Annotated in this window: 47 protein-coding genes and 1 pseudogene (2 of these 48 only partly in view); 11 read left to right on the top strand and 37 right to left on the bottom strand. The window is 66.2% G+C overall.

The genetic code is table 11. The annotated features are described in order from the left end of the window. The 7 genes from ccoG to KW836_RS21020 form a co-directional block, all read right to left on the bottom strand. Positions 1 to 1,453: the 5' portion of a cytochrome c oxidase accessory protein CcoG gene (gene ccoG, locus KW836_RS21050; protein ID WP_175123607.1), read on the bottom strand. 38 nt of this gene lie to the left of the window's left edge; 1,453 of the gene's 1,491 nt are visible here — the first part of the coding sequence; it begins with the start codon at positions 1,451 to 1,453; the stop codon falls past the left edge of the window. Between the two features lie 71 nt (positions 1,454 to 1,524). Beyond that, on the bottom strand, positions 1,525 to 2,490 hold the full coding sequence (ccoP, locus tag KW836_RS21045; protein WP_175138112.1) for a cytochrome-c oxidase, cbb3-type subunit III: 966 nt from the start codon (positions 2,488 to 2,490) through the stop codon (positions 1,525 to 1,527). Further along, the gene (locus KW836_RS21040) at positions 2,487 to 2,663 is read right to left on the bottom strand and encodes a cytochrome oxidase (protein WP_056563017.1); all 177 of its coding nucleotides are present in this window, start codon (positions 2,661 to 2,663) and stop codon (positions 2,487 to 2,489) included. Before KW836_RS21040 ends, ccoP begins: the two co-directional genes overlap by 4 nt. A gap of 2 nt (positions 2,664 to 2,665) precedes the next feature. After that, positions 2,666 to 3,403, bottom strand: a complete 738-nt coding sequence (gene ccoO, locus KW836_RS21035; RefSeq protein ID WP_175123609.1) for a cytochrome-c oxidase, cbb3-type subunit II — start codon at positions 3,401 to 3,403, stop codon at positions 2,666 to 2,668. Between the two features lie 10 nt (positions 3,404 to 3,413). Then, a complete protein-coding gene (gene ccoN, locus KW836_RS21030; RefSeq protein WP_175123610.1) occupies positions 3,414 to 4,901 on the bottom strand; it encodes a cytochrome-c oxidase, cbb3-type subunit I in 1,488 nt (495 codons plus the stop codon). 215 nt (positions 4,902 to 5,116) lie between these two features. Beyond that, a complete protein-coding gene (gene ccoS, locus KW836_RS21025) occupies positions 5,117 to 5,278 on the bottom strand; it encodes a cbb3-type cytochrome oxidase assembly protein CcoS (protein ID WP_105239608.1) in 162 nt (53 codons plus the stop codon). Beyond that, on the bottom strand, positions 5,275 to 6,252 hold the full coding sequence (locus KW836_RS21020) for a hypothetical protein (RefSeq protein WP_175138111.1): 978 nt from the start codon (positions 6,250 to 6,252) through the stop codon (positions 5,275 to 5,277). The genes ccoS and KW836_RS21020 overlap by 4 nt, the downstream gene beginning before the upstream one ends. Before the next feature lie 212 nt (positions 6,253 to 6,464). Between KW836_RS21020 and bioD the strand changes: the two are divergent. Beyond that, positions 6,465 to 7,241: pseudogene (gene bioD, locus KW836_RS21015) on the top strand (dethiobiotin synthase); the annotation flags it as partial. 28 nt (positions 7,242 to 7,269) lie between these two features. Here the strand turns inward: bioD and KW836_RS21010 are convergent. Continuing rightward, complete coding sequence (locus tag KW836_RS21010; protein ID WP_218344652.1) at positions 7,270 to 8,154, bottom strand: LysR family transcriptional regulator; 885 nt, start codon at positions 8,152 to 8,154, stop codon at positions 7,270 to 7,272. A 107-nt stretch (positions 8,155 to 8,261) separates the two neighbouring features. On the opposite strand from KW836_RS21010, the gene KW836_RS21005 reads away from it, so the two are divergent. The 4 genes from KW836_RS21005 to KW836_RS20990 all read left to right on the top strand — a co-directional run bounded on the left by KW836_RS21005 (position 8,262) and on the right by KW836_RS20990 (position 18,860). Further along, positions 8,262 to 9,326 (top strand): NAD(P)-dependent alcohol dehydrogenase, encoded by a 1,065-nt coding sequence (locus KW836_RS21005; protein ID WP_218344651.1) that lies wholly within the window; start codon positions 8,262 to 8,264, stop codon positions 9,324 to 9,326. 535 nt (positions 9,327 to 9,861) lie between these two features. After that, positions 9,862 to 10,023 carry a pentapeptide repeat-containing protein gene (locus KW836_RS28175; RefSeq protein WP_218344790.1) on the top strand — a complete coding sequence of 54 codons (162 nt, stop codon included), beginning with the start codon at positions 9,862 to 9,864 and terminating at the stop codon, positions 10,021 to 10,023. Continuing rightward, positions 10,017 to 14,225: a hypothetical protein gene (locus KW836_RS20995; protein ID WP_370633064.1), complete on the top strand. Its 4,209-nt coding sequence runs from the start codon at positions 10,017 to 10,019 to the stop codon at positions 14,223 to 14,225. The genes KW836_RS28175 and KW836_RS20995 overlap by 7 nt, the downstream gene beginning before the upstream one ends. 9 nt (positions 14,226 to 14,234) lie before the next feature. Further along, on the top strand, positions 14,235 to 18,860 hold the full coding sequence (locus KW836_RS20990; protein WP_218344650.1) for a hypothetical protein: 4,626 nt from the start codon (positions 14,235 to 14,237) through the stop codon (positions 18,858 to 18,860). Positions 18,861 to 19,038: 178 nt separating this feature from the next. Here the strand turns inward: KW836_RS20990 and aceA are convergent, their stop codons facing one another. After that, the gene (gene aceA, locus KW836_RS20985; RefSeq protein WP_175123617.1) at positions 19,039 to 20,358 is read right to left on the bottom strand and encodes an isocitrate lyase; all 1,320 of its coding nucleotides are present in this window, start codon (positions 20,356 to 20,358) and stop codon (positions 19,039 to 19,041) included. 321 nt (positions 20,359 to 20,679) lie between these two features. Between aceA and queF the strand changes: the two genes are divergently transcribed. Beyond that, a complete protein-coding gene (gene queF, locus KW836_RS20980; RefSeq protein ID WP_218344649.1) occupies positions 20,680 to 21,504 on the top strand; it encodes an NADPH-dependent 7-cyano-7-deazaguanine reductase QueF in 825 nt (274 codons plus the stop codon). A gap of 113 nt (positions 21,505 to 21,617) precedes the next feature. Here the strand turns inward: queF and KW836_RS20975 are convergent, their stop codons facing one another. From KW836_RS20975 to KW836_RS20915, 13 genes are all read right to left on the bottom strand, one after another. Next, positions 21,618 to 22,619: a cytochrome-c peroxidase gene (locus KW836_RS20975; RefSeq protein WP_239213258.1), complete on the bottom strand. Its 1,002-nt coding sequence runs from the start codon at positions 22,617 to 22,619 to the stop codon at positions 21,618 to 21,620. A gap of 173 nt (positions 22,620 to 22,792) precedes the next feature. Further along, entirely contained in the window at positions 22,793 to 24,100 is a 1,308-nt protein-coding gene (locus KW836_RS20970) for an MFS transporter (protein ID WP_218344648.1), read from the bottom strand. 245 nt (positions 24,101 to 24,345) lie between these two features. Next, positions 24,346 to 24,918 (bottom strand): CDP-diacylglycerol--glycerol-3-phosphate 3-phosphatidyltransferase, encoded by a 573-nt coding sequence (gene pgsA, locus KW836_RS20965; RefSeq protein WP_175123621.1) that lies wholly within the window; start codon positions 24,916 to 24,918, stop codon positions 24,346 to 24,348. A 281-nt stretch (positions 24,919 to 25,199) separates the two neighbouring features. Next, positions 25,200 to 27,026 carry an excinuclease ABC subunit UvrC gene (gene uvrC, locus KW836_RS20960; protein ID WP_175138103.1) on the bottom strand — a complete coding sequence of 609 codons (1,827 nt, stop codon included), beginning with the start codon at positions 27,024 to 27,026 and terminating at the stop codon, positions 25,200 to 25,202. After that, the gene (gene nagZ, locus KW836_RS20955; protein WP_218344647.1) at positions 26,989 to 28,047 is read right to left on the bottom strand and encodes a beta-N-acetylhexosaminidase; all 1,059 of its coding nucleotides are present in this window, start codon (positions 28,045 to 28,047) and stop codon (positions 26,989 to 26,991) included. The genes uvrC and nagZ overlap by 38 nt, the downstream gene beginning before the upstream one ends. A gap of 59 nt (positions 28,048 to 28,106) precedes the next feature. Beyond that, positions 28,107 to 28,541: a holo-ACP synthase gene (gene acpS, locus KW836_RS20950; protein ID WP_370633063.1), complete on the bottom strand. Its 435-nt coding sequence runs from the start codon at positions 28,539 to 28,541 to the stop codon at positions 28,107 to 28,109. Between the two features lie 38 nt (positions 28,542 to 28,579). Continuing rightward, positions 28,580 to 29,320, bottom strand: coding sequence for a pyridoxine 5'-phosphate synthase (gene pdxJ / locus KW836_RS20945; RefSeq protein WP_175183947.1), 741 nt, complete (start codon positions 29,318 to 29,320; stop codon positions 28,580 to 28,582). After that, on the bottom strand, positions 29,317 to 30,810 hold the full coding sequence (locus KW836_RS20940) for an efflux transporter outer membrane subunit (RefSeq protein WP_175123626.1): 1,494 nt from the start codon (positions 30,808 to 30,810) through the stop codon (positions 29,317 to 29,319). The genes pdxJ and KW836_RS20940 overlap by 4 nt, the downstream gene beginning before the upstream one ends. Next, positions 30,807 to 34,037: a multidrug efflux RND transporter permease subunit gene (locus KW836_RS20935; protein WP_175123627.1), complete on the bottom strand. Its 3,231-nt coding sequence runs from the start codon at positions 34,035 to 34,037 to the stop codon at positions 30,807 to 30,809. The genes KW836_RS20940 and KW836_RS20935 overlap by 4 nt, the downstream gene beginning before the upstream one ends. A gap of 65 nt (positions 34,038 to 34,102) precedes the next feature. Continuing rightward, a complete protein-coding gene (locus tag KW836_RS20930; RefSeq protein WP_175123628.1) occupies positions 34,103 to 35,413 on the bottom strand; it encodes an efflux RND transporter periplasmic adaptor subunit in 1,311 nt (436 codons plus the stop codon). Between the two features lie 207 nt (positions 35,414 to 35,620). Next, the gene (locus tag KW836_RS20925) at positions 35,621 to 35,992 is read right to left on the bottom strand and encodes a helix-turn-helix domain-containing protein (RefSeq protein ID WP_218344646.1); all 372 of its coding nucleotides are present in this window, start codon (positions 35,990 to 35,992) and stop codon (positions 35,621 to 35,623) included. 239 nt (positions 35,993 to 36,231) lie between these two features. Beyond that, entirely contained in the window at positions 36,232 to 37,428 is a 1,197-nt protein-coding gene (locus KW836_RS20920; protein ID WP_218344645.1) for a patatin-like phospholipase family protein, read from the bottom strand. 10 nt (positions 37,429 to 37,438) lie between these two features. Continuing rightward, complete coding sequence (locus KW836_RS20915) at positions 37,439 to 38,035, bottom strand: DUF4136 domain-containing protein (protein WP_191575751.1); 597 nt, start codon at positions 38,033 to 38,035, stop codon at positions 37,439 to 37,441. Between the two features lie 272 nt (positions 38,036 to 38,307). On the opposite strand from KW836_RS20915, the gene KW836_RS20910 reads away from it, so the two are divergent. Next, positions 38,308 to 39,102 (top strand): TOBE domain-containing protein, encoded by a 795-nt coding sequence (locus tag KW836_RS20910; protein ID WP_175138097.1) that lies wholly within the window; start codon positions 38,308 to 38,310, stop codon positions 39,100 to 39,102. A gap of 67 nt (positions 39,103 to 39,169) precedes the next feature. Here the strand turns inward: KW836_RS20910 and KW836_RS20905 are convergent, their stop codons facing one another. The 8 genes from KW836_RS20905 to KW836_RS20870 form a co-directional block, all read right to left on the bottom strand. Beyond that, complete coding sequence (locus KW836_RS20905; protein ID WP_175138096.1) at positions 39,170 to 39,856, bottom strand: sulfate/molybdate ABC transporter ATP-binding protein; 687 nt, start codon at positions 39,854 to 39,856, stop codon at positions 39,170 to 39,172. Further along, entirely contained in the window at positions 39,853 to 40,539 is a 687-nt protein-coding gene (gene modB, locus KW836_RS20900; RefSeq protein WP_175123634.1) for a molybdate ABC transporter permease subunit, read from the bottom strand. The genes KW836_RS20905 and modB overlap by 4 nt, the downstream gene beginning before the upstream one ends. A gap of 24 nt (positions 40,540 to 40,563) precedes the next feature. Then, positions 40,564 to 41,322, bottom strand: coding sequence for a molybdate ABC transporter substrate-binding protein (modA, locus tag KW836_RS20895; RefSeq protein ID WP_218344644.1), 759 nt, complete (start codon positions 41,320 to 41,322; stop codon positions 40,564 to 40,566). A 119-nt stretch (positions 41,323 to 41,441) separates the two neighbouring features. Further along, positions 41,442 to 41,792 carry an adenosylmethionine decarboxylase gene (gene speD / locus KW836_RS20890; protein ID WP_218344643.1) on the bottom strand — a complete coding sequence of 117 codons (351 nt, stop codon included), beginning with the start codon at positions 41,790 to 41,792 and terminating at the stop codon, positions 41,442 to 41,444. Continuing rightward, positions 41,789 to 41,953 (bottom strand): hypothetical protein, encoded by a 165-nt coding sequence (locus tag KW836_RS20885; RefSeq protein WP_175138093.1) that lies wholly within the window; start codon positions 41,951 to 41,953, stop codon positions 41,789 to 41,791. The genes speD and KW836_RS20885 overlap by 4 nt, the downstream gene beginning before the upstream one ends. Then, a complete protein-coding gene (locus tag KW836_RS20880; RefSeq protein WP_218344642.1) occupies positions 41,954 to 43,429 on the bottom strand; it encodes a DUF4178 domain-containing protein in 1,476 nt (491 codons plus the stop codon). It lies immediately after the preceding gene. A gap of 6 nt (positions 43,430 to 43,435) precedes the next feature. Beyond that, positions 43,436 to 44,497, bottom strand: coding sequence for an SPFH domain-containing protein (locus KW836_RS20875; protein WP_218344641.1), 1,062 nt, complete (start codon positions 44,495 to 44,497; stop codon positions 43,436 to 43,438). A 39-nt stretch (positions 44,498 to 44,536) separates the two neighbouring features. After that, the gene (locus KW836_RS20870; protein ID WP_175123704.1) at positions 44,537 to 44,923 is read right to left on the bottom strand and encodes a DUF350 domain-containing protein; all 387 of its coding nucleotides are present in this window, start codon (positions 44,921 to 44,923) and stop codon (positions 44,537 to 44,539) included. Between the two features lie 90 nt (positions 44,924 to 45,013). Between KW836_RS20870 and KW836_RS20865 the strand changes: the two genes are divergently transcribed. Genes KW836_RS20865 through KW836_RS20855 form a run of 3 tightly spaced genes read left to right on the top strand, consistent with a single transcriptional unit; the run spans position 45,014 to position 49,424 of the window. Further along, a complete protein-coding gene (locus KW836_RS20865; RefSeq protein ID WP_218344640.1) occupies positions 45,014 to 46,525 on the top strand; it encodes a polyamine aminopropyltransferase in 1,512 nt (503 codons plus the stop codon). Next, positions 46,525 to 48,168, top strand: a complete 1,644-nt coding sequence (locus tag KW836_RS20860; RefSeq protein ID WP_218344639.1) for an NAD(P)/FAD-dependent oxidoreductase — start codon at positions 46,525 to 46,527, stop codon at positions 48,166 to 48,168. Before KW836_RS20865 ends, KW836_RS20860 begins: the two co-directional genes overlap by 1 nt. Positions 48,169 to 48,176: 8 nt before the next feature. Then, positions 48,177 to 49,424, top strand: coding sequence for an FAD-binding oxidoreductase (locus KW836_RS20855; RefSeq protein WP_218344638.1), 1,248 nt, complete (start codon positions 48,177 to 48,179; stop codon positions 49,422 to 49,424). Positions 49,425 to 49,485: 61 nt separating this feature from the next. Here KW836_RS20855 and KW836_RS20850 read toward each other — a convergent pair whose 3' ends face one another. From KW836_RS20850 to KW836_RS20840, 3 genes are all read right to left on the bottom strand, one after another. Continuing rightward, on the bottom strand, positions 49,486 to 50,280 hold the full coding sequence (locus KW836_RS20850) for an ABC transporter ATP-binding protein (protein ID WP_175123643.1): 795 nt from the start codon (positions 50,278 to 50,280) through the stop codon (positions 49,486 to 49,488). A gap of 1 nt (position 50,281) precedes the next feature. Then, complete coding sequence (locus KW836_RS20845) at positions 50,282 to 51,172, bottom strand: ABC transporter permease (protein WP_218344637.1); 891 nt, start codon at positions 51,170 to 51,172, stop codon at positions 50,282 to 50,284. A gap of 319 nt (positions 51,173 to 51,491) precedes the next feature. Continuing rightward, on the bottom strand, positions 51,492 to 52,463 hold the full coding sequence (locus KW836_RS20840) for an ABC transporter substrate-binding protein (protein WP_056563116.1): 972 nt from the start codon (positions 52,461 to 52,463) through the stop codon (positions 51,492 to 51,494). A 265-nt stretch (positions 52,464 to 52,728) separates the two neighbouring features. On the opposite strand from KW836_RS20840, the gene KW836_RS20835 reads away from it, so the two are divergent. Further along, positions 52,729 to 53,685 (top strand): aldo/keto reductase, encoded by a 957-nt coding sequence (locus KW836_RS20835; RefSeq protein WP_218344636.1) that lies wholly within the window; start codon positions 52,729 to 52,731, stop codon positions 53,683 to 53,685. Positions 53,686 to 53,717: 32 nt separating this feature from the next. Here the strand turns inward: KW836_RS20835 and KW836_RS20830 are convergent, their stop codons facing one another. The 4 genes from KW836_RS20830 to KW836_RS20815 form a co-directional block, all read right to left on the bottom strand. Continuing rightward, positions 53,718 to 54,689 (bottom strand): tripartite tricarboxylate transporter substrate binding protein, encoded by a 972-nt coding sequence (locus KW836_RS20830; protein ID WP_175123645.1) that lies wholly within the window; start codon positions 54,687 to 54,689, stop codon positions 53,718 to 53,720. 201 nt (positions 54,690 to 54,890) lie between these two features. Then, positions 54,891 to 56,432 (bottom strand): malonyl-CoA synthase, encoded by a 1,542-nt coding sequence (locus KW836_RS20825; protein ID WP_218344635.1) that lies wholly within the window; start codon positions 56,430 to 56,432, stop codon positions 54,891 to 54,893. A 4-nt stretch (positions 56,433 to 56,436) separates the two neighbouring features. Beyond that, positions 56,437 to 57,252 (bottom strand): enoyl-CoA hydratase/isomerase family protein, encoded by an 816-nt coding sequence (locus tag KW836_RS20820; RefSeq protein WP_218344634.1) that lies wholly within the window; start codon positions 57,250 to 57,252, stop codon positions 56,437 to 56,439. A gap of 52 nt (positions 57,253 to 57,304) precedes the next feature. Then, on the bottom strand, positions 57,305 to 57,671 hold the 3' end of the coding sequence (locus KW836_RS20815) for a malonyl-CoA decarboxylase domain-containing protein (protein WP_218344633.1). Its footprint extends 950 nt past the window's final position; the window shows 367 of its 1,317 coding nt (coding positions 951–1,317); its start codon lies beyond the right edge, outside the window; its stop codon occupies positions 57,305 to 57,307.

Raw genomic sequence — 57,671 nt, 5'->3', positions numbered from 1 at the left:
CAACCTGCCGGTTCTCGCCATCCTGCCCCTTGGCGCGCAGCGTGATGGGATGGGCGCCGGGCGCTGCGCCCGCCGGGGCGCGAATGACCATCGGCACCAGTTTGTTGGCGGCGGGTTCGACCTCGACCACGTCCGATCCCTGTTGGCCCGCCAGCACCGCCAGGTCGGGCATGCCTTCGGCCGTCAGGCGCAGCCGCATGGGCGCGTCCGACGTGTTGATGATCTGCAGGCGATACACGTTTTCGATCATGCCCCCTGCCACCTCGCGGCCCAGCACGCCGCGGTCGCGGATCACATCGACGCGCAGCGGGTTGCGGACCACCAGCGAGACGACGAAGGCGATCGCCAGCAACAGGATCAACGTGCCGTAGATCAGGACGCGAGGCCGCAGCAGATGCGACCGCGCGCTCTTCGTGGACAGACCATCCAGCATGGCGCGCTCGGACGTGTAGCGGATGAGGCCTGGCTCGTATTGCATCTTGTCCATCACCTGGTCACAGGCGTCGATGCAGGCCCCGCACCCGATGCACATGTACTGCAGGCCATCGCGGATGTCGATGCCGGTCGGGCAGACCTGCACGCAGAGACTGCAATCGACGCAGTCGCCCAGCCCCTTCGCCTTGTGGTCCACCTTGCGCGAGCGGCCGCCACGCGGATCGCCGCGGCGCTTGTCGTAGGTGACGACGAAGGTGTCCGGGTCGACCATCACGCTCTGGAAGCGGGCGTACGGGCACATGTACTTGCACACCGATTCGCGCATGAAGCCGGCGTTGCCCCAGGTGGCGAAACCGTAGAACAGCATCCAGAACCACTGCCAGGGTCCGAGCTGCAGCGCGAAGAGTTCGTGGCCGAGCTCGCGGATGGGCGCGAAGTAGCCGATGAACGTAGAGCCGGTCCACCAGGCCAACGCGATCCACAGGAAGTGCTTGGTGAACTTCAGGCGGAACTTGCGCCAGCTCCAGGGGGATTCGTCCAGCCGGATGCGCGCGATGCGGTCGCCTTCGACCTTGCGCTCGATCCACATGAAGATTTCGGTGTAGACGGTCTGGGGACAGGCGTAGCCGCAGAACAGGCGCCCGGCCACCGCGGTGAAGAGAAACAGCGCCAATGCCGAAATGACCAGCAGCACGGCAAGGTACACGACGTCCTGCGGCCACAGCACCAGGCCGAAGATGTAGAACTTGCGCGCGCCCAGGTCGAACAGCACCGCCTGGCGGCCGTTCCATTCGAGCCAGGGCAAGCCGTAGAAGATGATCTGCGTGATAAAGACGAACGCGATACGCCAGCGGGCAAAGATGCCACTGACGGATCGCGGATAGATCTTGCTGCGCACCCCCGCCAACGTCTGCTCCAGGGTCTCCTGGCCAGGACGCGGCGGCCGCGTATGCGGCCGCCAGGGCGGCGGGTCACCGCCAGGCGAACTGCTGACGCTTGCGGTTGACCCATCTTCCATTTGCTGCTCCGTGCTTGTAAGTGCTTAGTGATATGGGAGGCCGCGCGGCCTCCCATTTACGTGCTGCCGGTTCACTGCTTGGCAGTGCTGCCCTCGGCCGGCGCGGCAGCGGTCTGCGTAGACGCGTCGGGCTTGTTGGACAGTCCCCAGACCCACGCAGTCAGGATCTTGATCTGCTCGGGACTCAGGATGTGTTCGTGCGCCGGCATGCGGTTGTCGCGGCCATCAAGAATGGTCTTGACGATGCTGGCTTCCGAACTGCCGTAGAGCCACACGTCGTCCGTCAGGTTCGGCGCGCCGACAAGCTGGTTGCCCTTGCCATCGACACCGTGACAGGCGACGCAGAAGTTGGCGAACTCGCGCTTGCCGCGGAACACGCGGACCGGATCGGCGGTCAGGCCAGACAGCGAACGCACGTACTGCGCGATGTCGCCGGCCATCTTGGGATCGATCGAAGCCTTCCAGGGCGGCATGATGCCGTGGCGGCCTTCCTTGATGGTCTGCATGATGGCTTCGGGCGAACCGCCGTGCAGCCAGTCGCCGTCCGTCAGGTTGGGAAAGCTGGGCGCGCCCTTAGCGTCGGAGCCGTGGCACTGCGCGCAGGTGTTCAGGAAGAGACGCTGGCCGATTTCACGGGCGCCCGGATCCTGCGCAATCTGCGGCACCGTCATGGTCTCGAAGCGCGCATAGATGGGACGCACGGCTTCAGCCATCTTGGCCTGCTGCTGCGCCACTTCGTCGGCGCTGCTGTAGCCCAGCTTGCCCTTGTATTCGCCCAGGCCCGGCATCAGGAAGAGGTATCCCAGTGCAAAGGCGCAGGCCAGCAGGTACATCCACGTCCACCAGGTGGGGACCGGGTTGTTGAGTTCGGTCAGGTCGCCGTCCCAGACGTGCCCGGTGTCCTCGACCTGGCCGCTGGCCGGCTTGGCGGTGAGCCAGCGGCGTTGCGTGTACAGCAGCCACACGCACCACACCACCCCGCCCACGGCGACGATCGAGATGAAATACCCCCAGAAGCCATTGACGAAATCGCTCATGACCGATTCGCTCCATCTTGTTGTGCCTGCCCGAATTCATCGGGCAGTGCGAACGGCAGCATGGCCGACTCGCGATTGGCGCCCTGGCGGCCGCGCGAGCAGGCCCACCAGACGATGCCGAAAAAGGTTGCCATCGAGATGGCGGTGACGATTGCGCTCAGGTAGCCGACCATGATCAGCCTCCCGTGGCCGCTTGCGCGGCGGGTTGCACGGCCGATTGGGCAGCGGGTTGCTGAGCCTTCTTGGCCGCTTCCGCCTTGGCCTCTTCGGCCTGCTTGGCAAGCTGCGCCTTGCGCACGCCGACACCCAGGCCTTGCAGATAGGCCACCAGCGCGTCTTCTTCCGTCTTGCCTTCGATGGCCTTGGGCGCGGCGGCGATTTCCTCGTCGGTGTAAGGCACGCCCAGGGCACGCAGGGCACGCATGCGCTGGTCGACGTTCTGGCCGGTGATGACCGTCTTTTCCAGCCACGGATAGGCGGGCATGTTGGATTCGGGCACCACCTTGCGCGGATCGCGCAAGTGGATGCGGTGCCAGTCGTCGGAGTAGCGCTCGCCGACGCGCGCCAGGTCCGGACCCGTGCGCTTGGAACCCCACAGGAACGGGTGATCGAACACCGACTCGGACGCCAGCGAGTACGACCCGTAGCGCTGGACTTCAGCGGCGAGCACGCGCACCTGCTGCGAGTGGCAGCCCACGCAGCCTTCGCGGATGTAGACGTCGCGACCCATCAGCCGCAGCGGGCTGTAGGGTTCGACGCCCGCCACGGGCTGGGTGGTGCTGTGCTGGAAGAACAGCGGGATGATTTGCACCAAACCTGCGAAGGAGACCACCAGGATGCTGGCGATGATCATCCAGCCGATGTTCTTCTCGAGGGTCTGATGAGAAAAGAAGCCGTGATTCTTGTTGGCCATGATGTCCTCGTCAAACAGTGGCCGGCACGGCGGTCGCGGGGACCGACGGACGGGCGGCATGGGGATCGTCTTGCGGAATGGCGGGATTGACCGCGGTCGCGCCGCTCACCGTCTTCCATACGTTCCAGGCCATGACGAACACACCGCACAAGAACAGGGTTCCACCCAGCAAACGGATCAGGTAGTACGGAACGCGCGTCTTCAGTTCTTCGACGAAGCTGTAGACCAGGGTGCCGTCCGGCGCCGTGTCGCGCCACATCAGGCCCTGCTGCACGCCGGCGATCCACATGGCGGCGATGTACAGCACCACGCCGATGGTCGCGATCCAGAAGTGCAGTTCGATGGCCTTGACGCTGTACATCTTTTCGCGGCCATAGAGGCGCGGGATCAGGTAGTAGAGCGAGCCGAACGAAATCATGGCGACCCAGCCCAGCGCGCCGGAGTGCACGTGGCCGATGGTCCAGTCCGTGTAGTGCGACAGCGCGTTCACGGTGCGGATCGACATCATCGAGCCTTCGAACGTGGACATGCCGTAGAACGACAGCGCAGTGACCATGAACTTTAGGATCGGGTCGGTGCGCAGCTTGTACCAGGCGCCCTGCAGAGTCATGATGCCGTTGATCATGCCGCCCCATGAAGGCGCCAGCAGGATCAGCGAGAAGGTCATGCCCAGCGACTGGGTCCAGTCGGGCAGCGAGGTGTACAGCAGATGGTGCGGGCCCGCCCACATGTACGTGAAGGCCAGCGCCCAGAAGTGGACGATGGACAGGCGGTAAGAGTAGATGGGACGGCCGGCCTGCTTGGGCACGAAGTAATACATCATGCCCAGGAAGCTGGTGGTCAGGAAGAAGCCCACCGCGTTGTGGCCGTACCACCACTGCACCATGGCGTCCTGCACGCCCGCGTAGGCGGAGTAGGACTTCCACATCGACACCGGCATTTCAATGTTGTTGAAAATGTGCAGGATGGCGATGGTGAGGATGTACGAGCCGAAGAACCAGTTGGCCACGTAGATGTGCTTGGACCGGCGCTTGATGATGGTGCCGAAGAACACGATGGCGTAGGCGACCCAGACCAGCGTGATCAGGATATCGATGGGCCATTCGAGTTCGGCGTATTCCTTGCTGCTGGTAAAACCCATGGGCAAGGTGATGGCGGCTGCGACGATGACGACCTGCCAGCCCCAGAACGTGAAGGCGGCGAGCTTGTCGCAGAAGAGGCGCGCCTGACAGGTGCGCTGGACGACGTAGTAGGACGTCGCAAAAAGTGCGCTGCCGCCGAAGGCGAAGATCACGGCGTTGGTGTGCAGCGGGCGCAGGCGGCCGTAGCTGAGCCATGCGGTGTCGAAATTCAATTGAGGCCAAATTAGCTGAGCGGCCAGAAAAACACCGACAGCCATGCCGACAATGCCCCAGACCACGGTCATGATGGCGAACTGCCGCACGACCTTGTAGTTGAAGGTATCGGACTTGCTTGCGATTGCGGGGCAATCGTTCATCACCCATCCCCTAAAGTAACAAGAACTTCCAGGCTTCGATGATGGGACTAGTCACTCGAGGAGGCGTTGATTTGGATCAACCGGGTTGCGACGCCTTGGACATCGCTGCATAACCGCAACGCTATTAGGGGTATCGGGCCGTGAAAAGACCTGGCCGATGCGCCGCGGCGGGGTCCGCAGAGGCGCATCGGCGGCGGTAATTTGCGCCGCGGCGATCAGCGGCGGCCGGCGGCGCCGCTGTCGTCGTCGCGCAAGATGGCCGTGCCGGCGCTGTCGGTGTCGTCGTACTGACCGTTGAAGACGGCCCACCAGAGCGACACGCCGATCGCCAGCACGAAAAGCAGCGACAGCGGCAGTAGCAGGTAGAGGATGGTCATGGCGCTGCTCCCAGCGCGGCGCCAGCGGCCAGACGGCCCGACCAGTCGCGGCGGCACAGGCGCCAGGAGTTGTAGGCCACGGCCAGCGACGACACCAGCATGGTGATGGCGGCAAGCCAGGGCGTGACCCAGCCCACCAGGGCCAGCGGCGTCATTAGCAAATGCCAGACGAGCGAGCCGTAAAGATTCTGCCGCGCCTTGCGCCGGGCTTCGGCAAGCAGCGCGTCAAGCGCGGCCTCGGGCATGTCGGGGTGCGCTGCCAGCGCGCTATGCGCGGAAGCCATGGCGGTGGGAACGGCCATGGACATGGCACAGGGACAGCTCATGACCAGCAGCGCCACCATGACGGGAATGCTGTGGGCGGGATCGATGTAGGCCCAGCCCGCCGCGGCGGCCAAGGCCAGCGCGACCTGCACCATGACGAAACGCGACGCCACGCGGTCGGCGCGCGTGCCGAGCAACAGGCGCTGGTCTTCGACGCGGGCATGGCGGCGGCCGGCGGAACCCGCGCCGCCGAAGGATTGTCGGGCGCACAGTTCCAGATAACGTGCGGTCAGCAGGAACGCGACGAACATCGTGACCGAGTCGAAATAGACTTCGCCCCGCCCCGTATACGTGGCGTGGACGCTGGGGATGAAGGCGGCGATGATGCCTAGCGCCACCGGCACATCCATGCCGGCGCGGCCCTGCCGCAGATTGGCGCCCGCGTGGCGCCAGATGGGCCATGCCGAATACAGGACGACGGGCACGGTCAGCGCGAAGCTGGCCCAGTTCATGAGGACGATGGCCCAGTCCAGGGTTTCCAGCGCGTCGGCGGGCATGGATTCATGGCGCAGATAGCCGGGCCAGGCGAACATCATGACCTGCATCATTGCCAGCCAGGCCAGCGACAGACGCACCAGCGCATGGCGGCGTTGCTGGCGGTCGGCATCGGGCAGGCTGGCCGGGACGGCGAAAATCGATTTGGCACGCATGTTGCCGATGGTAGTCAGGCCTGTCCCCGACCGCCTTGATCTGAATCAAGACGCCAAAGACGATTTGCCACTGCCCCGCCGCCGCGCTTCGGCAACATGCCGCCCGCCCATCCTCCGGCACTGATCTATGTGACGGGTGGCGCGCGGACGGGGCAACTGATAAAACGGTGCTCTGGCCGCTGCGGTTGTCCATTGCGCTGCCGCAGCCGCCTCCCCTACGCCCGCGGCACGTCCGCAGGTTCCGGCGCTGTCCGGCCGCGCTCGACCAACATGGGGCCGTGGTGACCATTCACCTGGCTTGCGGTATGCAGAAGACATCGACGCGGCGCCCCGTCGGGGTTTTTGTAACCGGCACCGATACCGGTATCGGCAAGACGCTGGTGTCGGCCATCCTCGCCCGCGCCTGGAACGCCGACTACTGGAAACCCGTGCAGACGGGTGTCGCCGAGGATCCGGGCGATACCGACACCGTGGCCCAGCTGGCGCAGTTGCCGCCCCACCGCCTGCATTTGCCTGCCTACGTCCTCCAGGCGCCGCTATCGCCATGGGCGGCAGCCACGCTGGAAGAGACCGTGGTCGATGCCACCAGCATCGTGCCGCCCCCGACACGCGCGCCGCTGATCGTGGAAGGCGCGGGCGGCCTGTACGTGCCGATCGACGATACGCACATGATGATCGACCTGATCGCGCGCCTGGGCATGCCGGTGGTGTTGGCGGCGCGCAGCGGACTGGGCACCATCAACCACACCTTGCTCAGCCTCGCGGCGCTGCAGCGGCGCGGCATTCCGGTGCTTGGCGTGGTCATGAGCGGACCGCCCTCCGCGGGCAACAAGGAAGCCATCGAACGCTTTGGCCGCGTGCGGGTGCTGGCCGAGATACCGCCGCTGCCGCGTGTGGACGCTGCCGCGGTCGACGAACTAGCCAAGGGCATTGCGCCGCTGACCGAATGCCTCGCGTCGCTATACGGCGCCGAGGCCGAAGCGGACTAGCCGGGCCGGCAGCGTCGTGCGCGGCGCGTCACTGCCGCGCCATGTCGATGAACGCCCGCAGCGCCGATGACACACGGCGCTGGCGGGGGTAATACAACATGAATCCGGGGATCGTCGGGCACCAGTCCTCCAGCAGCCGCACCAGCTTGCCGGATGCCAACAGTCCGGCAACGTAGTTTTCCGGCACGTAGCCGATGCCGATGCCGTCGGCGGCCGCCCGCACCTCGGCATGCACGTCGCTCAGGGCCAGACGCCCCGGCACGTCGAACTCCAGCACCTCGCCGTCCCGCTTGAATTCCCACTTGAAGTACCGGCCACTGGGGAAACGATAGCGGACGCATTCGTGCCTCATCAGGTCAGCCGGATGCCGTGGCGGCTCGCGCTCCCGGAGGTAATCCGGCGAGGCCACCACCACGGAGCGCAGCGCCGGGCCGATGGGCACGGCCACCATGTCCTCGGGCACCGCTTCGAGCAGACGCACACCTGCGTCGAAGCCGGACTTCACGATGTCGACAAAGCTGTCGTCTTCGCCGATCTCCAAGCGGATGTCCGGGTAGGCGGCCAGGAACTGAGCCGCCATCGGCATCAGCAGCAGGTACGACGCCGCGCGCGACGTGTTGATGCGCAGCGTGCCGGCGGCGGAGCCGCGAAAGTGGTTCATTTCGTCCAGCGCATCGTCCAGACCGTGCAGTACCGGCTGCAGGCGCTCGGCCAGGCGGTGGCCGGCTTCGGTCAGGGCGACGCTGCGTGTGGTCCGGTTGAACAAGTTCACGCCCAACCGCTCTTCGAGGTTGCGGATGGCATAGCTGACCGCCGACGTGGACAGGCTGAGCTCTTCGCCCGCCTTGCGGAAACTGCCCAGGCGGGCCACCGCGGAAAACGCGGCAAGGTGGGACAGGTTGTCGAGCGCCATGATTGTGCAAATTTGTTCAATAAATCATGCCGAAATTCTAGCTTGAACCGCAAAGCAGCCCGGGATTATTGTGAACGCCTGCTCAATAAACATCCCAAGAGGCCGTCATGATCCAAGCCCAAGGCTACGCCGCCCACAGCGCCGACACCCCGCTCGTCCCCTTCAGCTTCACGCGCCGTGAACCCGGCGATGACGATGTACTGATCGACATCCTGTATAGCGGCATCTGCCACTCCGACCTGCACCAGGCGCGCGGCGACTGGGGCAATTCCATGTACCCCATGGTGCCCGGCCACGAGATCATCGGCCGCGTCGCGCAAGTGGGCAAGAACGTGTCGAAGTTCAAGGAGGGCGATTACGCCGGCGTGGGTTGCATGGTGGACTCGTGCCGCCATTGCAAGGCATGCCAACTGAACCTTGAACAGTACTGCGAGGAAAACGCCACGCTGACCTACAACGACAAGGAACGCGGCAGCGAACAGCTGACGTTTGGCGGGTATTCCGATCGCATCGTGGTCCGCGAGCATTTTGTCGTGAAGGTGTCCGACAAGCTCGACCTGAAGGCCGTCGCGCCGCTGCTGTGCGCCGGCATCACCACCTACTCTCCGCTGCGCCACTGGAAGGTCGGCCCCGGCAAGAAGGTGGGCGTCATCGGTCTGGGCGGCCTGGGCCACATGGGCGTCAAGTTTGCACACGCGATGGGCGCTCACGTGGTGATGATCACGACGTCTGCCGACAAGGCGCGCGACGCCAAGCGTCTGGGCGCGGACGAAGTGCTGGTGTCGCGCGATGCCGACGCCATGGCCGCGCACGCCGGCACGTTCGACTTCCTGTTGAACACCGTTCCCGTCAGCCACGACGTCAATCCCTACATGGCGCTGCTGGCGCTGGACGGCACCATGGCGCTGGTGGGTGCATTGACGCCGCTGGATCCTATCCCCGGCGCCAACCTCATCATGGGCCGCAAGTCGCTGGCGGGCTCGGCGATCGGCGGCATGGAAGAGACCCAGGAGATGATGGACTTCTGCGCCGAACACAACATCGTCAGCGATGTCGAGATGGTGCCGATCCAGGCCGTCAACGAGGCCTACGAGCGGCTGGTGAAGAACGACGTCAAATACCGCTTCGTGATCGACATGGCTTCGCTGAAGGAAGAACGCGCCGCCGCGTAGGTCAGCACACACGCAAGGCAAAGCGGGGCCGGGTTCGTTACGGATGCAAACAAAAAAAAGCGGACCCGGATTCACGTCGTCAATCGGGATGGCGGCCAACCTGCGCGCCGCAGACCTACACCGCATCGCTTAGGACAAAAGGTTGAGAATTCACTTCAACCGTTCCTCTGGCCTCATACTTCCTACAACCTTCGTTCACATCCATCCGGCTTTTCCGGCCGTTGCTGCGGTCGCTCGTGGAATCGCGTGCGGGCGCAGCCGGGGCACGCGCGGCCTCCCGTCACGACATTGACGGCAGACGCGGCGGGCGGATAGATTTTCGCCACTTGCACCGTTCGATTCAGATCGGGCAAATCAAGCAGTCCGACATTCAAGCAGTTCGCTGTGCGCAGTTCGATTCGCAGGTAGCTGGACCATCGCCCGTACACGGGCATGGGCAGGGATTTGTTTCCCGGGTTCCTTGTTTGGAGAACTGGCATGGCCACGAAAAAGCCTCGTCCGGCCGCGAAGACCGACATCGTGAAACGCCGCGAACCTGCGGCAGGCGGACCTGCGGCAGGCGAACCTGCGGCAGGCGGACCTGCGGCAGGCGAACCTGCGGCAGGCGGACCTGCGGCAGGCGAACCTGCGGCAGGCGGCCCGGCGGCGGGCAAACCTGCAACGGGCGGACCCGCCGCAGGCGGACCAAGGGTGGTGATCGATGGCGGCGTTGTCCGCATCCCGCCCATCCTTCCTCTCTTTCCGCCCGATCACAACCGCAACTTCTTCGACGGCTCGCGGCCCGGCCATCCGGTATTGCGCGCCGACGATCTGCTGGCCTTGCGCATCGAACTGCGCAACCTGACCATCACGCCGGGACAGCCGCCGCGGCTGCAAAAAACCGCCAGCGGCGCCGCGACGTTGATCCTGCACTTTCCGCCGCAGTCCATCGCCGAGGAAACGTTCTTCGAGACTGCGGCCGCCGGCACGAAGAACCCCGACCCGCCGCGTCCCGGCACGCCCGCCAAGCCCGAGCCGTCCGGCGGCGGCGCCGAGCCGCCGACCGGCCCGCCGGTGCGCGCCCGCATCGCCAACGAGTCCCGGCTGGCCTTTACCGTGCCGGACGGCTTTGACGTGCCGTACACGCTGGAAGGCGTGCTGCAGGCCGTCGAGTCGCTACCGTTAGCCGTGCCCGCCAACGCACGGCCCCCAACGGCCAAGGCGCCGCGCCCCCCGCTTCGCTGGCACGACCTGCTGGAAATCGGTTTTGACAAGCGCGTGGCCAAGCTGCCCCCGGCGCAGCGCGCGGCGCTGTCGAGCTTTGCCTTGCGCAACGCGCGCATCGCCATGCAGCCCGACGCCCCCGGCGCCAATCTGCTGCTGCGGCAGGCAAGCGGCAGTCCGGGACTGCGGGCCTACCGCCTGCCGGCCGTCCGGACCGACGCACCGCCGCTGCGCGCCGGCGACATCGCCATCCCCGTGCCGCGGGGGCCGCGCCCCGCGCCGCCAACGGCGCAGCAGACGGCGATCGAACTGCCGTGGCGGCTGATCCTCAGCCCATATGCACAGGAGCGCTGGCGCCACGCGAAATCCCCCGCCACGTCAGCAGCCACGCTGCATACGGAGCTGTGGCACTCGCGGCTGCTGGCGCCCGCGTCGTCCGATCCCGACGTCGAACCGCCGCAGGCCGACGCCCAGCGCACCGTGCGCGCGGTCTGGGCATTGGGCGGCGAAGGCACCACGAAGCCCATGCAATCGGCCTTTCCCGTGCCGGCCAGCACGTACCTGCCCGCCCCCGGCATCAGCCCCTTCCGCATGCCGATGGACGACTTCGACCGGTTCCAGATCGCGCATCTGTCCTCCAATTTCTCGGTGGCCAATTACGCGCCGCAGGCCATCGGCACGAACCTGCTGATGTTGTCCGCGCTGGGCGCGTGGCTGGACTCGCGCGGCAACTGGGATGCGCCCGGGCTGTCGCTGGAAGAATGGACGCATCGCGGCGCGATGGGCCGCGACCACTATGTGCGCGTGGTCTACAAAGGCCTGCTGTTTCCGTTCGGCCATCGCGTCTCGCTCATCAAGGTCAGCGAACGCAAGTTCCATCGCGACCGCAGCGGCAATCCGGCGTACCTGCGCCAACGCCTTTTCATCGTCGTGCGCGAGCGCGAAAAGGTCTTTGCGCATCCCGACTACGTGACGCGCGATCCCGCGGGCAACACCGTGTTCCTGCACCGTCAGATGCCGTTGACCAGCGTGCGCATCCTGACCTCGTCCACGCCCAACCTGGATTCGCCGCTGGCATCGCCCGGCGGCGTCTTGGGCCAACTGCTGTTCTGGCCCTACGTGGGCGGCGTACCGTTCCGCTTCGCCTGCGCGGCCACGGACATCGACGGGCGCGTCATGCAGTTCGACCTGCCCATGATCTTCATGGACGGCGGCGAGGCCTGCCCGCGCAAGCAATCCGGGCAATGGCTGACGCCCATGTTCGACAAGGCGGAGGACTTTGCCGAAACCGCCCGGACCGCGTGGCGAAACGCCCCGCTGTCGCAGCGCAGCGCGCCCATGAACCAGCAGCAGGTAACGCTGGCGCCCAGCCAGAAGGCGGGCGACACCGCGGCGCAGGCCGACTCGCTGGAATTCGACGCGGTCGTCGACAAGGGCAACGTCCAGTTGCGGGCCTACAGCGACGACCTGACCGGCCCCGTCTTCTATCCGTACATCCGGCGCGCCGCCATCCGCATCGCCGCGCTGGCCAAGCTGACCGGCAGCGCAAAGAACAGCACGCTGACATGGAATCCGTACTACCTGGCGCACGGCTTTGACGGCAATGCCGGACAGGTGTTCGGCGACATCGATGCGGAGCCCGGCTACCAGGGCGGCGCGTCCCTGGACTTCTCGGCGCAGGGCGACCGCTCGGGCGGCTTCGTGCAGCCGAATCTGCGGCCCACGGCGCTGTCGCGGCTGGCGGGCCCCATCAGCGGCAAGGCCGACGACTTCATCGCCGGGCGCATGATCGGCGCCGACGTGTTCCCCGCGTCGGGCGGCGGGCTGCCGTTGCCGCTGTTGTTTGGCTGCATTCCGCTGGGCGACGTGATCCAGGTCGTGGAGGACGTGGCCGGGCAGGCGGACAAGGTGCCGCGCTTCGTGGCCGAGGCCTGCTCGCAGCTCGAAAGCCTGGTGAACGACGCCGGCCGGCTGTACGGGCTGGTGGCGGGCATGGTGCAGGAACCGGGCCGCATCGCGCAAGGCGCCCTCACCGCGCTGGACGACACGCTGGACGACCTGCAGGCGCAGGCCGAGGCGTACGCGCAACCCCTGGTGCAGAACGCACGCGACCAGGTGGACGCGCTGGCGGCGGCTGCCACGGCGATCAGCGCGCAGGTGGCGCAGCTGGCCGGCATGTCCTTCGACACGGCGCCCGCCCTGCCCGGCCTGCCAGCAGCGTTGACCGCAGCGCAAGGCGCCGTCACCAACTTGCGGGGCGCGGCGGATGCCAAGGTCGGCGGCGTCTCGCTGCCGTCGGGTCTGCGCCAGTCGCTCCTGGAAGCGGCACGGACAGCCGAGATCCTGGTCAACGGCCTGGGCGTCGTGCCCGTGCTGCTGACGCAAGGCAAGACGCTGTACGACGCGCTGGATGCGCTGGTCGGGCAACCCGATCAACTGGGCGCGATCTTCTCGGACCCCACGGTGCTCAAGCCCCGGCTGCAGGCCGTCTCCGCGGCGGTGCAGCCGCTGGCCGACACGATTGCCGCTTCCGTACTGTTGGACGGCGCGCCGCGCCAATTGCTGACCACCGCGCTGCGCGCCGTGAAAACCGCCATGGATGCGGTGCTGGCCAGCGCCGAGCTGCTGGAGATGCTGACCGGCGACGAATTGACTCTGCGCTTTGACTGGAACCCCGCGATCAAGAGCTGGTCGCTGGTCGCGGGCGAACCGCCGCTCTTTCGCGCCAATGACCCGCAGGGCTTTCGCGTGGCCGTGGAAGCCAAGGTGCGCAAGAACGGCCAGAGCGCGCCCAAGCTGTCGGTGACGTGTTCGCTCAAGAGCTTTGACCTGGTGCTGATCGCGCCGGCCAGCTTTCTGGAACTGAATTTCGAGAAGATCGAGTTTCGTGTGGACACCGCGTCCAAGATGAACGTGGACGTGCTGCTGACGGGCATCAAGTTCGTCGGGCCGCTGTCGTTCGTGGAAACGCTGCGCGACCTGATTCCGCTGGACGGCTTCTCCGATCCGCCGCATCTGGACATCACGCCGCAAGGCATCGACGCGGGCTACAACGTGGCGCTGCCGGCCATCGCCATCGGCGTCTTCAATCTTTCTAATCTGAGTCTGGGCGCGGGCTTCACAGTGCCTTTCATCGGCCAGCCGCTGTCGGTGCGCTTCAACTTCTGCACACGCGAGCAACCCTTCAACCTGTCCGTCTGCATGTTCGGCGGCGGGGGCTTTTTCGGCATCACGCTGGATCCGAAGGGCGTGCAGATCATGGAGGCGGCGTTCGAGTTCGGCGCCAGCGTGTCCGTGAACCTGGGCGTGGCCTCGGGCGGCGTGCACGTCATGGCGGGCATTTATTTCCGCATGGAGCAGACCGCGTGCTCGCTGACCGGCTATTTCCGCATGGGCGGGTACGTCAGCGTGCTGGGCCTGATCAGCGTGTCGATCGAGCTGTACCTGGAAATGCGCTACGAGTTCGAAAGCGGCAAGTGCGCCGGACGCGCCACGCTGACGATCGAAATCGAGATCTTCATGTTTTCCAAGACCGTGGAGATCAGTTGCGAGCGCAAGTTCGCGGGCGCCAACGGCGACCCGGGATTCCGCGACCTGATGGGCCCGCGTCCCGACCTGCCGCTGGACGAGGAACTGGCGCTCATCGACGACGACAGCCGCTACGCCTGGCGCGAATACGCCGAAGCCTTTGCCTGAGGACTGCCCATGCCCAAGCAAACCATCCTGTGGACCGTCATTCCCAACGGCCGCGTGCCGGACGGTGAATTCGCCGGCCGTCTGCGCGTGTCCATCGTGGCGTCGCCCCGGCTCACGCCGCAGGCCGCCGACGAGCAGCGGCTGGATGCCTACGCGGACTGGGTGGACTGGCCCGCCACGCTTGCCCGCGCGCGCTTCACGCTGAACGCCGATGGCGAGGAGATCCCGCTGGAAACGCTGCCGCAGGCCGATTCGCAGCTCTGGACGCGGCTCCTGCCGCCCGCAACGCCCGTGGCGGGCTTTGTGTTCCGCGACATGAGCCGCGTGAACCTGTTTTCGTTTTCCGTCGCCAGCGTACTGAGCCTGACGCGCGAGCATTATGGAAACCTGGCGCTCAACGCCACCACCACGCACCCGACGCTGCTGCCATGGCGCAACGCGCATCCCGGGTTGCGCGGCCTGCTGGAAGCCTGCGGCACCCGGACCGAACACGTGCGCGGCGACGGCCGCGAGCGCGTCGAACAGCTGGTGCCGGGCCTTGACCGGTTCTTCGGCGATCGCGAAGGCGGCATCGACCGCGCACTGCGCGGACAGGTCTATGGCGAGCACAGCGTGTATCCCGGCAAGACCACGGCCCCTGGCGGCGAGGCCGATGGCAAGCCGCAGGCCGGCCCCACGTTTGCGCTGCGCGCCATGCCGGGCCGGTGGCAGGACCCGGCGCATCAAGGCGTGGACCAGAGCCTGATGGCGAGCTGGCGCTCGCAGGGCGAGTACACGCTCTTCATGGCCAACCGCTTCTACCGCCGCGATCCGCCCACTGCCGCCCAGCGTGCGATCCGGCGGCCCGACGGCAAGAACGTACCGCCTCCGCCCAAGCAGCCCGAGATGGATTTCCACGCCATCGTGGCCTCGTATGGCGATTACCCGGCGCTGATGCGTCGGCTGGGGCTGGTGATCGACTGCGTGCTGCCTGCCGATTCGCCGCTGGACAAGCGGATTGCCGCCGGGCAGCAAACCCAGGGCCGAATCTTTTTGGTGCCGCGCTGGGACGGCGGGCAGCCCGAGGGTGGCGCCTTTCCCGCGACGGCCTGGTGGGGCGATGCCGAGCGCTTCACGACGCGGCCGCGCAGCCCCGACCATGAACGCGGCATGCTGCGGCTGCGCAGCGCCGACGACCGGTGGAATCTTACTGAGCCGCGCAATCCGCTGTTCGACGTCTACCAGCTGGATCCGGACGGCGCCGCGCTCAAGACGGTCGACTTCGTTTTGACGGCACAGAACCTGATCGGCCGCAGCCTGAAGCACGGCGCCGACGGCGAGGTGACCTACAGCACCGGAGACAAGCAGCCGGTGGCGGCGCTGCGTTCCGGCGGCCTGGGCATTTCGCGCCGCGACCGTGCGCGCGAAGTCGCGCAGAATGCGGCCTCGGCGGCGCTCAAGAATGCGGCGCTGGAGGGTGCGCCCGGCAGCATGCTGCTCTACACGGAAGACCTGCTGCGCGGCTACCGTATCGACGTCCAGCCCTACCCGGCCAATGACCCGCAAAAGTGGCAATCGCTCTGTCATCGCCACGGCGTGTACCGCTGCACCGACGGCGGCCCGGACCTGGATCTGCCGGATGACGAAGGCTACGTCAAAGGCGCGTCCGCCACGGGCGGCGGGCAGCCCGACGATCACTACCTGCACGAATCGCTGTTCCGCTGGACGGGCTGGAGCCTTGTCGCCCCGCGCCCCGGGCGCACGCTGCGCGACCAGACGGACCCGGCAAGCGGCGTGCAGGGCGAACGGCCCGAGGACGTGCAGGACACGGTCACGGACAAGGGCAACGGCCTGGCGGTGACCTTCAGCGCGGTCAAGGGCAGCCTGCCGCGGCTGCGCTACGGCATGCCCTACCGGCTTCGCGCGCGTCTGGTCGACCTGGCGGGCAACAGCCTGGCGCCAGACGATCCGTCGCTGGAAAAGGACGACAACGTCACGCAGCCGGTGACCTATTGGCGCTTCGAACCTGTGGACCCGCCCGCGTTGGTGCATCGCACGCGGACCAGCGAGGGCGAATCGCTGGAACGCCTGGTGATCCGCAGCAACCGCGGCCAGGATTCCCAGGTCTATCTGGCCAGCCCGGATTTCCTGGCGTCGGTGACCACCACCGATTTCACCTACAGTCCGGTCAACGAACGGCATGTGGTGCCACCGAAAGCCGCCCAGCTGCAATGCGAAACGCATGGGCTGTTCGACAGCATGTTCGGCACCGCGGATGACATCAAGAAGGCGTACGAGATTTCGGCGCGCGACATCGGCACGCTGTTCGACAAACTGCCCGGTTCGCAGGTGGAGCTGATTACCCCGCAAGCGCTTGCCGAGGTCGCCCGGACGGATCAGGTGCCGCCGCAGCAGCCCAGCGTTGAAGAACCCACGGGTCAGCGTCTGGCCGCTGGCCAATACGTGATCCACGGCGAGGCGCAGGTGCGCACGCCGTATCTGCCCGATGCGGCCGCCTGGGGCATCTGCCTGCGCGCGCAACCCGGCTACAGCCTGCCGGGCGTCACGGGGCCGGCCTTGCTGGGGGAAGGCGTCGCCGTGTTGGCCACGCCTTCCGCCGGCGAACTGGTGCTGCTGGTCACCTACGCCGGCCAATGGCCCGACACGCAGGGCCTGCGCATTGCGCTGGCCGAACGCCCCGCCACGCTGACCGATCCGCCGTGCGCCGAAAGCTATCCGGACGACGGCATGCCCAAGTGGGACAAGGACAACCGTATCCTGACGTTCTTCCTGCCCAAGGGCATGATTGCGCGGCTGCGTTATTCCAGCTTCGTGCACCACGGCTTGCTCAATACGTTCGGCCTGCCAGAATGGACCGGCACCGACGCCGGCCGCAAGACCTTGCAGACCGCCGCCATCCTGGGCAATTGCTGGATGCTGACGCCGTACCGCCCGCTCGTGCTGGTGCATGCCACCCAGCAGCCCGTCTGCGACCCGCTCCTGCTGCTGCCCGGCCAACCGCAGCGCGAATCCGGCGCGGCGCATGTCGATCTGGAAGCGCGCGTGCGGCTGCACGGGCCGACGACCGGCAAGATCGAGATCGAGGCCGACTGGCACGAATGGGAAGACGATCCGGCGCGGCCGCGTCCAAGACGGCTCGACGGTCACGGCGTGCTGGCCGAAATGCCGCTGGCCGAGAACTATCCCAACCTCTTCAGCCTGAGCCACATCATCGCGGAACAGTCGTTCAACGGCACACGCCAGCGCGCGCCGGGCAACCGCCACGAATTCGGCGATACGCGCTTCCGGCTGATCCGGTACCGGCTGCGCGCCACCACGCGGTTCCGCGAGTACCTGCCGCCCGCGCTCTACGACCAGACGGATAAGGTGACCGTGTTGGGGCCCATCGCGCAGGGGCCGCTGGTGCAGGAAGGCGCCCCGGACGACCCCGGCGCACCCGTGCTGGCGCAGGCCGGCGAAGCGCCCAACACCATCGTGCCGGCCAGCGCACCGCCCGATGCCCCGCGCCTCATGTACGTGCTGCCCACCTTCCGCTGGCAGCAGACCGCGGGAGACGGCACGCTGGACATCACGCGCCTGGGCAACGGGCTGCGCGTGTGGCTGGAGCGCCCGTGGTTCTCGTCGGGCGACGGCGAACTGTTGGGCGTAGTGATCTACGGTGAAAACAAGAACTTCACCGACGTGCCCGACGCCTTGACGCCGCTGGTCACGCAGTGGGGCATGGATCCGCTGTGGGACGCGCCGCTGCCCAAGCACCGCACCCGCGCCGCCGACTTTGCGGCGCGCGTCATCGACGAGGACGTGCCGTTGCAGGAAATGCCCGGCCAGCGCGTGCGCGTGGTCGGTCACCGCGTGCGATGGGACGACGAGCGTGCGCGCTGGTACTGCGACATCGAGCTGGACCCGGGCCGCAGCTATATGCCGTTTGCGCGGCTGGCGCTGGCGCGATATCAGCCTAACGCGATCGACAGCGCCAAGCTCTCTCGCGTCGTGCTGGCCGAGTTCTCGCAGGTGCTGCCGCGCCGCCGTGCCGTCTTCACCCGCCAGCGCGGCCGGCTGGCGTTCACGCTGCGCGGCGTGGTTCCGGCGCACGGGCCGATGCAATTCCCGATGGAGTCCGAGTATCTGGACATCTCGTTCATCCCCGGCCCCGGGCAAACGGGCGAGACCGGCCGCAACCGGGTCGAGCTGGTGCTGCAGACCCGCGATCCGGCGCTCGACACCGACCTGGCGTGGACCGATGCCAGCGTGCTGGCCTCCAGCCTGCTCAGTCCAGCCAGCGGGGGCATCGCGCAGACGATCAGTCCGGCGGTCACCGACGTGGCGCGCCGGTTGACCCCGCGCGACGTGTCGTTGCACGAGGCGCCGGCCCGGCTCGGCGAGATCGTTGCCGGTCCGGTGGTGCGTTTTCCGCCGGTGTTCGAAGGCCCCGTGCTGGGCGAGCTGCTGGACCCCGTCATCTGGAGCGCGGGCGTCCCCCTGCCCGAGCTTGGCGGCAAACCGGCACGCGTCGCGGTGCGCGAGTACGAGCGCTATTACACCGACAGCACCGTGCCCGAGCAGCGCGCGGGCGCCGTGCGCCAGCGGCGCGTGGTGGAGGAGCGGCTGGTGTATTCGGCCGTGTTCGATCTGTGAGTTCGATTTGTGAGTTCGATCTGTAATGCGGCGGCGCGGACGGGTGGTGCGGGCAAAAAAAGAGGGTGCCCGCAGGCACCCTTGAATCCACCCTACAACAGCACCTGCAACTACACACCTGCGCGCGGCGTCCGGCATCCCATGTGGGAACCGGGCGCCGCCGGTCGACACAGCCGCGTTATGCGGCCTTCTGCGTCTTGCCGTGTTCGAACTGCGCTTCCTCGGTCGAGCCGGTCAGCGCGGTCGTGGACGACTTGCCGCCCTCGATCGTCTGCGTCACGGCGTCGAAGTAGCCCGTACCCACTTCGCGCTGGTGCTTCACGGCGGTGAAGCCCATTTCGGCAGCGGCGAATTCCTTCTGCTGCAGTTCCACGAAGGCGCTCATCTGGCGGCGGGCGTAGCCGTGGGCCAGCTCGAACATGCCGTAGTTCAGCGCGTGGAAACCGGCCAGCGTGATGAACTGGAACTTGTAGCCCATGGCGCCCAGTTCGCGCTGGAACTTGGCGATGGTGCCGTCGTCCAGGTTCTTCTTCCAGTTGAAGGACGGCGAGCAGTTGTAGGCCAGCAGCTTGCCCGGGAACTGGCGATGGATGGCGTCCGCGAACTTGCGGGCGTATTCCAGGTTGGGCGTGGACGTTTCGCACCAGATCAGGTCGGCGTACGGCGCGTAGGCCAGGCCGCGCGAAATGGCCTGATCGATGCCGGCGCGGGTGCGGAAGAAGCCTTCCACCGTGCGATCGCCCGTGATGAAGGGACGGTCGTTTTCGTCGACGTCGCTGGTCACCAGGTCGGCGGCGTCGGCGTCGGTGCGCGCCAGCAGCAGCGTGGGCGTGCCCATCGTGTCGGCGGCCAGGCGGGCCGACACCAGCTTGGCCACGGCTTCGCGGGTCGGCACCAGCACCTTGCCGCCCATATGGCCGCACTTCTTGACAGAAGCGAGCTGGTCTTCGAAGTGAACGCCAGACGCGCCGGCCTCGATCATAGCCTTCATCAGTTCATACGCGTTGAGCACGCCGCCGAAACCGGCCTCGGCGTCCGCCACGATGGGCGCGAAGAAATCGATGTAGCCCTCGTCGCCGGGGTTCTTGCCTTCCATCCACTGAATCTGGTCGCAGCGCGTCAGCGAATTGTTGATGCGGCGAACCACTTGCGGCACGGAGTTGGCGGGGTAAAGCGACTGGTCGGGATACATTTCGCCGGCCAGGTTGGCGTCGCCGGCAACCTGCCAGCCTGACAGATAGATGGCCTTCAGGCCGGCCTTGACCTGCTGCATGGCCTGGTTGCCGGTCAGGGCGCCCAGCGAATTGACGAACGGTTCGCTGTGCAGGAGCTCCCAAAGACGCGTGGCGCCGCGGCGGGCAAGCGTGTGTTCGACGCTGATCGAGCCACGCAGGCGGATGACGTCTTCGGCGCTGTAGTCGCGCTTGATGCCCTGCCAGCGGCTGTTTTCGGCCCAATCTTTCTGGAGATTGCGGATTTCGGTTTCGCGATTGCTCATTGTGATGCTCCTGGTCAGTGATAAGAGACTTCAAAAGATTCGCGTCTGGCTATGCGTGAATCGATGGGAGAAAGTCTATGCCTGTGCTGCGGAGCAATGTGACGCCGGGTCTTATACAAGAGGAAAAATCTTAGTCATTTAAATCAACGGGTTATAGAAGGGATTTTGTATAATGAAACGCCATTGTCGTTTGTGAAATGCCGTCCCGCTGCTGCGCAGCACGGACTTTCACATGCCGAGAATTACGTTTCACATTGCGGAAAATCGGCCGCTTTTTAAGCGCCTACAATGCCGCCATTCCCCGTTCTATTTGTCTCTGCTATGACCCTGTCTCACGGCCCGCTTGGGCAGAGCGTGGCCTACGCCTCGCAATACGATCCCTCGCTGCTGTTTCCCATTGCGCGTTCGCACAACCGCGCAGCGCTCAATCTGACCGCCGGCAACCTGCCGTTCACGGGCGTGGACCTGTGGAACGCCTATGAGCTGTCGTGGCTGGATGCCAAGGGCAAGCCGCGGGTGGCGATGGCGACGTTTTCGGTGCCGGCCGACAGCCCCAACATCATCGAATCCAAGTCGTTCAAGCTGTACCTGAATTCGTTCAACCAGACCCGCCTGGTCAATTCGGCAGCCCTGCGCGGCCGGCTGGAACGCGACCTGAGCGCAGCCGCGGGCGCGCCGGTCGGCCTGGACTTCTTCCTGCCGCAGCGGTTTTCCGAGCTGCAGATGGGCGAGCTGGACGGCATCTATATAGACAAGCTGGATATCGAGATCGACACCTACGAGCCCGCGCCCGAGCTGCTGCGTACCCGGGCGAGCGATGTGGTCGAAGAGACGCTGGCGTCGCGCCTGTTGAAGTCGAACTGCCCGGTGACGGGCCAGCCCGATTGGGCGACGGTGCAGATCCGCTACCGGGGCAAGCCGATCGATCGCGAATCCCTGCTGCGTTATGTGGTGTCGTTCCGCCAGCACGCGGAATTCCACGAGCACTGCGTCGAGCGCATCTTCAGCGACATCATGCAGGCCTGCGGGCCGGAGCAGCTGACGGTGTATGCGCGGTATACCCGGCGCGGCGGGCTGGACATCAATCCGTGGCGCAGCAACTTTGAAGCGGCGCCGCCCGCGGACGTGCGCACGGTTCGGCAGTAAGCATTCCAGCAAGCTAATACGCGCCGATATCGGTCATCGATAGCCGGCGCTTACCGCAAACGGCCTTCCCGGGAACTGACCCGGGAAGGCCGTTTTGTTTCACCGTTGTCGCATCACTTCACGAACGGTTCGGGCCGCGGCGTGTCGTCTTCGGACGGGGGCAGGAACGGGTACTGAATGACCGGCTGGTCGCCCGTCAGCGTCTTCAGGAACGCGACGATCTGGCCGTTTTCCTCGGCGGTGAATGTGCGGCCCAGTTGCAGGCGGCCCATCACGTCGACGGCCTGCGTCAGCGTGGCCGCTTCGCCGTCGTGGAAGTACGGATAGGTCAGCGCCACATTGCGCAGCGTCGGCACCTTGAAGTTGAAGCGGTCCGCGTCCTTGCCCGTGACCGCGGCGCGGCCTTCGGCCTTGTTCTCGGTGACGTAGGGCGTGACCAGACCCATCTTCTGGAACGAGTTGCCGCCCACCGCCACGCCGTTGTGGCAGGCCACGCAGCCGCTGTTCTTGAAGAGCTCATAGCCCGCCAGCTCGCGCACCGTCAGCGCGTTCTTGTCGCCCTTGAGCCATTGGTCGAAGCGCGAATTCGGCGTGACCAGCGTTTCTTCAAACGCGGCCAGCGCGCTGGTGACCTCGTCAATGGTGATCTTGTCCTTGCCGAAGACTTGTTTGAATTCGGCGCGGTAACCGGGGATGGAATTGAGCACCTGCACCGCCAATTCGTGCGTGGAGGCCATTTCCATCGGGTTTTCGATCGGGCCGCCGGCTTGCTCGCGCAGGTCCTTGGCGCGGCCGTCCCAGAATTGGGCAATGTTCAGGCTGGAATTGAGCACGGTGGGCGAGTTGATGCCGCCCTGCTGCCACTTGTGTCCGATGGAGGCCTTCAGGTTGTCCGAACCGCCCATGGCCAGGTTGTGGCACGAATTACAGGAGATTGCGCCGGAGCGCGACAGGCGGGGATCGAAGAAGAGCTTCTTGCCCAGCTCGACCTTGGCCGGCTCTTTGATGACCGCCGGTTCGATGGGCTGGATGGGCTCTTGCGATGCGCTCCAGACCTGCCCTGCCCACAGTCCGAGTACCAGCCCCGCAGCCAGCAACGTGGTTTTCTTTCTCATTTGCTTCTCCTGTGAATAACCAGACCAACCATGTGGTTATTACAGCGAGGAAGCCATGCAGTGGCCTTGCGAGGCGTCAATCGGCGCCGGCCGGCGCCAGAGGCCGAAACCGAAACTTGACGGCGCGCAACGTGGCGTCGGCGCCGTCAAGGCGGATCAAGGGTGTCAAGCGGTCAGGGGCGTGCGGCGGCCACCGTGGCGGGCGGCTCGGCGCGGCGCGCCTGCACCGCGATCCACTGCGCCAGGCAGGCGGCCACGGCGAACGCCACGCCCGCGCCCACCCACGGCCCCTGCCGCAAGCCGGCGTCCAGCAGCAGACCGAAGGCCAGTGGCCCCAGGGCCGAGCCGACGTCCATGCCCGAATACACCAGGCCGTACACCGACCCCGTCGAACCCTTGGGCGTCACGCGGCGGATCAGCATGTCGCGCGACGGCGCGGCCACGCCCGAGCAGAAGCCCGCCAGCCCCACGACCGGCGCAGCCAGCACGGCGGGCACAAGGCCCAGCGCCAGCACGACCAGCGTCAGACCGGCCAGGATGAGCGCGACCATGACGGTACGCTCGGTACGCGGATTGGCCGACACCAGGAAGCCGCCCGCCGCCATGCCGACGGCCGAGGCGACCATGTAACCGGACAGCGCCGAGCTGGCCGTGACCTTGGACAGGTCGTACAGCTGACCCAGCAGCGGAATCGTGTAGTTCTGCACCGACGACAGCGCGATGGACGTGCAGGCAAAGAACAGGAATGCCCCCCACAGCGCGGGCTTGGCAAGCAGCGCGGACAGCGTCGCGAGCACGCCTTCCTGCGGCTTGGCGGCGGGCTTGGGCGCATTGCCCGCGTCCTTGGCTTCGCCGCCTGCGTCCACGGGGGACGGGCCGCCCAGCAGATCGCGTCCCAGCACCGTCAGCAGCAGCACCAGCGCCACCAGACCGGCAGCGCTGTAGGCCGCGACGCGCCAGTTGGCGAGCAGCGTGATGGTCGTGATGAACACGGGCGTCAATGCCCAGCCCAGGTTACCGGTCAAACCATGCGTCGAGAAGGCGTGGCCCAGCCGCGGCGCGGTAATGCGGTGATTGATGATGGAATAGTCCGCCGGATGGAACACCGAATTGCCGATGCCCCCAACGACGGCCGCGGCCATCAGCATGACGTAGCCCGTGGCTGAGCCGATCAGCACGCCAGACAGCACGAAGCAGGCCAGCCCGAACCACAACACGGGACGCGCGCCAATGCGGTCGACCACGAAGCCCGACGATGCCTGGCCGATGCCGGACACCACGTAGAACGTGGACACCAGGAGGCCCAGTCGCGCGAAGTCCAGTCCGAATTCCTGGCCCAGCGCGACGTACAGCGACGGCAGGACCAGCTGGAAGAAGTGGGACGAGGCATGCGCCACGCCGATGAGCAGGATGATTTTCCAGTCGCGCCGGCGTACGGCGGCGTCCGAGAGCAAGGGGGTGGCGGCGGTAGCGGTGTTCATTGCACAGGGCCGCGCATGGGCGGCAGGTTGCGGGCCGCCTTGGGCGGATCGCGGGTTGTCTCCGGCGTCGCGCAGACTTGTGTCCGGGCGACGTATTCATGGCGATTGCGGCGCGCGTGCCGTGCCGGATCGAGCCGGCGTATCGCTCTTGAAGTGACACGGCGGCCGTCTTGCGCGAGCCGGGCCGCCGTGCGGTGTTGCAACTGCACCGGGCCGGCTGTTGCGCAGCCGGCCCGGCAAATCGGTCACATGGCCTTTTCGCGAATCGCGGGCCAGGCGCGCTGCAGGTAATACAGCATCGACCAGACCGTCAGCACCGCGGCCACGATGATCAGGATGTCACCCAGCAGCTTGGTGTTGATGCCGTAGATGGACTGGTTATACAGCAGGCACGGAATCGCGATCATCTGCGCGGCGGTCTTGAACTTGCCCAAGCGGTGCACGGCCACGCTGGCGCTGGCGCCGATCTTGGCCATCCATTCGCGCAGCGCAGAAATGGTGATTTCGCGGCCGATGATGATGAGGGAGATGAAGGCATCGACGCGGCTCAGGTCGAGCAGCACGATGAGGGCGGCGCAGACCATCAGCTTGTCGGCGACGGGATCCAGGAAGGCGCCAAATGCCGATGTCTGGTTCCAGCGCCGGGCGAGCCAGCCGTCAAACCAGTCGGTCAGCGCGGCAATGATGAATGCCCATGCCGCCAGCGTGTCGCGCATGGGAACAGACATCCAGCTTTCGGGCAGATAAAACAGCCCGACCACCAGCGGAATCATGGCGATACGCAGCCACGTCAGAATAATGGGAACGTTAATTGGCATAGTGTCCGTATCCTAACAGCTAGAGCCCACCCCCGACGCGCCTTCGGCGCCTCCCCCTCAAGGGGGCGCCTCTGCGGACCGGCGGAGCCGGATCCGCGCGGCCCGGATTGCTCGTCGGGGCGGGTGGTTGAAATTTGGGGGCGGGTTGATGAGTTGGGCTTGAATTGAAGCGTTCGCTCTGGCACGTCGTCGAGCTTATCGGCGAGGCAGAACGCTCTGGCGTCTTGTTGGCCGGCGGCGAGGGTGACACAGGTTCGTGACATCTGGGCGATTCCGGGGTGTCAGCGCAGCGCCTCGTAGATGCGGATTGCCAGGTCCTGCGAGATGCCGTCCACCGATGCCAGGTCCTCGATGCTGGCGCGGGCGACGCCGGAGAAGCCGCCGAAGCGGGCCAGGAGGCGTTGGCGGCGGCGGGCGCCTACGCCTTCTATTTCTTCCAGGCGCGAGACGTTGCGCGTCTTGGCGCGGCGGGCGCGCATGCCGGTGATTGCGAAGCGGTGGGCTTCGTCGCGCACCTGGGCGATCAGCATCAGGGCGGCGGATTCGCCGCCTAGCGCGACGGGCGGGCGGCCGTCGGCGAAGACCAGGGTTTCCAGGCCGACCTTGCGCCCTTCTCCCTTTGCCACGCCGACGAGGGTCTGGATGTCCAGGCCCAGTTCCGCGAAGACCTTACGTGCGACCTCGACCTGGCCCTTGCCGCCGTCGATGAGGACGAGGCCCGGCATCTGCGCGTCGCCGTCGGCGACCTTGGCAAAGCGGCGGGTCAGCACCTGGCGCATCGCGGCGTAGTCGTCGCCGGGCGTGATGCCGGCGATGTTGTAGCGGCGGTACAGCGAAGGCTGCATGTCGTGGTGTTCGAACACCACACAGGACGCCTGGGTGGCTTCGCCGGCAGTGTGGCTGATGTCGAAGCATTCGATGCGCAGGGCGTCCAGCGCGGCTTCGTCCGTGTCCAGATCCAGGGCTTCGGCCAGCGCCAGCGTTCGGGCGGCGCGGGCGCCGGATTCGGTCAGCGCGCGGGCCAGCGCCATCTCGGCGTTCTTGGCGGCCTGTTCCAGCCAGGACCGGCGAGTGCCTTGCGGACGCGTCAGCACGCGGGACGGCCGGCCGCCGGATTGCTCGACCAGCAGCGTAATCAGCTCAGGATCGGGCAAGGTATGCGAACAGACCAGGATGGGGGGCATCGCGTTGTCGGTGTAATGCTGGGCCACGAACGCTTCCAGCACCTGCGGCGCGGCCTCGCCCTCGGCGTGCGATGGAAAGAACGGCTTGTCGCCCAGATGGCGGCCGCCGCGGACCATGGCCAGGTTCACGCAGACCTTGCCGCCGGCGATGGCCACCGCAATGATGTCGGTGTCCTCGCCGCTGACGTTTTCCATGGTCTGCTGGTGCAGCACGCGCGCCAGCGATCCCATCTGGTCGCGCAGCGCCGCGGCTTCCTCGAAGCGCAGTTCCATCGAGGCCTGCAGCATGCGGGCCTCGATCTCGCCCATGACGTCCTTGGCCTCGCCGTTCAGAAAGCGCACGGCGCGATGCACGTCGCGGTCGTATTCGGCCGCTTCGATCGCGCCGACGCACGGCGCGGAGCAGCGCCCGATCTGATGCAGCAGACAGGGGCGCGAGCGGTTGGCGAAGACGCTGTCTTCGCAGGTGCGCAGGCGAAACACCTTCTGCAGGATCTGGATGGTTTCGCGCACCGCCCAGGCGTTGGGGAACGGGCCGAAGAACTGTCCGCGCTTGTTGGTGGCGCCGCGGTAATACGCGATGCGCGGCCAGTCATGCCCGGTAATGTGCAGGTACGGATAGGACTTGTCGTCGCGGAACAGGATGTTGTAGCGCGGCTTCAGGCTCTTGATGAGGTTGTTTTCCAGGATCAGCGCTTCGGCTTCGGAGCGCGTCACCGTGACCTCAAGCCGCGCCACCTTCGCCACCATCTGGGCGATGCGCGGGCTGGACAGCGTCTTCTGGAAATACGACGAGACGCGCTTCTTCAGGTCGCGCGCCTTGCCGACATACATGACCTCGCCCGCCGCATCCAGGTGCCGGTAGACACCCGGCAGATGCGGCAGGTCAGACAGGAACGATTTGAGATTGAAGTCGTCGGGCATTCTGGTAACGGCTTTCGGCTTGCAGGGTGTCCCAATCGGGCGCATCGAAACGCGGCATCAGGCGCCGGATGCGCGCCACGGACTCGGGCGCATGGTCGAACTCCAGGCGCGCCAGCAGGTCGTCGGCCAGGTCCGGGCGGTTGCACACCAGCACCATGTCGCAGCCGGCGCGCAGCGCGGCGTTGGCGCGGTCCAGGATGTCGCCCGCGACCGAGGCGCCTTCCATCGTCAGGTCGTCCGAGAACACGACGCCATCGTAGCCCAGTCGCTTGCGCAGGATGTCCTGCACCCAGCGCTTGGAAAAACCGGCGGGATGCTTGTCCACCTTGGGGTAGATGACGTGCGCGGGCATGACGGACGGCAGCACGGCGTCGCCCAGCCATGCATAGGGCGCGGCGTCGTCCTTCAGGATTTCATCGAGCGTGCGCGGATCGACCGGGATCTCGTGGTGCGAGTCGGCGCCCACGTAACCGTGGCCGGGGAAGTGCTTGCCGCAGGACGACATGCCGGCCAGCGCCAGGCCCTGAACCAGGGCGCGCGACAGCATCGTCACCACGCGGGGATCGTGGTGGAAGGCGCGGTTGCCGATCACCTTGCTGACGCTGTAGTCCAGGTCCAGCACCGGGGTGAAGCTCATGTCCACGCCGCAGGCGCGCAGCTCGGCGGCCAGGACGTAACCGGCCTCGGTCGCCAGGCGCATGGCCTGCAGGGGATCGGTGTCCCACAGTTCGCCCAGCGCGCGCATCGGGGGCAAGGGCGTGAAGCCGTCCTCGCGGAAGCGCTGCACGCGGCCGCCTTCGTGATCCACCAGGATCAGCAGCGGCTCCTTGCGGGCCTTGTGGATCTGGCGCGTCAGCGCGGTGAGCTGGGCGCGGTTCTCGAAATTGCGGGCAAAAAGAATGACGCCGCCCACCAGCGGGTGGCGCAGGCGCTTCTTTTCCGCCTTGGTGAGCGAATATCCCGCCACATCGACCATCACGGGGCCGGGGGGCAGGACCGCCTTGGATTTTTTCTTGGCCATGGAGGCTGTCCTTGTAACTGGGTGCGGCAAGCCGGCGGGGATGGCCCCGAGTGCAGGGCTTAGGGCTTGCGCTCGACCACCACATACGCGGCGGCCATGTCGGATTCATCGGTAATGGAAACGTGGGCCGCGCCAAACCGGTCAGCGTACCAGCTCAGCAGTTCGGGTGCGATCACCAGCACGGGGCGGCCGCCCGGCGCGTTCAGCGTCTGCACGCGCCGCCACGTCATCGGCATGCGCATGCCCAGCCCGATCGCCTTGGAAAACGCTTCCTTGGCGGCAAAGCGCGTCGCCAGAAAGCGCAGCCCGCGCACCGGGTCGCGGGCGCGGCGGGCGTGGAATTTCAGGAGTTCCTCGGGGCCGAGGATCTTTTCGGCAAACCGGTCGCCGTGGCGGGCGAGCGCGCGCTCGATGCGGTCGATGCGCAGAAGGTCCATGCCGATGCCGGCAATGGCGCCGGCGGGCGTGGCGGAAGAAGAGTCGGACATCGGCATCGCCTGGCTAGCGGTCAAAACGCGTCATCGGCCCGCGTTCAAAGCCCGCGCAGCGCGTGCAGGCGCGCCTGCACCATCAGCGCCTTCATATCGCGCACGGCCTTTTCCCAGCCGTCGAAGATAGCCTGCGCGACGATGGCGTGGCCGATGTTGAGTTCGGAAATGCCGTCCAGCGCGGCCACCGGCTTGACGTTGCCATAGTGCAGGCCATGACCGGCGTTCACGCGCAGTCCGTGGCGCAGCCCTTCGGCCACGGCCAAGCGGATGCGTTGCAGTTCCGCTTCGGCGGCTTCGCCCTCGGCTTCGGCGTAGGCGCCGGTGTGCAGTTCGATGACGGGTGCGCCGGCCTTGGCGGCCGCGGCGATCTGGACCGGGTCCGGATCGATGAACAGCGACACGCGGATGCCGGCGTCGGCCAGCAGCGCCACGGCGTCGGATACGGGGCCAAAGGCGCCGGCCACTTCCAGCCCGCCCTCGGTCGTGAGCTCGGTGCGCTTTTCGGGCACCAGGCAGACGTCGCTGGGCTTGACCGCGCAGGCGATCTCCAGCATTTCCGGCGTGACCGCGCATTCCAGGTTCATGCGGGTGCGCAGTTGCGGGCGGATCGCGTAGACGTCGGCGTCCTGGATGTGGCGCCGGTCTTCGCGCAGATGCAGCGTGATCAGGTCGGCGCCAGCATCTTCGGCGCGCAGCGCGGCGGCGATCGGGTCGGGATAAGCCGTATGGCGCTGCTGCCGCAGCGTGGCGACGTGATCAATATTTACACCGAGTTCTATCATTGCACTTTCGTTGTTTCTTCCCAGCCGCCGCCCAGCGCCTTGTACAGCTCCACGCGGTTGATCAGCGCGGCCAGGCCGGTTTGCACGAGCGACAGCTGGGCGTTGAAAAAGTCCACCTGCGCGGTCTGCACCTGCAGGTAGCTGTCGATACCGTTGGTATAACGCAAATTCGACAACTCCAGCGTCCGCGCCGACGAATCCTGCAGCGCGCGCTGGGCGTCGAGCTGCGCCCCGTAGGTGGCCTCGCCCGCCAGCGCGTCCGACACTTCGCGGAACGCCTGCTGGATGGTCTGTTCGTACTGCGCGACGGCGATATTGTCGCGCGCCTTGGCCAGGCTCAGTCCCTCGCGGATGCTGCCGCCGGCAAATAGCGGCGTCGTGATCGACGGCGAGAAGCTCCAGTAGCCCTGCCCGCCCTTGAAGAGGTCGCCCAGCGACGGACTGGCCACGCCCAACAGGCCGGTCAGCGAGATGGTCGGGAAAAACGCCGCGCGCGCCGCGCCGATGTTGGCATTGGCGGACAGCAACTGGTTTTCGGCGGCCGCGATGTCGGGACGGCGTTCCAGCAGATCGGACGGCAGGCCGGACGGCACCGTGGCCAGCAACTGGTCGCGGCCGAACGTGGCCGGCGGGGGCAGCGTGTCGGGCAGCGGCGTGCCCACCACCAGCACCAGCGCGTTCATGGCTTGCGACCGGGCGCGGGCCAGTTGCGCGAGGTCGGCGGAGGCCGTGTCCAGCAGCGATTTGGATTGGTTCAGGTCCAGTTCGGACGCGACGCCGCCATCGAAACGGCGCTTGACCAGGTCATACGATTCCTGGCGCGAGGCCAGCGTACGCTGCGTCAATTCCAGCTGGACCTCGGCGGCGCGCAGATTGAAATACGACTGCGCGACGGATCCGACCAGCGTGATGTGCACGCTTTTTTGTGCCTGTTCCGTCGACAGGTACTGCTGGTACGCGGCTTCGGACAGGTTGCGCAGGCGGCCGAACAGGTCGATCTCGAAGGTCGTCAGACCAATCCCGGCCTGATACGAACTGCTGATGGAACTGGAATCGGGGCCGCCGGCCCGCATGTTGGCCGGCAGATGCTGACGCTGGCCCTGGATGCCGGCGCCGATGCTGGGCCACTGCGCGCCGCGCTGGATGCCGTACTGCGCCCTGGCCTCTTCGACACGCTGGACCGCAACGCGCAGGTCGCGGTTGTTGACCAGCGACAGTTCGATCAACGCCTGCAGGCGCGGGTCGCGGAAAAATTCGCGCCAGCCCAGGTCCGCGGCAGGCGTGCCGGCTTGCGGCATCACGTCGGCGGCGGGCTGCGAGCCCAGCGTGGTGGCGCGCGTGTACGCGCCGTACTGCACCTTGGGCTGGTCGGGCCACGCCGGGCTGACCGGCGCGTCGGGACGCTTGTAATCGGGAGCCAGCGAGCAGCCGGCCAACGCCACCGCCACAAAGGCGGACAAGGCGGTCTGTCTGAACATCAGGGCTTTCATTCCTTGCCCTCCTGGCCACCAGTGGGTTGTGCGGGCTGCGGCGTTCCGGGCAAGGACGCCTTTTCGGCCTCCGCCTTCTTGGCCGCCTGTTCTTCCTCGAAGAGACGCTTCTCGGCGCCCAACAGGCGCGGGCGGGTCTTGAAGAGACCCAGCACCACCACGAAGAACGTCGGCACGAAAATCACGGCGAACGGCGTGGCGGCCAGCATGCCGCCCAGCACGCCCAGGCCCACTGCGCGCTGGCTGGCCGCACCGGCGCCGGTGGCCATCGCCAGCGGGATCACGCCCAGGATGAACGCCAGCGACGTCATCAGAATCGGACGGAAACGCAGTCGCGCCGCCTCGACCGCGGATTCATAAAGCCCCATGCCGCGGGCGTACTGGTCCTTGGCGAACTCCACGATAAGAATGGCGTTCTTGGCCGCCAAGCCGATCACGGTCACCATCCCGACCTGGAAGTACACGTCGTTGGACATGCCCAGCGCGCTGACCAGCGCCACCGCGCCCAGCATGCCCAGCGGCACCACCAGCATGACGGAAATGGGGATGGCCCAGCTTTCGTACAGCGCGGCCAGCACCAGGAACACGACCAGCAGCGACAGGCCCATCAGGATCGGGGCCTGGTTGCCGGCCTGCAATTCCTGGTAGGACAGCCCGGTCCACTCGTAGCCGAAGCCTTGCGGCAACTGCGCGACCAGACGCTGCATTTCTTCCATGGCCTGGCCGGTGGAGTAGCCCGGCGCCGAGGCGCCGCCGATACGCATGGACTCGTAGCTGTTGTAGCGCACCACCTGCACCGGCCCCTGAACCCATTCCGCCGACACGAACGTCGACAGCGGCACCATCCCGCCCTGCCCGTTGCGCGCGTTCAGCTTGAGCACGTCGGACAACTGCATGCGGTACGGCGCATCGGCCTGGACCCAGATGTTCTGCATCCGGCCCATGTTGGGGAACTTGCTGAGATACGCCGAGCCGACAGCGGTGGAAATGAGCGAGGCGGCTTCATTGAAGTCCACGCCCAAAGCGGCCGCCTTGTCGCGGTCGATGTTCAGCGTGAGCTGCGTGCCCGCCGACAGGCCCGTGATGCGGACCTGCGACAGGATCGGGCTCTTCATGGCCTCGCCCATCAGCTGGGCGGTGGCCGCGGCCAGCGCCTCGGTGCCGGCCGCGCCGCGGTCCTGCAGGCGCAGGTCGAAGCCCGTGGCGTTGCCCAGCGACGAAATGGCCGGCGGCACCAGCGTGAACACCTGCGCATCATGGATGCCCATGAGCTGCTTTTCGAAAGCGGTGAACGCAATGGCGCCGGCGGAATCCTGGCGCTCCTTGCGGTCCTTGAAGTCCTTGAGCGTGGTGAACGCAATGGCGGCGTTCAGGCCGTTGCCGTTGAAGCTGTAGCCCTGCACGGCGATGATGTTCTCGACGGCCGGAATGCCCTGGAAGTATTTCTCGACCTGCTCAATCACCTCGACCGTGCGATTGGCGCTCGCGCCGGTGGGCAGCTCGATGTTGCTGACCACATAGCCCTGGTCTTCCTCGGGCAGGAACGACGACGGCAGACGCAGGTACAGCCAGCCCAGCAAGAGGACCAGCACCAGGAACACCAGCATCATCCGGCCGCCCTTGTGCAGGATGCGCGACACCCAGTTCTGGTAGCCGTGGGTGGTGGCGTCGAACTTGCGGTTGAACCAGCCGAAGAAACCCTTCTTGTCCTCGTGGTGGCCCTTGGCCACCGGCTTGAGGATGGTGGCGCACAGCGCCGGCGTGAAGGTCAGCGCCAGCAGTGCCGAGAAGAAGATGGACACGGCCATGGCCACCGAGAACTGACGGTAGATCACGCCCACCGACCCGCTCATGAAGGCCAGCGGCAGGAACACTGTCACCAGCACCAGCGTGATCCCGATGATGGCGCCGCTGATCTGCGGCATGGCCTTCTTGGTGGCCTCTTTGGGCGGCAAGCCCTCGGTCGCCATGATCCGTTCAACGTTTTCGACGACCACGATGGCATCGTCCACCAGAATCCCGATGGCAAGCACCATCGCGAACATGGTCAGCACGTTGATCGAGAATCCAAGCGCCAGCATCACCGCGAACGCCCCCAGCATGGCCACCGGAACGACGAGCGCCGGGATCAGCGTGTAGCGCACGTTCTGCAGGAACAGATACATGACCAGGAACACCAGCACCATGGCTTCAGCCAGCGTGTGCAGCACCTGTTCGATGGACACCTTGACGTAGGGCGCGGTGTCGTACGGCACCGAGTACTGGATGTTGTCCGGGAAGTACTTGGACAGCTCCTGCATCTGGTTGCGCACGCCTTGCGCCGTGGCCAGCGCGTTGGCGTTGGGCGACAGCACAATGGCGAAGGCGGCTGTCGGCTTGCCGTTCAGGCGGGCGCCGAACTGGTAGTTGTCGGCGCCGACCTCGATGCGGGCGACGTCGCGCAGCAGCACCTTGGAGCCGTCGGTATTGGCGCGCAGGACGATCCGGCCGAAGCCGTCGACCGTGCTGAGCTGGCCGTTGGCCGTGACCGTGGCCGTGATGCGCTGCGAATCCGGATTGGGCGGCGCGCCGATGCTGCCGCCGGAAATCAGCACGTTCTGGCCGGCGATGGCGTTGTTGACCTCTGACATGCTGAGGTTGAAACCCACGAGCTTGGCCGGGTCCACCCAGATGCGCATCGCGCGCGGCGCGGCAAAGAGCTGGAACTGGCCCACGCCCGGCACCCGGGACACCGGGTTCTTCACGTTGCGGGTGATGTAGTCGGCCAGGGCCGTCTGGTCCAGCGTGCCGTCCGTGGACGACAGCGTCACGATCATCAGAAAGCCGGTGCTGGTCTGCTCATACTGCAGGCCCTGCTGCTGCACGGCGGCGGGCAACTGGGCGATCACGTTGGACACGCGGTTCTGCACGTCCACCTGCGCCAGGTCGGGATTGGTGCCGGGCGCAAACGTGGCGGTGATGGTCGAGGTGCCGTAGGAATCGCTGACCGACTCGTAATAGATCAGGCCCTTGGCGCCGTTGAGCTGGTCTTCGATGATGCTGGTGACCGACTCGGCCACTTCCGGGGCGGACGCGCCCGGGTAGGTGGCCGTGATCGTGATGGCGGGCGGCGCCACATCGGGGTACTGCGCGACCGGCATGTTCGGGATGGCCAACACCCCTGCCAGCAGAATGAAAAGGGCGACTACCCAGGCGAAGATTGGTCGATCGATAAAAAATTGCGGCATGTGGGCTGACTCTGAAAGCGATGCTCACCAAAGAGGAACGCGGCGCTTGCTGCGCCGCGTGCCGCTTACGATTTCTGGCCTGCGGCCTTGTCCTGCTGGGCAGGTTCGGCCGGCTTGGCGCCGGGCTGCGGGGCGGATTCGGCGGGCTTGGCGGCGGGGGCCGCACCGGGGGCTGCGGCACCCTCAGCCGGCTTGGCGCCAGGCTGCGCGGCTGGCGCGCCGCCCTGTGCGGGCGCCCCGCCCTGTTTCCATTGGCTGACCTGCACCGGCGCGCCGGGACGGATCTTCTGGAAGCCCTCGACCACCACCACGTCGCCGGCCTTCAGGCCGCTGGTGATCAGCCAGTTGTTCTGGAAGGCGCCACCGGTAGTGACCGGCGACTGCGCGATCTTGTTGTCGCGCACCAGCATCAGGCTCTGCTTGCCGTCGGCCGTGCGCTGCAGCGCCTGCTGGGGAACCATCAGGGCAACATCGTCAAAGCCCTGCTCCAGCCGGACGCGCACATACATGCCGGGCAGCAGGATGCCGTCGGGATTGGGGACTTCGGCCCGCAGGTTCACCTGGCCCGTGCTGGGATCCACGGTGATGCCCGTGAACAGCAGCTTGCCGGGGTGATCGTATTCGGAGCCGTCTTCGAGCACGACGGTGGCGCGGGCCGCGTCCTTGCCCACCTGCTGCAGCCGGCCGCTGGCAAAGGCGCGGCGCAGCGCGGCCAGGTCGGCGGTGGACTGCGTGAAGTCGACGTAGATGGGGTCCAGCTGCTGCACCGTGGCCATCTGCGTGGCGGAGGTGGATTCGACCAGCGCGCCTTCGGTGACCAGCGGCTTGCCGATGCGGCCGGTGATCGGCGAGGTGACGTCCGTGTAGCTCAGGTTGATCGCGGCGTTGTCCTGCGCGGCCTTGGCGGCGGCGACGGTGGCGTCGGCCTGGCGGAAGGATGCCACGGCGTTGTCATATTCCTGCTTGCTGACGGCGTTGGCCTTGACCAGCGGGGCGTAGCGGTCGGCCAGCAGCTTGGCGCTGAACAGGTTGGCCTGCGCCTGCTTCAACTGCGCCGTTGCCTGATCGTAGGCGGCCTTGTAGGGCGCCGGATCGATCTTGAACAGCAGCTGGTTCTCTTTCACATCGCCGCCCTGCTCGAACGTGATGCGCTGCACGATGCCGGTGACACGGGCGCGGATCTGCGCGTCGCGCACGGCGTCCACGCGGCCGGGCAGTTCAGAGACGATGGGTGCGCGCTGCGGCTGCACGGTGACGACGCTGACCTGGGGCATGCCAGGATTCATCTGGGGCTTTTCACCACAACCCGCCAATATCAGCGCGAGGACGCCACCGGAAACAGCCAGACCCGAAAATCGTTTAGGCGAAAACCGCATTGAAACCCCCGCGTAGCGTAATGAATCGCGTCGTGAAATCGCGTCAGGAACCGCAGCAATCCGAACGTGCCAGGAGGCAGCGATCAAATCATGACCAAGCGTCACCAACGACACATGAATAGCCCAGTAATGTAACTCAGATATTGGGGAAATCACGTACTTTCGGGCAGTTCGGGGGAACTTTCGGGAGTAATTCCGCAACAATCTTTAGCCGGTGGCGAGCTCCCGCAGATTGCCCAGGAATGCGTAGCCCACGCCATGCACCGTGTGCAGCGGCAGCCTTGCGCCCGCAAGGCGGACCTTGGTGCGAAGCCGGCAGATAGCGACGTTGAGCGACCGCATGTTCATGCCGCCACGCAAGGATTTCACTTCGCTGCGGGCCAGTTCGCGGCGCGGGTTCTTCAACAGGCACGCAAAGCAGGCGCGCTCGACCTCGGTGAGATCCAGCCGCACGCCGTTGGGCAGTTGCAGCGTCCAGCCCCAATAGAGCAGGCTCCACCAGCCGTCGACGGGTTCGTGCGCCTGGCTGGAAGACCACGGGCCGGAAGCATTAACACCGGCAGCAACGCCAGCCGTCATGCCAGGCGCAACGCCGGCAGAAACGCCAGCGTGAACGGAAGCAATACCGGGATCAGGAAAGGGAGCGTTCAAGGCGGATCTCCACCAGGACGGCCGGTGGCACGCTTTGGGGCGGCCCGTCCCGGAACAAGGTTGCGGTTTGTCCCGGAAGGCTACCCTCACGGCGGGGTTCTGCGCCCGTCGCCGCTCATCTATCAGACCAATCCGACTTTTACGCCGCCGGATGATCCCGCCGCCCGCTACGAATGATGGGTGCCGTTGCGATGAATGTCGTGCGTGACGAAGCAGCTGTCCTGCGTCGGACGGGCCAGGATGCCCGGCTTTTCAAGCGTGCGGCGGATGTCCGTCAATCCCGACTCCCAGTGCTCGCGCATGGCTTCGGTGCCGAACTCGTAGTCCTTGGAGTACCGCTCGCGATGCTTGGCCTCGTAGATGAGGTTGATGATGTTGGTGGCCGGCGTGTGCGAAAGCTTGCGGATGTCGGCCAGGTCCGGCGCGTCGCGTTCGCTTTCCGGCAGGCGCTCAAGCAGCCGCTGCAGCCCGTGGCGCAGCTTCAGCACGCGCCGCAACTGATCGGTGACTAGGCGGGTGCGGCTGGAATACTGGATATCCTTTTGCCGCTCGGCCACCTCTTCGAGCGACGTGGGCAGTTCGCCGCGCGCCGGCCAGAGATCGACCTGGAACGCGAGCGTGTCGCGCATGTTTTCGGTGGTCAGCACCTGCGCCAGCGGCGTGTTGGAGACGACGCCGCCGTCCCAATAGTGTTCGCCGCCGATCTCCACCGACGGGAATCCCGGCGGCAAGGCGCCCGAGGCCATGACGTGCTCGGGACCGAGCGTGTGATGCAGGGTGTCGAAATACGCGAAGTTGCCCGAGCGCACGTTCACGGCGCCGAAGCTGGCCCGCACCGCGCCGCTGTTGAGCAGCTTGAAATCCACGAACTGGCGCAGGGTGTCGGCCAGCGGCGTGGTGTCGTAGAAGCTGGTGGAAGCGGCGCCGCGGCCCCGCACCAGATAGGGCGGCGGAAAGCGCGGCTTGAAGAAACCGGGCTGGCCGGTCAACAGGGCCTGCATTGCCGATACCTGCCCATTCATCGCGGGCGAGCCAAAGCCAAACGGCTGGCCCTCGAACATGCGGGTGAAGGCATCACCCCAGGGCAACGAGGCAAAACCGGTAGGCCGGCAGATGCTTTCCCAGAAGCCGCGCAGCCGTTCGACCCGCTCGTCTTCCGGGGATCCTGCGATGATGGCGGCGTTGATCGACCCGATGGAAATGCCGGAAATCCAGTTGGGCCGGATGCCGGCTTCGTGCAGGCCCTGGTACACCCCCGCCTGGTAGGAACCGAGCGCGCCGCCACCCTGCAGCACGAGCGCGACGGTATCGTAGGGCGGCGTATCGCCGGTGTCTTCGGCCAGGGCCTTGCGGCGAGCGGTCATGCGGCGTCCTCTATCGCTTGGTCTTGTCCGGCACCTGCGGCGTGCCGACGCCGGCGCGGAACGGGTATTTGGCGAAGACCTCCGCCACCACCTTGTCCACGTTCTCCGCCGAACCCGCGCTGTCGGGATTCTGGACCTCGCCCACGGCGACGCCCTCCCAGACCAGTTGCCGCCGCCGCGCATCCACCAGGTCGACGCTCAGCGTGCCTTCGGTGTATTGGTAGACGTCGTCGCCCCAGCCGTAGCCGGGCCAGCCGCCGTAGAAACCGGTGCGATACCCGTAATACGGGCCCATGGGCGCGAAGCCGGGCGTGACTTCGGTCTGCTGCTGGAGCTTGGCGCCGAAATTCAGAAGCAGGTCGGGATTGGTGGCGCTGTAGGTATAGCCGCGCATTTCCATCTGGCCGCGGGCCGCGCTCTTGAGCCGTTCGGTCAGCAGCGTGTTGTAGCCGGCCTTGTCCGTCCCCAGCGGAGACATGTAGCCGAACGTCTGGTACTGCGCAAAATTTGCCTGGTGGTCGTAATCGCTCTTGACCGTTGGGCCTGAGGCGCAGGCCGCCAGTAATGCCGTCATGGAACCCGCCGTCAGCAATTTCAACGCTTTCATGTCGATCTCTCCGTGAGTTCAAGGCGACCACATAGTGCCGCGAAGCCATCAAAGTTTCAACAGAATCTCATTCGCAACCACCAAAATTCCAGGCAAGATCACGCGATGCCGCGCTTGCCGCCAGATTGGGGGTGCCTGTTCACCGGCGCGTCCGGACTGCCGTGGCGCTGTGCAGGACGACTTCCACGCCGCGCAGGACCACTTCCCCAACGCCCCGCGCGCCGGGTCCATTACACTTCCGGTCGCTTCCGGCCATCCCTACAGACACGCCCATGCTTGAACTCGACGGCTCCATTTGGTTTCGCTCCGGCGCCCAGACCTGGGGCGGCAAGAACCGCATTGATCTGCTGGCGCAGATCGACGCGACCGGATCGATCACGGCGGCGGCGCGCGCCGTGGGCATGAGCTACAAGGGCGCGTGGGACGCGATCGACGCCATGAACAACCTGGCCGGCGAACCGCTGGTGCTGCGCGCGGCGGGCGGCAAGGGCGGCGGCGGTACGCAGCTGACGGACCGGGCGCGCCGCCTGATCACGACCTTCCGGGCGCTTGAAGTCGAACACCGCAAGTTCATGGACAACCTGACGCGCGCGGGGCTGGATGCCAGCGGCGACATCGACCTGATGAGGCGTTTCATGCTCAAGACCAGCGCACGCAACAAGTTTCTGGGCACCGTCATCGAGATCCGCGAAGGCGCCGTCAACGATGAAGTGGTGCTGCGCATCGCCGGCGGCCACGCGGTCACGGCCACCATCACCCGCGAAAGCACCAAAGAGCTGGGCCTTGCGCCCGGCAAGGAAGCCATCGCGCTGGTCAAGGCGTCGTCGGTCATCGTCGGCGCGCCGGGGCCGGGACTGCGCCTGTCGGCGCGCAACCAGCTGCAGGGGCGCATTACTGATCTGCGCCCGGGCGCCGTCAACAGCGAAATCCTGATTGCCATGGACGGCGGCGCCACGCTGGCGGCCATCGTCACGAACGAGAGCGCCGCAGACCTGAAGCTGGATGTCGGCGCCGAGGCGGTGGCGATCTTCAAGGCGTCCAGCGTGATTCTCGGCGTGCTGGACTGACTTCTGCAGTCGCGGCGGCCTTCACCCAAGTCCAGCCGTCAGGTGAATCAGGCCTTCACCATGTTGATTACAGTCCCACGTTCTCGTCGTGGCGCCCCACCCTGCCCTCGCGCACCTCGAACACCTCGTCGGCCAGGGCCTCCACGTCCGCGGGATCGTGCGTGATCAGCAGCATCGGCACATCCAGCTGCCGCTGCAACGCATCCAGTTCCTGCCGCATCTTGCCGCGCAACTGCGAGTCCAGCGCGGAAAACGGTTCGTCCAGCAGCAGGATGTCGGGCTGCAGCATCAGCGCCCGCGCCAGCGCGACGCGCTGCTTCTGCCCGCCCGAAATCTCGTTGGGATAGCTGCCGACGATGGCGCCCAGTTCAAAAGCGTCGACCCAGCGCTGCGCCTCGCGCGTCACCTCGCGGCGTGGCGGATTGAGCCAACCGCCGCGCAGACCGAATGCGATGTTCTGCGCCACGGTCAGATGGGGAAACAGCGCGTAGTCCTGGAACAGATACGCCACGCGGCGCGATCGCGCCGGCAGGTTGATGCTCGACTCGCCGTCGAACAGCACCCGTCCATTGATGACGATGCGCCCGGCGTCGGGGCGCAGCAATCCGGCCACGGCCCGCAAGGTCAGGCTCTTGCCCGCGCCCGAGGGCCCGAACAGCGCGATGCGTTTGGCGGCCGACTTGAACTGCACGTCGAGTTCGAATTTGCGGTCGCCCGACACCATATGCTTGCGCACGGCAAGGTCGATACTCATCGCCCGCCTCCGTTGCGCTGGCCAGCGCCGATGGGCACCAGCTTGCCGGCGGCCAGCAGCACGACGATGCAGGTGATGGATGTGACCAGCACCAGCATGTTGGCGGTAGCGTCATCGCCCGCCTGCACCGCTTCATAGATGGCGACCGACAGCGTCTGCGTGCGGCCCGGCAGGTTGCCCGCGATCATCAGCGTGGCGCCGAATTCGCCCAGCGCCCGCGCAAACGCCAGCAGCACGCCGGCCGCGATGCCGCGGGCAGCCAGCGGCAAGGTGACGCGAAAGAACACGCCCGCTTCGCCCACGCCCAGCACGCGCGCCGCGTTTTCAAGCTGGCCATCCACGTTTTCAAACGCGGCCCGCGCCGACTTGAACACAAGCGGAAAAGCCACCACCGACGCCGCGATCACGGCGCCCTGCCATGTGAAGACCAGCTCGATATTCCAGCGCGCCAGCGTCTCGCCGATGATGCCGCGCCGGCCCAGCAGCACCAGCAGGTAGTAACCCAGCACGGTCGGCGGCAGCACCAGCGGCAGCGTCAGGATGGCGTCCAGCAGGTCGCGGCCGGGCCAGCGCCAGCGCGACAGGCCGTACGCCGCAGCCGTGCCGGCCACGGTCGCCAAAAGCGTCGCCCAACCGGCCACTTTCAGGGAAAGCAGCAGCGGGACCCAGACCGGATCACTCATCAATACCTACGATTCAACAAAGACTCAGGGCTTCTGAAAGCCGAAACGCGACAGTATCGCCTGCCCGGCGGGCGACATGACATAGGCCACGAAGCTTTCGGCCTCCTTGGCCGCGGACTCGCGCGTGGTCAACGCAATGGGATAGGTCACGGGCGTGGTCGACGGCACGCGCACGGCGACATTGACCTTGCCCGGCATGATGGCCGCGTCGGTCGCGAACACGAAGCCCGCATCGACCTCGCCGCGCGCCACGTAGTCCAGGCTTTGGCGCACGTTCTGCGCCAGCACGCTCTTGGCCTGCACGGCGTCCCACAGACCCTCGGCCTGCAGCGCGGCCTGCGTATAGCGGCCGACCGGCACCGAGGCCGGATTGCCGTAAGCAATGCGCTTGACCTCGTCGCGCTCCAGGTCCTTGAGCGATTTGATGCCCGCCTTGCTGTCGGTCGGAACGATCAGCACGATCTGGTTGGCCGCGAAGTCCACGCGGGTGGCAGGCTTGACGGCCTTTTCCTCGACCGCCTTGTCCATCGCCTTCTGGTCGGCGGACGCGAATACATCCGCGGGCGCGCCCTTCACGATCTGCTGCAAGAGCACGTCGGAGGCGCCGAAGTTCAAGACCACCTTGGTGCCGGCATGTTCCTTTTCAAAGCCCTGCGCCACTTCCTTGAAGGCATTGGTCAGGCTGGCGGCGGCCGACACCACGATTTCTCCGGCGCTGGCATTGGCGCTCCATGCGGCGGCGAGCGCCACGGTCAGCGCCAAGAGCGGGCGTTTGTGCAACATGTATTTCTCCTGTGGATGGCGGCGGGTCAGGATCGAAATATATCCAGGTATATAACGGTCGTCAATTTCGCTCGCCACAGGGGTTTATGAAATATCAAGAGAGACGCCGGGCGGCGGAATCAGCCGCGGTCGACAGTGGTGACGTGCACGGACTCGGCCGCCAGCGCGACGCGCAGAAAGTCCAACGCGGTTTCGGGCCGGGCCGCGCCGCACATGAAGATGTCCAGGGCCGCGAAGCAGTGCTCCGGCCAGGAATGGATGCTGATATGGGATTCGCTGAGCAGGATCACGCCGGTTACCCCCGCCCCTTCCCCGAAATGATGGAAATGGGTGCTCAGCACCTGCGCCCCGGCCGCGCGCGCCGCCGCGGTCATGTGCCGTTCCAGCGCCTGCGCGTCGGTCAGGAGGTCAGGCGCCACGCCGCGGAAGTCCGCCAGCACGTGCCGGCCGGGTGTCCCGTACACGGTCACTTGTGGGATCCGCCCGAGGACCAGCCCGAGCCGCCCGAGGAGCTGCTGCCCCAACTGCTGCTACTGCTGCCGCCGGAGAGGCGCGTGCCCGGCGCACTGGCGCTGGTGGTGGCCAGCACGACCACCATCGCGTACATGGCATACAACAACTTGCCCTTCATCTATTCGTCCTCGCCTGTCAGCATGTCGGCCAGCATGGCCGGTAGCCAGAGAAACACCATCCCGATCAGAACCGGAATGAAGCGGCCGGCAAAAATATTGTTGAAGTTCAGGAACACCATCGCGATCAGCGCGCCCTTGGCCCATTTGCGATAGCCGCCCCCGCCCTTGGCCGACGCCACCCGCATCGCCTTCTGGCGATTGAGCTCCGGGCGGTCGAACCACTGCGCCAGTTGCGCCGGCGACACCGGCGCCGACGCCGACCAGCCCAGTTCCTTGTCGGCCAGTTCGCGGGTCAGCTTCAACGTGCCGACCTGGTAATCCGTGATCTGCGTGCTGTCGCCGACCTTGACGCGCCAGTTGAACGCGCCCAGCGCCATTTCAACGCGCGAGGTGTAGTCGTACAGCTTCTGGTACACCCGGTTGCGCCAGCGCACGCTGGTGGCGTTGTTGTGGCTGGGCCAGGTGTCGCAGACCTGCACGCGTTCCCAACCCTCGTCGGACTCCACCAGCCAGACGAACCCCTTGGCCGGGTTGAACAGCAGGTATTCCATCCAGCTTGAAGGTTCTTCGGGATCGGGATCGGCGCACTTCATCAGGCCGATCAGCGTGAAGTCGGCGCCTTCCATCTTGGCGACCGAGCCCAGCGGCAACGTGGCGCGGATCTTCTGCACCCTGCGCGCCTTTTCGATGACCTCGGCCGTGGGGCCCGAGCAGTCGACGGCGGCGGCGCACGACGGGCAAACGACATTCGTGGCCATGGCGGCCACGAAGGAGATCGGCGCGCCGCAGTTCGGGCAGTCCAGCGCCTTGATCTGGCCGCGAAAGCGTCCCGCGGTTTCCTCGACCTGTTCTTTGGTGCGCAACGAGCCCGCCTGCATGGCGGACAGGTCGAACGCCTTGCCGATATAGAGTTCGGGCTGCGGACCGTCCGAGAAATCCAGCGTCAGGAACGCGTCCAGGCTGCGGTAGTCGGCCACCTTGGCCTGCCAGCCGTCGCCCGGCACGAAGGGCAGCTCGCCCTGCGCGCCGCCGGCCTGGCTGGTGCGCACGTCCGCCGCCACGAAACGCTGGCCGTCGAGCTTCAGTTCGTCGCCGGGCGAGATGCTGTCGAACGCCGGCATCTCCTGCACGGACTTGACCTTGCGCCGCCGCGTGACGGCATACTGGCCCGAGGCGTCCGACAGCCAGCCGTCGGACGCGTCATCGAACCACACGTACCACTCGTTCCAGAAACCCTCGTCAAAGCGCATCTGGATGCGGCCGATGACGTCAAAGCGCTTGCCGTCATAGGTGCCCGTCGCGCCCAGGCACAGCGGCGAATAGTCCTCAAGGACGTCGGCCGCTTCGCCGATGCGCCTGACCGACTCGGCATCCTTGAGCAAGGTGCTGCGGCAGGCGCCGCAGACCGCCATGACGGAGGCCGCGGACGTGAACTTGACTGGGGCGCCGCACTGCGGACACAGAACCTGCTGCATGGGGCCTTAGCTGGTGAGTTTCTTCAGCACCTCGGCCTTGGCCGAGTCGTAGTCCGCCGCCGTGATGAGGCCCTTGTCCAGCAGGTCTTTCAATTGCTGCAGGCGCTGCACCGGATCGGCCTGCGCGGGCTGAGCGGCGGGTTGTTGCGTCGGCTGCTGCGGCTGCTGTTGGGCCGGCTGCTGTTGGGCCGGCTGCTGCGGCTGGCCCTGAGATACGCCCAGCCCCTGCGCCATCGTCTGGCCCAGCGCCGCGCCGGCCGCCAGGCCCGCGCCGATGCCCGCAATCCCGCCTTCGTTCTGTGCGGCCAGCGGAATCGACGTCGCCGTCTGATACTGCGTGAACTTGCCCAGGTCGCCGGCCATGCCCATCGAGATCCGGGTGTCCAGCGCCTTCTGCAGCTCTTCGGGCAACGACACGTTCTCGACCGTGAAGTTGTCCAGCTTGACGCCGTAGCGGTCGAACACGGGCGCGAGCTGTTCGGCGATGCTCTGCGACATCAGGCCCTGGTTGCCAGCGATGTCCAGGAACGGCACCTTGGAACTGCCCAGGGCGGTCGTCATGGCGGCCACGACCATATTGCGCAGTTGCGCTTCAAGGTCGTCCACCGTGTACACGTCGCGCGTGCCGCTGATTTCGCGGTAGAACTTGCCGGGATCGGATATCTGGTACGAATACACGCCAAACGCACGCAGACGCACCATGCCGAATTCGCTGTCGCGCAACGTCACCGGCTGCGCCGTGCCCCAGCGCCGGCCCAACTGCAGGCGGGTGCTGAAAAAGATGACGTCCGACTTGAAGGGCGACTCGAACAGCTTGTCCCAGTTCTTCAGGTAAGTCAGGATCGGCAGCGTCTGCGTCGTCAGCTTGTACATGCCGGGGCCGAACACGTCGGCCACCTTGCCTTCGTTGACGAACACCGCCATCTGCGATTCCCGCACGGTCAGGCTGGCGCCGTACTGGATTTCGAAATCCTGCATCGGATGGCGCCAGGCGAGCACGCCGTCGCGATCCTCGTTCCATTGCAGGATGTCGATGAACTGCTTGCGAATGAATGAACCGAGACTCATGGAAAGTCCTCCTGTGTCAGATCGGAGAGTGCGCGCCGCTCAGGTCAGGCAGGCGGCGTTGACGATGCCGGCCGACAGCGAAATCGCGCCGATCAGGCCGCCCATGGCGATGTTGTTTTCGGCGATGGCGTCGGTCATGCCGCGTATGGCCTTGGACACCACCGCGTAGACGACGATCTGCACGATCATCGCCGCCACGCCCCAGACCACGAACATGACGAAGCTGGCGTGGACCGCGATGCTGGAACACAGGGTCAGGCTGAAGCCGACCAGCGCGCCGCCATAGGACAGGGCGGCGGCAATGTTGCCCTCGCGGATGAGGTCGAATTCCTTGTAGTGCGTGATGGCCGTGTAGACCGCCGTAAAAACGCCCAGCATGACAAGCGCCGAGACGATATAGATCAGATAGGTCACCGCCGGATGCATTGCTTCTCCCATTGCCAGCCTCCCAATTGCGCGCAGTATATACGTCGCGTTCGATATACTGCGAACGCATTTTTTGGCTCGGACACTCCCATGCGCGACCGCGTTCTCATTCTCTCGGTATTGATCGTTGCGTCCTGCGGGTTGGGCTACGAGCTCATCAGCAGCGCGCTCGCCAGCTATTTGCTTGGGGATTCGATCCTTCAGTTCTCCTCCGTGATCGGGTGCTATCTCTTCGCGATGGGCATCGGTTCATGGTTGTCAAAATATGTAAGAGACGAAGACGTTCTGAATCGCTTCATCGACGTAGAACTGCTGGTGGCGTTGTTGGGCGGCGTGTCGGCCGCCGTCCTGTTCCTGGTGTTCGCGTGGCTGTCCGCGCCCTTTCGCGCGGCGCTGTATGTCGGCGTCTTCATCATCGGACTGATGGTCGGCATGGAGATCCCGCTGGTGATGCGGGTCTTCAACCAGCGCAAGGCCGAATTCCGCGAAATCGTCAGCCGCGTGCTGACCTTCGACTACCTGGGCGCGCTGGCCGTGTCGCTGGTGTTCCCATTGCTGCTGGCGCCCAAGCTGGGACTGCTGCGCACCAGCTTCCTGTTCGGCATCCTGAACGCCAGCGTCGCGCTGTGGACCACGTGGCTGTTCCGCGCCGAAGTCACCCGCCCCGGCGAAAAAGCCGTGCGCGCCGGCGTGGTGCTGGGGATTCTGGGCCTGGGATTCGTCTATTCCGGCAGCATGACCGCCTGGGCCGAAAAAGGCCTGTATGGCGACGACATCATCCACGCCGAGACCACGCAGTATCAGCGCCTGGCCGTGACGCGCTGGCACGACGACCTGCGCCTGTACATCAACGGCAACCTGCAGTTCTCGTCGCGCGACGAGCACCGGTATCACGAATCGCTGGTGCATCCCGGCCTACAGGTGCTGCCGTGGGCGCGCAACGTGCTGGTGCTGGGCGGCGGCGACGGCCTGGCCGTGCGCGAGATCCTGAAATACAAGCACGTCGAGCACGTCACGCTGGTGGATCTGGATCCGGCCATGACGAATCTGTTTTCGCGTTCGGACCCGCTGGTCGCGCTGAACGCGGGCGCGCTCAAAGACCCGCGCGTCACCGTCATCAATGACGACGCGGGGCGGTGGCTGGAGACACACGCCGAGGTCTACGACTTCATCGTGGTGGACTTTCCCGATCCGTCCAACTTCGGTTTGGGACGGCTGTACTCCGTGCCGGTCTATCACCTGATGGCGCGGCATCTGGCGGAAAACGGCTACATGGTCGTGCAGTCCACCTCGCCCTACTTCGCGCCGCGTTCGTTCTGGAGCGTGGACGCAACCCTGAAGGAAGCGGGCCTGAACACCTGGCCGTATCACACCTACGTGCCGTCGTTCGGCGACTGGGGTTTCATCCTGGCCAGCAAGCGGCGCGACTACGCACCGCCCGAAAAAATCACCGTGCCCACGCGCTATCTGGACGCCGTCACCGTGCGCGAGCTCTTTCACTTTCCCGCCGACATGCCGGCGCTGGCCATGCCGCCGAACCGCCTGAACGAACAATCGCTCGTGCGCTACTTCGACGAGGACTGGCGCAAGGTCATCCGCTGATGCGGCGCCGCAGCTTCCTGTTGGGCGCTGCCACGGCCGCCGCGGCGGGCTCGGTCGGCTATTGGCGCGCGCGCGTCGTCGAGACGACGCCCGACGTGCACTATCCCGGCATGCAGGCCGGCCACGCGCTGCGCGACAAGGCCGCCCTGCCGCAGCCGTCGGCCACGCGGCAGCAAGAAGTCGCAATCCTGGGCGCCGGCGTGGCGGGCCTGTCCTGCGCGTGGAAACTGGCCCGAGAAGGCTTCACCGATTTTGTCGTGGTGCAGGGCCCCGAGTTCGCGGGCAACGCCGCGGCGGGCGTGCGAGATGGGCTGGACTATCCGCTGGGCGCGCACTACCTGCCCTTGCCCTCGCTGGCGTCCGCCCACGTGCGTGAAATGCTGGCCGACTTCGGCATCATTGAGCGCGGCGCGGGCGACGCGCGTCCCTATTACGACGAAGCCGTCCTGGTGCATTCCCCGCAGGAAAGACTGCTGCGCAACGGGCGCTGGGAAGAACACCTGCTGCCGATGACGGACGTGCCGGATGCCGACGCCGCCCAGCACCAGCGCTTTCTGGCGCTGGTCGATCAGCTGCGCACACAGGTCGGCAGCGACGGCCGCAAGGTGTTCTGCATTCCGCTCGACCTGTCGTCGCGCGATCCGGCGTGGCGCGCGCTGGACGCGCTGACGTTCAAGGACTGGCTGGCGCGTGAAGGCTATACCTCGCCCGCGCTGCATTGGTATCTGAACTACTGCTGCCGGGACGACTACGGCGCGGGAATCGAGGTCGTCTCCGCGTGGGCGGGGCTGCATTACTTTGCCAGCCGCGACGGCCATGCCACCAATGCCGGCGAAGGCGCCGTGCTGACCTGGCCGGGCGGGCTGGCGACGCTGGCCGAACGGATGCGCGCGGCCATCACGCAGAAGCTCGGCCACGCAGACTGGCTGCTGCCGGGCACGGCGGTGCGTATCGAGGAACTGGCCTCCGGCCCGCGCGTCCTGTGCATCGAGGATTCGGCCGATGGCGCCGCCCGCGCCTATGCCCTGCAAACCCGCCGCACCGTCTGCGCCATGCCGCTCTTCGTCGCGCAGCGCCTGCTGCCGGACATCCGTGCGTACGGCTACGACCCGGCCACGCACGCCGCGCCGCACGCGGCCTGGATGGTGTCGAACTTCGTCATGGACGGCTATCCGCTGGAAGCGCCGGGCGAGCCGCTATCGTGGGACAACGTCGTCTACGAAGGCCAGGCGCTGGGCTACGTCGTGTCCACCCATCAATTGCTGCGCGTGGCGCGCACGCCGCGCAGCGTGTTCACCGCGTATCACGCGCTGAGCGGCCAGACGCCGCAGGCCGCGCGCGAATGGCTGACGCGCGCCACCCCGCAAGACCTGCGCGACGTGGCCGCGGTGGATCTGGTGGCGGCGTATGGCAAGGAGTTCTGGCGCAATGCGCGCCAGTTGGAGATCACGGTGCGCGGCCACGCCATGGCTACGCCGGTGTGCGGCTACCTGTCCAATCCGGGCCTGGCTGCCCTGCGTGCCGTGGACGGTCCGGTGCTGTTCGCGCACGCCGACCTGTCGGGGTATTCGGTTTTTGAAGAAGCCTCATGGTGGGGCGTGACGGCAGCAGCGCGTATTCTGGGCGGCCATCGACAAGGATGAGACAAGACATGGGTAATCACGTCATCGTGCTGGGCGCCGGCATCGTCGGCGTCTGCTGCGCGCTGGAACTGCAGCGGCGCGGCATGTCGGTCACGCTTGTGGATCGGCAGGCGCCCGGGATGGAAACGTCGATGGGCAACGCCGGGGTGCTGGCCCGCAGTTCACTGATGCCGTTCAATCACCCTGGCCTCTGGGGACAACTGCCGCGTCTCTTGAAGAACGACACCGTCCAGTTCCGATACCGCTGGCCTTACCTGGCGTCGAACCTGGGCTGGGCAGCGCGATTCCTCATGAGCGCGCGGCCTTCCGTCTTCCAGGAGACTGCCCACGCATTGGACGGTCTGATCCGGCTGTCCGCGCCCGAACACCTGAAGCTGCTGGATGAAAGCGGCGCGCGCCACCGGCTGCGCGACACCGGCTGGATCTTCCTGTACCGCACGGCGGCGGCCTGGAACGCGGGCGCATTGGCGCGCCGCACCTTCGCGCAGTACGACGTGCCGACCCGCGAACTGAACCCTGCGGAACTTGCCGAGGTCGAACCCGCCCTGTCGCCGATCTTTCACCGCGCATTGTGGATTCAGGGTTCGTATTCGGTGGATGATCCGCACGAGGTCGTCGCCGCGTACGCCCGCCTGTTCCAGCGCGAGGGCGGCACGTTCAAGCGGATGGACGCCGCCGCCATCCGCCGCGACGGCAATGGCTGGGCGGTGCAAGGGACAAGCGCATCGGAATCGGTGTCGGCCGACCGGCTGGTCGTCGCGCTGGGGCCGTGGTCCAAGGCGTTGCTCAAGACCACCGGCATCGACCTGCCCATGGCGTTCGAACGCGGGTATCACATGCATTACAACGGCCGCGACGGCGTACGCGTCACGCGCCCCGTTTACGACACCGGCGGCGGCTACGTCCTGTCGCCCATGGCGCGCGGGCTGCGCCTGTCGACGGGCGTCGAGCTGAACGCTTGCGAGGCGCCCGCGCGTCCCGAGCAGCTGGATCTGGCGGAACAGCGCGCCCGCGAGGCCTTCCCGCTGGGCGACCGGCTGGACGCCGCCGCCTGGCTGGGCCGCCGCCCCACCCTGCCCGACAGCCGCCCGATGATCGGCGAAGCGCCGCGCCATCCCGGCCTGTGGCTGGCGCTGGGGCACCAGCACATCGGCTTCAGCACCGCGCCGGGCACGGCAAAGGTGCTGGCGGAACTGATGCTGGACGGCGCCGCCGCATCTCGACACGCGGCCTTCCGGCCCGGCCGGTTCATCTAGGCAAACGCGGTCCTTGAAGGACCGCGTTGTTGACCGCGCTATTTACCGCGCCTTTTCGTCTTCAGCCCAGCAAAAGCGCATCGTCCGACAGCTTCTCGCCCCGCACCCGCTCGAACATGGCCAGCAGGTCCGGCACGTCCATGCCGCGGCGCTCGTCGCCGGACACGTCCAGCACGACCTGGCCCTGGTGCAGCATGACGGTGCGGTCGCCGACATCCAGCGCCTGGCGCATGCTGTGCGTGACCATCATGGTGGTGAGCTGGTTTTCCGCCACGATGCGCGCCGTCAGTTGCAGCACGAAGTCCGCGGTGCGCGGGTCGAGCGCGGCGGTGTGCTCATCCAGCAGCAGGATGCGCGAGGGTTGCAGCGCCGCCATCAGCAGGCTGACCGCCTGGCGCTGGCCGCCGGACAACAGGCCGATGCGGTCGGTGAGGCGGTTTTCCAGGCCCAGACCCAGCGTGGCAAGGCGCTCGCGAAAGCCCGCTTTCATCGAGGCCTTCACGGCGCGGCTATAACCGCGCGAGGCGCCGCGCATCTGCGCCAGCGCCATGTTTTCCTCGATGGTCAGGTCTTCGCAGGTGCCCGCCATGGGGTCCTGGAACACGCGGGCCACGCTGCCCGCGCGCGCCCACACGGGCTTGCGCGTCACGTCCACACCATTGATGTCGATGCGTCCCGAATCGATGGGCAGGTCGCCCGACACGGCATTCAGGAACGTGGACTTGCCCGCGCCGTTGGAACCGATCACGGTGACGAACTGGCCTGACGGGATTTCCAGCGTGAGGCCGCGCAGGGCGCGGGTCTCGATGGGCGTACCCGCGTTGAAGGTGATTTTCAGGTCTTTTGCGGACAACATATCAGCGCCCCTTCTTGCCGACCAGGCGGCGCTTGAGCATGGGGATGACCAGGGCGATCGTGACGAGCACCGCGGTGACGAGGTTCAGGTCCTGCGCCTTCAGGCCGATGAAATCGCTGTTGAGCGCCAGGGCGATGAAGAAGCGGTAGACGATGGCGCCGATGATGACGGCCAGCGTGGCCAGCACCAGCTTGCGCGACGGCAGGATGCTTTCGCCGACGATCACCGCGGCCAGGCCGATCACGATGGTGCCGATGCCCATCGAGATGTCGGAGCCGCCTTGCGTCTGCGCGAACAGCGCGCCGGCCAGTGCAACCAGCGCGTTCGACAGCGCCATGCCGCCCAGGATCATGCGGCCGGTGTTCACGCCTTGCGCGCGGGCCATGCGGCCGTTGGAACCGGTGGCGCGCACGGCCAGGCCGGTTTGCGTCGCGAAGAACCAGTCCAGCGCCAGCTTGCACAGAATGACGATGACGATCAGCAGCAGCGGGCGGGCGACATAGTCGGAAATCCACGCAGGCTGCAGGATCGTGAACACGGTGGGTTCGGTGATCAGCGGCACGTTGGGCTTGCCCATGATGCGCAGGTTGATCGAATACAGCGCGATCATCATCAGGATGCTGGCGAGCAGATCCATGATCTTGAGCTTGACGTTCAGCCAGCCCGTGACCAGCCCGGCCGCGGCGCCCGCGATCATGGCGATGATGGTGGCGGAAAACGGATCGGTGCCCGAGGCGATCAGCGTCGCACAGACCGCGCCGCCCAGCGGAAAGCTGCCGTCCACGGTCAGGTCCGGGAAGCGCAGCAGGCGAAAGGAGATGAACACGCCCAAGGCCACCAGACTGAAGATCAAGCCGATCTCCAGCGCGCCTAACAACGAGAACAATGACATGGGTCAGATCCAATCAAGATAAGAAACGAGCATATTAAAGAAGTGAAACGTACGATTTCTTGCGTTCGCGGGTCAGTTTTACCCGAGCTTTCGCAATGAACGTTTCTCGGCATGGATTTTCTCTCGTTTCCCGCCCGCGTGCCTACGCGCCGGCGCTGCCAGCGAAAGCACGAGACCTGTCAAGGAAGCAACAACGCCGGGCCGCGAGCATCTTGTGAACGCTGCCGCCCTGTGGAACATCGGGTAAGCACACCACGAAAAACGCAAGAAAAACCCCGCGCACGCCGGATAGGCATGGCGGGGCCGATTTCGCGCCGTATTATTTCACGACCACCGCGGCGGACTTGATCAGCGCCTCGGGCAGGGTCACGCCCTGCTTGGCGGCCGCGCCCGGATTCACGTACAGCTCGAGCTTGGAGCTGGTTTCAGACGGAATGGCGCCGGGCTTCTCGCCCTTCAGGATGCGCACGACGACCTTGCCGGTCTGCACGCCCAGATCGCGGTAGTTGATGCCCAGGGCGGCAATGCCGCCGCGCTTGACGCTGTCGGTATCCGACGCGATCAGCGGGATCTTGGCGTCGTTGCCCACCTTGACCAGCGATTCGTACGCCGACACGACGTTGTTGTCGGTGTTGGTGTAGATGACGTCGACCTTGCCGATCAGGCTGCGGGCGGCGGATGCCACGTCCACCGAGCGCGGGGCGGCGGCTTCGACCAGGCTCATGCCCGACTTGGGCAGGATTTCCTGGAGTTTCTTGACGACGACGACCGAGTTGGCCTCGCCCGGGTTGTAGACGATGCCGACGCGCTTGGCGTTGGGCAGGATCTTCTTGATGAGTTCAACCTGCTTGTCCAGCGCCAGCAGGTCCGACACGCCGGTCACGTTGGTGCCCGAGGCGTCCATGCTGGACACGAGTTGCGCGGCAACCGGATCGGTCACGGCGGAATACACCACCGGCACGTCCTTGGTGGCGGCCACGACGGCCTGCGCCGACGGCGTGGCGATCGCGACGATGGCGTCCGGCCGGTCGCCGACGAACTTGCGAGCGATCTGCGCGGCCGTGCCGTTGTTGCCCTGCGCGCTTTGATACTGCCACTTCAGGTTCTTGCCCGGCTCGTAGCCGGCTTGCTTGAGGGCGTCTTGCACCCCGTCACGCACGGCGTCCAGCGCCGGATGCTCGACGATGGCGGTCACCGCGACGGACTTTTGCTGCGCGGCGACCGGTGCGGCGATGGCCATCGCCAGCGCCATCGCGCCAACCGTCAGAAAATGTTTTTTTCCGATCAGCATATGTTTGCTCCTTGAACCCTGGGTGTTGCTTGTTGAATTTGCCGGTTTCTTCATGGCGGGCGCGGGTTTTTGATCCGTTTGTCCTGCCACAAAGCCGTATAGTCTAACGTGCCGTCCACCAAATGGACTTGGGGGGAATCCCTGTAATGGTGCATCCATACAGGCGCGCCCCGACCCGAGGCAGCGGCGTGAATATACTGACATCCGCCGGGCAAACGCCGTTCATCCCGTTCCGCGTGCCCGCCGACGGCATCCCGAGGCCACCATGATCAAACGCGCACTGGGCCGATCCGGCCTGCAGATTCCCCCGCTCACTTTCGGCGGCAACGTCTTCGGCTGGACCGTCGACGAGGCCGGCACCTTTTCTTTGCTGGATGCGCTGGTGGACGCCGGCCTGAATTTCATCGACACGGCCGACATGTACTCGCGCTGGGTTCCCGGCAACCAGGGTGGCGAATCCGAAACCCTGATCGGCAAGTGGCTCAAGCGATCGGGCAAGCGCGACCAGGTGCTGATCGCGACCAAGGTCGGCATGGAGATGGGTCCGGGCCAGAAAGGCCTGTCGCCCGCCTACATCCGGCGCTCCTTGGACGCATCGCTGGCGCGCCTGCAGACGGACTACGTGGACCTGTACCAATCGCACCAGGACGACCCGGACACGCCGCTGACCGACACGCTGGCCGAATACGCCAAGCACATCGAAGCCGGCAAGGTGCGCGCGATCGGCGCGTCCAACTACACGGCGGTGCGGCTGTCGGAAGCCCTGATCGCCAGCGAGCGGCACAGCCTGCCGCGCTACGAAAGCATCCAGCCCGAGTACAACCTGTATACCCGCGAGCCCTTCGAATCCGGCCTGCAAAGCCTGGTGAAGACCCAGCAGATGGGCACGATCAATTACTTCGCGCTGGCAAGCGGGTTTCTCAGCGGCAAGTACCGCGGTCCCGAAGATGCAGGCAAGAGCGCGCGCGGCAAGAAGATCGTGGACACGTATCTGAATGATCGTGGCTACCGCATCCTGAAGGCGCTAGACGAGGTGGCCGAGGACGCCGGCTGCACGCCCGCACAGGCCGCGCTGGCCTGGCAGATCGCGCAGCCGGGCATTACGTCGCCCATCGTCAGCGCCACGTCGCTCGCCCAGCTGGACGAACTGGTCAAGGCCGCCAGCCTGACGCTGACGCGCGACCAGCTGGCCCGGCTGAGCCAGGCCAGCGATTGGCGCTGAGGTTGCTTAGTCCAGTCGCTTAGTTCAGCCGCTTAGTCCAACGTCACGCCGGAGTCCTTGACGACCTTGGCCCAGCGCTGGACTTCGCTGTCGACGAACTTGCCGAACTCGGCGCCGGTCAGCGTGGGCACGCCCGTGCCGTTGCCCGCCCAGGTCTCCTTCAGCTTGGGCGTGTTGAGCGCCTTCGTGATCTCGGCGGCCATTCTTTCCGTGGCTTCCTTCGGCGTGCCCGCGGGCGCCCAGATCGCATACCAGGTCGACACCACGTAGTTCGGCACGCCGGCTTCGGCAGCCGTGGGCACGTCGGGCAGGGATTGCGAACGCTCCGTGGCGGCCACCGCCAGCGGCTTGATCGCGCCGGCGCGGATGTGCCCGGCCGACGAGCCCAGCCCATCAAACGCCAGATCCACCTGACCGCCAATCAGCGCCGACAGCATGGGACCCGCGCCCTGATACGGCACGTCCACCAGCTTGACCCCCGTCTGCATCGCGAACAGCTCGCCGGCCAGGTGGTGCGTGCTGCCCTTGCCTGCCGTGCCGAAGTTGATTTCGCCGGGGCGTTTCTTTGCGTAATCGATGAACTCCTGCAAGGTCTTTACCGGCAGCTTGCTTGCGTTGATGACGACGACCTGCGGCGGCTGCGCCACCAGGGCGACCGGCACGAAATCCTTCTGAATGTTGTAGCTCAGGCTCTTGTACAGGGAAGGCGCCAGCGCATGGTGCGCGCCGCCCATGAAGAACGTGTAGCCGTCGGGCTTGGCCTTGGCCGCCACGCCGGCGCCCACGGTGCCGCCCGCGCCGCCCTTGTTGTCGATGACCACCGTCTGGCCAAGCTGCGTGGTGAGCTGCGCGGCCAGCGGACGGGCGAACGTGTCCGTGCCGCCGCCGGCGGGAAACGGAACGATCAGCGTGATGGGGCGTTCGGGCCATTGCGCGGCGGCAACGCCGCCGAAACCCAGGGCTGCCACGGCGAACACGGCCGCGGCGGTGGTGCGATAAGTCATTTTGTCTCCTCTTGCTGCATCGGGGTACGGCGCCTGTTTTCTGGCGTCTCGTCGCTGAGATATTTTTTTCTTCTGAATGCGGCGGGCAGGTCTTATCGGGGCATTGGATGGGGATGCTTCTCCTTGGCTGCTGTAAATGAACGCGGTGAAAGAATTCGGTGATAAAAAAGCCGGCCCCACGGGGACCGGCTTCGGTATGGACTACAGCGCCTTGTAGGTGTCGCGCAGCACGTTCTTCTGAACCTTGCCCATCGTATTGCGCGGCAGTTGGTCGATGATATGAACGCGCTTGGGCACCTTGAAGTTGGCGATGCGGCTCTTCAACTCGGCTTGCATGGCGGAGGCGTCCAGCGTCGCGCCGTCCTTGGGCACCACCACCGCCACGACGGCCTCGCCGAAGTCCGGATGCGGCACGCCGATCACCGCCGACTCCGACACGCCCGGCATGTCGTCGATGAGCGTCTCGATCTCCTTGGGGTACACGTTGTAGCCGCCGGAGATGATCAGGTCCTTGCTGCGGCCGACGATCGACAGATAGTCGGCCGGCGCCGTGCGGCCGGCGGACTCGCCGCCCCAGCGGCCCACGTCGCCGGTCTTGAACCAGCCGTCGTCGGTGAATTCTTCGCGCGTCTTTTCCGGCATGCGCCAGTAGCCCGAGAACACGTTGGGACCGCGCACCTGCACGTTGCCGATCTCGCCCGGTGCGAGCGGCTTGCCGGCGTCGTCGACCACCCGGACATCCACACCCGGCAAGGCGCGGCCGACGGTGCCCGCCAGGCGCTCGCCCAGCGCGGCGTCGTACGGATTGGAGGTCAGCATAACGGTTTCGCTCATGCCGTAGCGCTCAAGAATGGGATGGCCGCTGCGTTCCTTGAAGTCGGAGAACGTTTCGGCCAGCAGGGGCGCGGAGCCCGAGATGAACAGGCGCATGTTGGCGCAGACGTCCCGATTGAAGCGCGGATCGGCCAGCAGACGCACATAGTAGGTCGGCACGCCCATCATCACGGTGCTTTGCGGCAGATAGTGCAGCGCCTGGTCGGCGTCCAGCTTGGGCAGCCAGATCATCCGGGCGCCCGCCAGCAGCGCGCCGTGCGACGCGACGAACAGGCCGTGCACGTGGAAGATCGGCAGCATGTGCAGCAGCACGTCGTCCTCGCGCCAGCCCCAGTATTCGTGCAGGGTGCGCGCGTTGGCCGCCAGATTGCCGTGAGAGAGCATCGCGCCCTTGCTGCGGCCCGTGGTGCCCGACGTGTACAGGATGGCGGCCAGGTCGTCCGGCTTGCTTTCAACGGTCTTGAACGTCTGCGACAGGCCGCCGGCCGCGTCCAGCAGCGTGCCGGTGCGGTCCTCGTCCAGCGTGTAGACGTGCGGGCAGTTGGCCTTGTCGGCGGCGCGCTTGACCCAGTCCAGGTTCTTGCTGGCGCAGACCACGACGGACGGCTCGGCGTTGCCCAGGAAGTATTCGATTTCGGATTCGCGGTACGCGGTGTTCAGCGGCAGGTACACGAGGCCGGCGCGCAGCGTGGCCAGGTACAGCAGCAGCGCCTCGGGCGACTTTTCGACCTGCACGGCGACGCGCGCGCCGTCGGGCAGGTTCAGCGATTGCAGCAGGTTCGCCAGGCACGCGGTCGCGCGGTCGATGTCGTCCCAGGTGTATTGGAGGTCGGGCGTTTCCAGCGCGACTTTGCTGCGGTCTTTGGGAAAGCCGCCTTGCAGGACAGCGTATAGGTTGGCGTTGCTCACCTGTCTAGTCTCCGGTAAAGGAAGGGTCTTCGCCGGCCAGGAAGGCGCGCACGCCCTCTCTGTGGTCCCGGCTTTCGGCATAGGAGAAATAATCGCGATACTCGTCCTCGGTCAAGGCGGCGCCGGTGGCGAGCCTGGCGGACAAGCGTTTGTTGATGCGGGCGGCCAGCGGCGCGCCCTGGGCGATGCGGTCGGCGCTGCGGCGGGCGGACGTGGCCACGTCGCCGTCGTCGACGATGCGGGTCAAGAGACCCAGGTCTTTGGCTTCGGCGGCGCCGAACACCCGGCCTTCCAGCAGAATGGCCAGCGTGGCGGCCCTGCCCGCCAGCGCCAGCAGGCCGCGCATTTCGTCCGGGGCCATCGGAAAACCCAGGCGATTGATCGGCACGCCGAAGCGGGCCGACGCGCCGGCGATGCGCAGGTCGCACTGGCAGGCGATTTCCAGCCCGCCGCCGACGCACACGCCGTCGATCTGGGCGATGACCGGTTGCGGGCATTCGGCCACGGCGCGCAGGGCGGGCGCCAGGATCTCGCGGTGATAGCGCTGCACGCCCGCCATGTCGGCGCGTTCGGCGGGGAACTCGCGGATGTCGGCGCCGGCGGCGAAGTTGCCGCCCTCGCCACGCACGATCACGCAGCGCACGGCGTCATCCTGCGCGATGCGCGTGAAGACATCGCGCAGTTCGCGCCACATGCCCACCGTGATCGCATTCAGGCGCCCCGGGTGCGACAGCGTCACCCAGGCCAGATGCCCGTCGCGATCGAGCCGCACACTGCCTTGGCCTTGGCCTTGGCTCTGGCCTGCCACGTTCTCCGTCATGTCCCCTGCCCTTGTTGTGATTGTCAGGAACCCGCCGCCGTGTGTCCGGCGGTCAGGCCACGCGCCCCACGCCGCGGCTGATCTGCGGCTTGCCCTCGTTCAGGCGCTGAAGGTTGGTGTCCAGCTCGTCCAGGTCATACAGGTAATTGACCATCATGGCGCACGACTGCTTGAGGCCCTTGGGCGAGGTGTCCGCCGCCCAGTTCAGGCGTTCGATGCGCGCGCCGTTGCCCAGATGGAAACGCGCCACGGGATCGACCGGCAGACCGTTCTTCATCGACTGCAGATAGCAGGCCGCCAGCCGGAAGCCGGCGCGCTTGACCACGTCGGGCGCCTTGCCCTGCGCAGCCTTCGCCAGACGCGCGACCCAGCGCTGCCCGTCCGGCACGCCTTCACGCTGGCGGTCCTTGGCGCGGGTC

The sequence above is a fragment of the Achromobacter sp. ACM05 genome (assembly GCF_019218915.1).
Taxonomy (GTDB): Bacteria; Pseudomonadota; Gammaproteobacteria; order Burkholderiales; family Burkholderiaceae_B; genus Achromobacter; species Achromobacter animicus.
Note: the sequence above shows the minus strand (reverse complement) of the source record. Positions and strands in the feature narration are given on the sequence as shown.

Coding starts and splice junctions, on each gene's coding strand:
- nagZ (WP_218344647.1), bottom strand. CDS start 28,047: ATGGCCAAGAAAAAATCCAAGGCGGTCCTGCCCCCCGGCCCCGTGATG.
- KW836_RS20855 (WP_218344638.1), top strand. CDS start 48,177: ATGGGTAATCACGTCATCGTGCTGGGCGCCGGCATCGTCGGCGTCTGC.
- KW836_RS20930 (WP_175123628.1), bottom strand. CDS start 35,413: ATGCGGTTTTCGCCTAAACGATTTTCGGGTCTGGCTGTTTCCGGTGGC.
- KW836_RS20820 (WP_218344634.1), bottom strand. CDS start 57,252: ATGACGGAGAACGTGGCAGGCCAGAGCCAAGGCCAAGGCCAAGGCAGT.
- KW836_RS20850 (WP_175123643.1), bottom strand. CDS start 50,280: ATGTTGTCCGCAAAAGACCTGAAAATCACCTTCAACGCGGGTACGCCC.
- modB (WP_175123634.1), bottom strand. CDS start 40,539: ATGAGTGATCCGGTCTGGGTCCCGCTGCTGCTTTCCCTGAAAGTGGCC.
- KW836_RS20915 (WP_191575751.1), bottom strand. CDS start 38,035: ATGAAAGCGTTGAAATTGCTGACGGCGGGTTCCATGACGGCATTACTG.
- KW836_RS20920 (WP_218344645.1), bottom strand. CDS start 37,428: ATGACCGCTCGCCGCAAGGCCCTGGCCGAAGACACCGGCGATACGCCG.
- KW836_RS20845 (WP_218344637.1), bottom strand. CDS start 51,172: ATGTCATTGTTCTCGTTGTTAGGCGCGCTGGAGATCGGCTTGATCTTC.
- uvrC (WP_175138103.1), bottom strand. CDS start 27,026: ATGCCCGACGACTTCAATCTCAAATCGTTCCTGTCTGACCTGCCGCAT.
- KW836_RS20830 (WP_175123645.1), bottom strand. CDS start 54,689: ATGACTTATCGCACCACCGCCGCGGCCGTGTTCGCCGTGGCAGCCCTG.
- KW836_RS20925 (WP_218344646.1), bottom strand. CDS start 35,992: ATGACGGCTGGCGTTGCTGCCGGTGTTAATGCTTCCGGCCCGTGGTCT.
- KW836_RS21040 (WP_056563017.1), bottom strand. CDS start 2,663: ATGGTCGGCTACCTGAGCGCAATCGTCACCGCCATCTCGATGGCAACC.
- KW836_RS20880 (WP_218344642.1), bottom strand. CDS start 43,429: ATGCAGCAGGTTCTGTGTCCGCAGTGCGGCGCCCCAGTCAAGTTCACG.
- KW836_RS20860 (WP_218344639.1), top strand. CDS start 46,525: ATGCGGCGCCGCAGCTTCCTGTTGGGCGCTGCCACGGCCGCCGCGGCG.
- modA (WP_218344644.1), bottom strand. CDS start 41,322: ATGTTGCACAAACGCCCGCTCTTGGCGCTGACCGTGGCGCTCGCCGCC.
- pdxJ (WP_175183947.1), bottom strand. CDS start 29,320: ATGATAGAACTCGGTGTAAATATTGATCACGTCGCCACGCTGCGGCAG.
- KW836_RS21010 (WP_218344652.1), bottom strand. CDS start 8,154: ATGGCGCTCGACAACCTGTCCCACCTTGCCGCGTTTTCCGCGGTGGCC.
- KW836_RS20910 (WP_175138097.1), top strand. CDS start 38,308: ATGCTTGAACTCGACGGCTCCATTTGGTTTCGCTCCGGCGCCCAGACC.
- KW836_RS21020 (WP_175138111.1), bottom strand. CDS start 6,252: ATGCGTGCCAAATCGATTTTCGCCGTCCCGGCCAGCCTGCCCGATGCC.
- KW836_RS20940 (WP_175123626.1), bottom strand. CDS start 30,810: ATGAAAGCCCTGATGTTCAGACAGACCGCCTTGTCCGCCTTTGTGGCG.
- KW836_RS20870 (WP_175123704.1), bottom strand. CDS start 44,923: ATGCATCCGGCGGTGACCTATCTGATCTATATCGTCTCGGCGCTTGTC.
- KW836_RS20990 (WP_218344650.1), top strand. CDS start 14,235: ATGCCCAAGCAAACCATCCTGTGGACCGTCATTCCCAACGGCCGCGTG.
- KW836_RS21005 (WP_218344651.1), top strand. CDS start 8,262: ATGATCCAAGCCCAAGGCTACGCCGCCCACAGCGCCGACACCCCGCTC.
- KW836_RS20885 (WP_175138093.1), bottom strand. CDS start 41,953: ATGAAGGGCAAGTTGTTGTATGCCATGTACGCGATGGTGGTCGTGCTG.
- KW836_RS20975 (WP_239213258.1), bottom strand. CDS start 22,619: ATGAGAAAGAAAACCACGTTGCTGGCTGCGGGGCTGGTACTCGGACTG.
- KW836_RS20835 (WP_218344636.1), top strand. CDS start 52,729: ATGATCAAACGCGCACTGGGCCGATCCGGCCTGCAGATTCCCCCGCTC.
- KW836_RS20865 (WP_218344640.1), top strand. CDS start 45,014: ATGCGCGACCGCGTTCTCATTCTCTCGGTATTGATCGTTGCGTCCTGC.
- KW836_RS20875 (WP_218344641.1), bottom strand. CDS start 44,497: ATGAGTCTCGGTTCATTCATTCGCAAGCAGTTCATCGACATCCTGCAA.
- KW836_RS20840 (WP_056563116.1), bottom strand. CDS start 52,463: ATGCTGATCGGAAAAAAACATTTTCTGACGGTTGGCGCGATGGCGCTG.
- KW836_RS20935 (WP_175123627.1), bottom strand. CDS start 34,037: ATGCCGCAATTTTTTATCGATCGACCAATCTTCGCCTGGGTAGTCGCC.
- aceA (WP_175123617.1), bottom strand. CDS start 20,358: ATGAGCAATCGCGAAACCGAAATCCGCAATCTCCAGAAAGATTGGGCC.
- ccoP (WP_175138112.1), bottom strand. CDS start 2,490: ATGAGCGATTTCGTCAATGGCTTCTGGGGGTATTTCATCTCGATCGTC.
- queF (WP_218344649.1), top strand. CDS start 20,680: ATGACCCTGTCTCACGGCCCGCTTGGGCAGAGCGTGGCCTACGCCTCG.
- acpS (WP_370633063.1), bottom strand. CDS start 28,541: ATGCCGATGTCCGACTCTTCTTCCGCCACGCCCGCCGGCGCCATTGCC.
- ccoO (WP_175123609.1), bottom strand. CDS start 3,403: ATGGCCAACAAGAATCACGGCTTCTTTTCTCATCAGACCCTCGAGAAG.
- KW836_RS20970 (WP_218344648.1), bottom strand. CDS start 24,100: ATGAACACCGCTACCGCCGCCACCCCCTTGCTCTCGGACGCCGCCGTA.
- ccoN (WP_175123610.1), bottom strand. CDS start 4,901: ATGAACGATTGCCCCGCAATCGCAAGCAAGTCCGATACCTTCAACTAC.
- ccoS (WP_105239608.1), bottom strand. CDS start 5,278: ATGACCATCCTCTACCTGCTACTGCCGCTGTCGCTGCTTTTCGTGCTG.
- pgsA (WP_175123621.1), bottom strand. CDS start 24,918: ATGCCAATTAACGTTCCCATTATTCTGACGTGGCTGCGTATCGCCATG.
- KW836_RS20905 (WP_175138096.1), bottom strand. CDS start 39,856: ATGAGTATCGACCTTGCCGTGCGCAAGCATATGGTGTCGGGCGACCGC.